Annotated in this window: 53 protein-coding genes (1 of these 53 only partly in view); 34 read left to right on the forward strand and 19 right to left on the reverse strand. The window is 59.8% G+C overall.

All coding sequences use genetic code 11. The annotated features are described in order from the left end of the window. The coding region (locus ACR0NJ_RS06175; RefSeq protein ID WP_480816254.1) for a hypothetical protein at positions 1-462 on the forward strand (462 nt) is incomplete at its 5' end. 156 nt (positions 463-618) lie between these two features. On the opposite strand, the gene glf is transcribed toward ACR0NJ_RS06175, so the two are convergent. The 3 genes from glf to ACR0NJ_RS06190 all read right to left on the reverse strand — a co-directional run bounded on the left by glf (position 619) and on the right by ACR0NJ_RS06190 (position 3559). After that, positions 619-1776 (reverse strand): UDP-galactopyranose mutase, encoded by a 1158-nt coding sequence (glf, locus tag ACR0NJ_RS06180; RefSeq protein WP_480816255.1) that lies wholly within the window; start codon positions 1774-1776, stop codon positions 619-621. 89 nt (positions 1777-1865) lie between these two features. Beyond that, entirely contained in the window at positions 1866-2762 is an 897-nt protein-coding gene (locus ACR0NJ_RS06185; protein ID WP_480816256.1) for a hypothetical protein, read from the reverse strand. Next, the gene (locus tag ACR0NJ_RS06190) at positions 2759-3559 is read right to left on the reverse strand and encodes a glycosyltransferase family 25 protein (RefSeq protein WP_480816257.1); all 801 of its coding nucleotides are present in this window, start codon (positions 3557-3559) and stop codon (positions 2759-2761) included. Before ACR0NJ_RS06190 ends, ACR0NJ_RS06185 begins: the two co-directional genes overlap by 4 nt. A gap of 478 nt (positions 3560-4037) precedes the next feature. Here ACR0NJ_RS06190 and ACR0NJ_RS06195 point away from each other — a divergent pair, with 478 nt between their 5' ends. From ACR0NJ_RS06195 to ACR0NJ_RS06270, 16 genes are all read left to right on the forward strand, one after another. Next, positions 4038-5822, forward strand: coding sequence for an ABC transporter ATP-binding protein (locus ACR0NJ_RS06195; RefSeq protein WP_480816258.1), 1785 nt, complete (start codon positions 4038-4040; stop codon positions 5820-5822). Positions 5823-6021: 199 nt separating this feature from the next. Further along, on the forward strand, positions 6022-6690 hold the full coding sequence (locus tag ACR0NJ_RS06200) for a cupin domain-containing protein (RefSeq protein ID WP_480816259.1): 669 nt from the start codon (positions 6022-6024) through the stop codon (positions 6688-6690). Positions 6691-6693: 3 nt separating this feature from the next. Then, on the forward strand, positions 6694-7377 hold the full coding sequence (locus tag ACR0NJ_RS06205; protein WP_480816260.1) for an SDR family NAD(P)-dependent oxidoreductase: 684 nt from the start codon (positions 6694-6696) through the stop codon (positions 7375-7377). A 3-nt stretch (positions 7378-7380) separates the two neighbouring features. Further along, complete coding sequence (locus tag ACR0NJ_RS06210; protein ID WP_480816261.1) at positions 7381-8448, forward strand: flavin monoamine oxidase family protein; 1068 nt, start codon at positions 7381-7383, stop codon at positions 8446-8448. After that, positions 8445-9008 carry a TetR/AcrR family transcriptional regulator gene (locus ACR0NJ_RS06215; protein WP_480816262.1) on the forward strand — a complete coding sequence of 188 codons (564 nt, stop codon included), beginning with the start codon at positions 8445-8447 and terminating at the stop codon, positions 9006-9008. The genes ACR0NJ_RS06210 and ACR0NJ_RS06215 overlap by 4 nt, the downstream gene beginning before the upstream one ends. Positions 9009-9168: 160 nt before the next feature. Then, the gene (locus tag ACR0NJ_RS06220; RefSeq protein WP_480816263.1) at positions 9169-9606 is read left to right on the forward strand and encodes a hypothetical protein; all 438 of its coding nucleotides are present in this window, start codon (positions 9169-9171) and stop codon (positions 9604-9606) included. Beyond that, entirely contained in the window at positions 9603-10268 is a 666-nt protein-coding gene (locus tag ACR0NJ_RS06225; protein ID WP_480816264.1) for a MotA/TolQ/ExbB proton channel family protein, read from the forward strand. The genes ACR0NJ_RS06220 and ACR0NJ_RS06225 overlap by 4 nt, the downstream gene beginning before the upstream one ends. Then, a complete protein-coding gene (locus ACR0NJ_RS06230) occupies positions 10261-10626 on the forward strand; it encodes an ExbD/TolR family protein (RefSeq protein ID WP_480816265.1) in 366 nt (121 codons plus the stop codon). The genes ACR0NJ_RS06225 and ACR0NJ_RS06230 overlap by 8 nt, the downstream gene beginning before the upstream one ends. Positions 10627-10630: 4 nt before the next feature. After that, positions 10631-11008, forward strand: coding sequence for an ExbD/TolR family protein (locus ACR0NJ_RS06235; RefSeq protein ID WP_480816266.1), 378 nt, complete (start codon positions 10631-10633; stop codon positions 11006-11008). Then, positions 11005-12126, forward strand: a complete 1122-nt coding sequence (locus ACR0NJ_RS06240; RefSeq protein WP_480816267.1) for an energy transducer TonB family protein — start codon at positions 11005-11007, stop codon at positions 12124-12126. The genes ACR0NJ_RS06235 and ACR0NJ_RS06240 overlap by 4 nt, the downstream gene beginning before the upstream one ends. Before the next feature lie 123 nt (positions 12127-12249). Next, positions 12250-13308: a dipeptidase gene (locus ACR0NJ_RS06245; protein WP_480816268.1), complete on the forward strand. Its 1059-nt coding sequence runs from the start codon at positions 12250-12252 to the stop codon at positions 13306-13308. Positions 13309-13459: 151 nt separating this feature from the next. Continuing rightward, the gene (locus ACR0NJ_RS06250) at positions 13460-14482 is read left to right on the forward strand and encodes an Ldh family oxidoreductase (protein ID WP_480816269.1); all 1023 of its coding nucleotides are present in this window, start codon (positions 13460-13462) and stop codon (positions 14480-14482) included. A 36-nt stretch (positions 14483-14518) separates the two neighbouring features. After that, positions 14519-15643 (forward strand): aminotransferase, encoded by a 1125-nt coding sequence (locus ACR0NJ_RS06255; protein ID WP_480816270.1) that lies wholly within the window; start codon positions 14519-14521, stop codon positions 15641-15643. 217 nt (positions 15644-15860) lie between these two features. Further along, positions 15861-17582 (forward strand): type I secretion system permease/ATPase, encoded by a 1722-nt coding sequence (locus ACR0NJ_RS06260; RefSeq protein ID WP_480816519.1) that lies wholly within the window; start codon positions 15861-15863, stop codon positions 17580-17582. After that, positions 17582-18898 carry an HlyD family type I secretion periplasmic adaptor subunit gene (locus ACR0NJ_RS06265; protein ID WP_480816271.1) on the forward strand — a complete coding sequence of 439 codons (1317 nt, stop codon included), beginning with the start codon at positions 17582-17584 and terminating at the stop codon, positions 18896-18898. The genes ACR0NJ_RS06260 and ACR0NJ_RS06265 overlap by 1 nt, the downstream gene beginning before the upstream one ends. Positions 18899-19773: 875 nt before the next feature. Further along, on the forward strand, positions 19774-20805 hold the full coding sequence (locus ACR0NJ_RS06270) for a sulfotransferase domain-containing protein (RefSeq protein ID WP_480816272.1): 1032 nt from the start codon (positions 19774-19776) through the stop codon (positions 20803-20805). A 127-nt stretch (positions 20806-20932) separates the two neighbouring features. Here the strand turns inward: ACR0NJ_RS06270 and ACR0NJ_RS06275 are convergent, their stop codons facing one another. From ACR0NJ_RS06275 to ACR0NJ_RS06285, 3 genes are all read right to left on the reverse strand, one after another. Further along, a complete protein-coding gene (locus ACR0NJ_RS06275; protein ID WP_480816273.1) occupies positions 20933-22720 on the reverse strand; it encodes a DUF4422 domain-containing protein in 1788 nt (595 codons plus the stop codon). 464 nt (positions 22721-23184) lie between these two features. Further along, a complete protein-coding gene (locus ACR0NJ_RS06280; RefSeq protein ID WP_480816274.1) occupies positions 23185-23904 on the reverse strand; it encodes a glutathione S-transferase family protein in 720 nt (239 codons plus the stop codon). Beyond that, positions 23891-24103 carry a hypothetical protein gene (locus ACR0NJ_RS06285; RefSeq protein WP_480816275.1) on the reverse strand — a complete coding sequence of 71 codons (213 nt, stop codon included), beginning with the start codon at positions 24101-24103 and terminating at the stop codon, positions 23891-23893. The genes ACR0NJ_RS06280 and ACR0NJ_RS06285 overlap by 14 nt, the downstream gene beginning before the upstream one ends. A 129-nt stretch (positions 24104-24232) precedes the next feature. On the opposite strand from ACR0NJ_RS06285, the gene ACR0NJ_RS06290 reads away from it, so the two are divergent. Next, the gene (locus tag ACR0NJ_RS06290) at positions 24233-24634 is read left to right on the forward strand and encodes a winged helix-turn-helix transcriptional regulator (RefSeq protein WP_480816276.1); all 402 of its coding nucleotides are present in this window, start codon (positions 24233-24235) and stop codon (positions 24632-24634) included. Here the strand turns inward: ACR0NJ_RS06290 and ACR0NJ_RS06295 are convergent. From ACR0NJ_RS06295 to ACR0NJ_RS06305, 3 genes are read right to left on the reverse strand one after another with little or no spacing between them, the layout of a single operon-like run. Next, entirely contained in the window at positions 24621-25628 is a 1008-nt protein-coding gene (locus ACR0NJ_RS06295; RefSeq protein WP_480816277.1) for an ABC transporter substrate-binding protein, read from the reverse strand. The genes ACR0NJ_RS06290 and ACR0NJ_RS06295 overlap by 14 nt on opposite strands. Next, complete coding sequence (locus tag ACR0NJ_RS06300; RefSeq protein ID WP_480816278.1) at positions 25607-26974, reverse strand: sensor histidine kinase; 1368 nt, start codon at positions 26972-26974, stop codon at positions 25607-25609. The genes ACR0NJ_RS06295 and ACR0NJ_RS06300 overlap by 22 nt, the downstream gene beginning before the upstream one ends. Beyond that, positions 26964-27632 (reverse strand): response regulator transcription factor, encoded by a 669-nt coding sequence (locus ACR0NJ_RS06305; RefSeq protein ID WP_480816279.1) that lies wholly within the window; start codon positions 27630-27632, stop codon positions 26964-26966. The genes ACR0NJ_RS06300 and ACR0NJ_RS06305 overlap by 11 nt, the downstream gene beginning before the upstream one ends. Before the next feature lie 108 nt (positions 27633-27740). Between ACR0NJ_RS06305 and ACR0NJ_RS06310 the strand changes: the two genes are divergently transcribed. The 5 genes from ACR0NJ_RS06310 to ACR0NJ_RS06330 all read left to right on the forward strand — a co-directional run bounded on the left by ACR0NJ_RS06310 (position 27741) and on the right by ACR0NJ_RS06330 (position 32734). Next, positions 27741-28721 carry a Bug family tripartite tricarboxylate transporter substrate binding protein gene (locus ACR0NJ_RS06310; RefSeq protein ID WP_480816280.1) on the forward strand — a complete coding sequence of 327 codons (981 nt, stop codon included), beginning with the start codon at positions 27741-27743 and terminating at the stop codon, positions 28719-28721. A 67-nt stretch (positions 28722-28788) separates the two neighbouring features. After that, complete coding sequence (locus ACR0NJ_RS06315) at positions 28789-29271, forward strand: tripartite tricarboxylate transporter TctB family protein (RefSeq protein ID WP_480816281.1); 483 nt, start codon at positions 28789-28791, stop codon at positions 29269-29271. 1 nt (position 29272) lies between these two features. Continuing rightward, positions 29273-30784, forward strand: coding sequence for a tripartite tricarboxylate transporter permease (locus ACR0NJ_RS06320; protein ID WP_480816282.1), 1512 nt, complete (start codon positions 29273-29275; stop codon positions 30782-30784). Further along, positions 30774-31961: a CaiB/BaiF CoA transferase family protein gene (locus tag ACR0NJ_RS06325; RefSeq protein ID WP_480816283.1), complete on the forward strand. Its 1188-nt coding sequence runs from the start codon at positions 30774-30776 to the stop codon at positions 31959-31961. Before ACR0NJ_RS06320 ends, ACR0NJ_RS06325 begins: the two co-directional genes overlap by 11 nt. Further along, complete coding sequence (locus ACR0NJ_RS06330; protein ID WP_480816284.1) at positions 31958-32734, forward strand: citryl-CoA lyase; 777 nt, start codon at positions 31958-31960, stop codon at positions 32732-32734. Before ACR0NJ_RS06325 ends, ACR0NJ_RS06330 begins: the two co-directional genes overlap by 4 nt. Positions 32735-32765: 31 nt before the next feature. On the opposite strand, the gene ACR0NJ_RS06335 is transcribed toward ACR0NJ_RS06330, so the two are convergent. The 4 genes from ACR0NJ_RS06335 to ACR0NJ_RS06350 form a co-directional block, all read right to left on the reverse strand. Continuing rightward, complete coding sequence (locus tag ACR0NJ_RS06335) at positions 32766-33968, reverse strand: acetate/propionate family kinase (protein WP_480816285.1); 1203 nt, start codon at positions 33966-33968, stop codon at positions 32766-32768. Continuing rightward, on the reverse strand, positions 33965-35362 hold the full coding sequence (locus ACR0NJ_RS06340; protein WP_480816286.1) for a bifunctional enoyl-CoA hydratase/phosphate acetyltransferase: 1398 nt from the start codon (positions 35360-35362) through the stop codon (positions 33965-33967). Before ACR0NJ_RS06340 ends, ACR0NJ_RS06335 begins: the two co-directional genes overlap by 4 nt. A gap of 208 nt (positions 35363-35570) precedes the next feature. Continuing rightward, positions 35571-37748 (reverse strand): Tex family protein, encoded by a 2178-nt coding sequence (locus ACR0NJ_RS06345; RefSeq protein ID WP_480816287.1) that lies wholly within the window; start codon positions 37746-37748, stop codon positions 35571-35573. 98 nt (positions 37749-37846) lie between these two features. Then, a complete protein-coding gene (locus tag ACR0NJ_RS06350) occupies positions 37847-39043 on the reverse strand; it encodes an ROK family transcriptional regulator (RefSeq protein WP_480816288.1) in 1197 nt (398 codons plus the stop codon). A 182-nt stretch (positions 39044-39225) separates the two neighbouring features. On the opposite strand from ACR0NJ_RS06350, the gene ACR0NJ_RS06355 reads away from it, so the two are divergent. From ACR0NJ_RS06355 to ACR0NJ_RS06380, 6 genes are all read left to right on the forward strand, one after another. Beyond that, complete coding sequence (locus tag ACR0NJ_RS06355) at positions 39226-40245, forward strand: substrate-binding domain-containing protein (RefSeq protein ID WP_480816289.1); 1020 nt, start codon at positions 39226-39228, stop codon at positions 40243-40245. 113 nt (positions 40246-40358) lie between these two features. Continuing rightward, positions 40359-41432 carry an ABC transporter permease gene (locus tag ACR0NJ_RS06360; protein WP_480816290.1) on the forward strand — a complete coding sequence of 358 codons (1074 nt, stop codon included), beginning with the start codon at positions 40359-40361 and terminating at the stop codon, positions 41430-41432. Next, on the forward strand, positions 41432-42208 hold the full coding sequence (locus ACR0NJ_RS06365; protein WP_480816291.1) for an ATP-binding cassette domain-containing protein: 777 nt from the start codon (positions 41432-41434) through the stop codon (positions 42206-42208). The genes ACR0NJ_RS06360 and ACR0NJ_RS06365 overlap by 1 nt, the downstream gene beginning before the upstream one ends. Continuing rightward, positions 42205-42843, forward strand: coding sequence for a nucleoside/nucleotide kinase family protein (locus ACR0NJ_RS06370; RefSeq protein ID WP_480816292.1), 639 nt, complete (start codon positions 42205-42207; stop codon positions 42841-42843). The genes ACR0NJ_RS06365 and ACR0NJ_RS06370 overlap by 4 nt, the downstream gene beginning before the upstream one ends. Positions 42844-42918: 75 nt before the next feature. Further along, on the forward strand, positions 42919-43863 hold the full coding sequence (locus tag ACR0NJ_RS06375; protein WP_480816293.1) for a hypothetical protein: 945 nt from the start codon (positions 42919-42921) through the stop codon (positions 43861-43863). 106 nt (positions 43864-43969) lie between these two features. Further along, the gene (locus ACR0NJ_RS06380; protein WP_480816294.1) at positions 43970-44425 is read left to right on the forward strand and encodes a hypothetical protein; all 456 of its coding nucleotides are present in this window, start codon (positions 43970-43972) and stop codon (positions 44423-44425) included. Positions 44426-44467: 42 nt separating this feature from the next. Here the strand turns inward: ACR0NJ_RS06380 and ACR0NJ_RS06385 are convergent, their stop codons facing one another. The 3 genes from ACR0NJ_RS06385 to ACR0NJ_RS06395 all read right to left on the reverse strand — a co-directional run bounded on the left by ACR0NJ_RS06385 (position 44468) and on the right by ACR0NJ_RS06395 (position 47707). Continuing rightward, complete coding sequence (locus ACR0NJ_RS06385) at positions 44468-44935, reverse strand: nuclear transport factor 2 family protein (protein ID WP_480816295.1); 468 nt, start codon at positions 44933-44935, stop codon at positions 44468-44470. Between the two features lie 25 nt (positions 44936-44960). Then, the gene (locus ACR0NJ_RS06390) at positions 44961-47018 is read right to left on the reverse strand and encodes a 2Fe-2S iron-sulfur cluster-binding protein (protein WP_480816296.1); all 2058 of its coding nucleotides are present in this window, start codon (positions 47016-47018) and stop codon (positions 44961-44963) included. 65 nt (positions 47019-47083) lie between these two features. Beyond that, entirely contained in the window at positions 47084-47707 is a 624-nt protein-coding gene (locus tag ACR0NJ_RS06395; protein WP_480816297.1) for a glutathione S-transferase family protein, read from the reverse strand. Positions 47708-47824: 117 nt separating this feature from the next. Between ACR0NJ_RS06395 and ACR0NJ_RS06400 the strand changes: the two genes are divergently transcribed. Next, positions 47825-48712 (forward strand): LysR family transcriptional regulator, encoded by an 888-nt coding sequence (locus tag ACR0NJ_RS06400; RefSeq protein ID WP_480816298.1) that lies wholly within the window; start codon positions 47825-47827, stop codon positions 48710-48712. A gap of 152 nt (positions 48713-48864) precedes the next feature. Continuing rightward, positions 48865-49614, forward strand: coding sequence for an outer membrane protein (locus ACR0NJ_RS06405; RefSeq protein WP_480816299.1), 750 nt, complete (start codon positions 48865-48867; stop codon positions 49612-49614). A 31-nt stretch (positions 49615-49645) separates the two neighbouring features. Here the strand turns inward: ACR0NJ_RS06405 and ACR0NJ_RS06410 are convergent, their stop codons facing one another. Continuing rightward, the gene (locus tag ACR0NJ_RS06410) at positions 49646-50122 is read right to left on the reverse strand and encodes a cysteine hydrolase family protein (RefSeq protein ID WP_480816300.1); all 477 of its coding nucleotides are present in this window, start codon (positions 50120-50122) and stop codon (positions 49646-49648) included. A gap of 34 nt (positions 50123-50156) precedes the next feature. Continuing rightward, entirely contained in the window at positions 50157-50570 is a 414-nt protein-coding gene (locus ACR0NJ_RS06415) for a VOC family protein (RefSeq protein WP_480816301.1), read from the reverse strand. Between the two features lie 181 nt (positions 50571-50751). Here ACR0NJ_RS06415 and ACR0NJ_RS06420 point away from each other — a divergent pair, with 181 nt between their 5' ends. The 3 genes from ACR0NJ_RS06420 to ACR0NJ_RS06430 all read left to right on the forward strand — a co-directional run bounded on the left by ACR0NJ_RS06420 (position 50752) and on the right by ACR0NJ_RS06430 (position 56383). Then, the gene (locus tag ACR0NJ_RS06420; RefSeq protein WP_480816302.1) at positions 50752-52569 is read left to right on the forward strand and encodes a BCCT family transporter; all 1818 of its coding nucleotides are present in this window, start codon (positions 50752-50754) and stop codon (positions 52567-52569) included. A gap of 182 nt (positions 52570-52751) precedes the next feature. Continuing rightward, a complete protein-coding gene (locus tag ACR0NJ_RS06425) occupies positions 52752-54815 on the forward strand; it encodes an oxidoreductase (RefSeq protein ID WP_480816303.1) in 2064 nt (687 codons plus the stop codon). Continuing rightward, positions 54812-56383: a trimethylamine methyltransferase family protein gene (locus tag ACR0NJ_RS06430; RefSeq protein ID WP_480816304.1), complete on the forward strand. Its 1572-nt coding sequence runs from the start codon at positions 54812-54814 to the stop codon at positions 56381-56383. Before ACR0NJ_RS06425 ends, ACR0NJ_RS06430 begins: the two co-directional genes overlap by 4 nt. Positions 56384-56449: 66 nt before the next feature. Here the strand turns inward: ACR0NJ_RS06430 and ACR0NJ_RS06435 are convergent, their stop codons facing one another. Next, positions 56450-57036: the 3' portion of an ABC transporter substrate-binding protein gene (locus ACR0NJ_RS06435; protein ID WP_480816305.1), read on the reverse strand. 1066 nt of this gene lie beyond the right edge of the window; only the last 587 of its 1653 coding nucleotides appear in the window; its start codon lies beyond the right edge, outside the window; it ends in the stop codon at positions 56450-56452.

Genomic DNA, 57036 nt, shown 5'->3' on the forward strand with positions numbered 1-57036 from the left:
GTCGAAGCAGACGGCGGTGGATACCGCGTCCTGTGGCAGCACAACAATGGCAATTATGTCGAGTGGATCCTTGACAGCCAGGGCGAAAGAATAAGCGGCGGCAGTGTGGCGAATGTGGTCGATGTCGAAGCTTTCTACAACTACGATATCGACGGTAGCGGCACCGTTGGGCATACACTGCCGAAGGTCGCTCTTGCGTCGGTGGCAGGTCAAGAAACGACACCAATCTCCGATGAATCTGCTGTACTCGACTTCGACAAAAATGCGGATCTACTAGAGTTCGAGTTTGTCCAATCTGATCAAGATACGGATTTCGATTTCACCGCCATAACAGCCCCAAGTGAATCTGACTTTAACGATGTGCAGGCTACTTCTTTAGAAGAAACCTCTCTGTTTTATGATCGAGAAGAGATCAAAACAGACGAGTCCTTCGGTCTCCAAGAGGACTTCTTCTTGCTTTAGCTTGGGATCAACCAGTTGCACAAACAGTATCGGCGGTGGGCATATCAAAGCGGAACCCACCGCCGATAGCTGAAAGACACAATTCAGTTGAAAGAAGTATCCAGGTTTTCGCGTCCGCCGGAGCAACTTCGCGCGGGCCATGTAAGACCATAGAATTTACAACACCGAGACGACAAAGGGATCTAGCTGCTTTCGCGCATCAACAGCGGCCAAAGCCGTCTTGGCAGTGTCCAGCGCCTCCCGAATGGTGACGTCCATATCCAGATATCGGTAAGTGCCCAACCGTCCAACAAAAGTAACCTTCTCGGTCTTTTTCGCCAGTTCCACATATTCACTTAGCAGAGCTTTTTCCTTCACCTGCCGGATCGGGTAATATGGGATATCGTCCGGGCCAGCTGCGCGAGAAAACTCACGATAACAGACCGAACCATCATGCGACTCCCAAGGGGCAAAATGTTTGTGCTCAGTAATGCGGGTATAGGGCACAGATTCCTCACCATAATTCATCACCGCACAGCCTTGATAATCTCCGTCATAAGTAAATCGTTCAAAATCCAGCGTTCGATAACCCAATCGGCCTAACTCATAGTCGAAATACCCATCCAACGGGCCGGAATAAAAGATGTGATCGTAACCCTCATCCATGCTGCGGTCGAACTTTGTACTCAACTGTACTGTAATCAAAGGGTGATCAAGAATACCGGCGATCATATCGGTGTAACCGGTCTCGGGCATACCCTGAAACTTGTGGAAGAAGTAGTTGTCGTCATAATTGAACCGTACTGGGAGGCGTTTGAGAATTGACGCTGGCAATTCCGACGGATGGCACCCCCATTGTTTTATCGTGTAACCTTTGAAAAATGCCTCGTATAGATCACGCCCAACAAAACGCATGGCCTGTTCTTCAAAGCTCTGCGGATCCGTTATCGAAGTATCAGCCTGTTCTTGGGTAATAAAGGTATGCGCCTCGTCCGGTCGCATGGTCTTTCCGAAAAACTGGTTAATCGTGTGCAGATTCACTGGCAGCGAAAAGACCTGACCTCTGGAAGTGGTTTTTACCCGGTTCTTATAGGGTAAAAAGTTCGCGTAGCTGTTGACGTACTGCCAGACTTCTTCGTCGTCTGTGTGAAAGATATGCGGGCCATAAACATGCACCATGACACCAGTGTCAACATCCCGCTCGGTGTGGCAGTTTCCGCCGATATGATCCCGGCTATCCATAACCGTGACCTCGTGCCCGTGCTCAGCGAGTTCTCTTCCGATCACAGCACCGGAAAGCCCGGCCCCAACCATCAAAAAACGCCTCGCATTCATTTAGACACCACCTTGTTTTTGGCAATCATTGCCATTTCACTCCAACCAACGTGCCCACGGGGCACGCGGGGTTTATTGCCTTCACTGGGTCAATTGCGGACAGCTGCTGGCTTCATCGAAATCGTTGTCATATCCAGCGGTTTGCTCAACTGACGGCGGGCGATTTTGAAGATTCCGGCCCGAGCCTCTTGCGCGCTGCGGAAACTCGGCAAAACGGACATCCAGTTCCAGCACATACGCCAGCCAACCTGAAAACGGCCCGAGATCGGCTGTCCGCCTTGCAATATTGCCGCAAAGACAATCGGCACTGTACGGCGCGACAGATCAAACATGTTTTTCAGAACGGCCTCTTCTTCTTCCGAACTCATGTTGCCCTTATCGGCCATGGCGATTTTCAGATTTTTCCCGACGGGTCTTGTGTGTTGCATCGCGATTTCATCCAGAATCCCCGCACGAAACGCTCCGGCTTCGGCCCAACGGCACCAGATATAGTCTAAACCGTAGCCGCTCATGGTGTCCTGAAACAGGGGCAGGGCCTTGTTCAGGATGTCCCTATGCAGGCACGGGGCCATGATCTCTATATAGTTCGTATATCTCAGCACGAAACCCGGGCATTGGCTGAAAACGAAATGAGAAAAGTAGCTATCGGGGCTTAAGGACGGTTGTGCTATGCGCAGACCGTAAACCTGCATGGCTTGGAACAGCGCATTCACGTCCTGCGCGCTGATATCCAGATCATCGTCCGGCAGCCAGAAATAATCATATTGGCTCAAGTCCCGGTCCTTGAGGGTCTGGAATAGCCCATCCCACTTGCCGCCTTTGACCAAAACGGCTTCGACACCGGGCTCGGGGGAAAATTGAGCGTAAGCCTCGTCCGAGAAAAAACTGATCAGAAGATCGAAATTTCGGTCTTCATAGGGAAGGTCCTGCCAGCGGGAGTGCAGCGACTGGCTGCCTGCGCGCACGACGACGAGGTTTTTTTTCATGAGCGCGTCTGGACCCGGGATTCAGCGCTAATTATCGGGGCAAGGCCTTCGATCATGTCCGGGCGCAAAGGATGGCTCAACCGTCCATGGGTGTATTTGGCCTGATAGACAAGGTTGCGCACGAACCTGCTGAATGACGATCCGGTTTTGGTCGCAATCCGGCAGGGCTCGATTGTACTGCTGAATGTCTCACGCTCTTCAACCATCTGTTCGATCAACGTAAGGATCGGGATTTCATGTTCCCAGTAAAACTTCAGATCGATATCGATGGGTCGCGCAATCGGTGCAGCAAGCTCAACCAGCCGCGCGGCAGCCCTGCGGCCAAGGACATAACCGGTGGTGCGCGGGGGCAAGCAATCGGACAAAACCAGACTTTGATCTGCAACCGTACTGAGAACCCGGGTGTTCCTGTCACACACCCCGTCGAGTTTTATCATGACATCTTCAAAACACTCGGCGCATTGATCTATAGCCTCAACGAAAGGTCTGGGGTCCTGAACGAATGTGGCGTCGTCTTCCAGCACAAGGCTCACGGAATCAGAGCCATCCGCGACCCTCTGCCAGATCCGGCGATGCCCCAGCGTACATGCGACTTCACTGCGGCTCAGTGGTCGTTTGAACTTGCTGCGGTTCATTTCAGCATCATAAAAGCGCAGCAGATCGGCCCGTTCCAGCTGATCGCCGGAAATAGCATCCGCAAATTCATGCGGCAAACCTAGATGTGTCAGTTCATTCCTACAGGAATGCCGCCGCTCCACATCTTCTGGCAGGCTTAGAATAAAGGTCCTGATCGACACCGAACTATCACCAACAAATCCCAAGTGTTACTAGCAGCACACGAGATGCGAGCAAGGGGATATAAGGCGATCTCTCACCAAATAACCCGATTTTCTGCATTGCGGCGACTTTCCGCCAATGCCTAGGACAACCCGCGCAAAAAACAAGCTGTGCAGATAAGGGCAAAACCCCGCAAAGAGCCAGGGAAAAATATCATATTGAAGTATCAAAATCAAACATTTGACGAAAATGCGTTTTGATCTTGCCTAACCAGAAAACCACTCTCTGTGGAATGGGTTGCAGGTTCTCGTGGCCCAAATTGTCACACGTTGCGACACTTGTTCAATCAGCGACCTGCCGCTATCTAGCCCGTTCGGGCCCTGAACAAAGCACAGCCTGCATTAACTCAAGGCTTCGGCCTCGCATCATCTGCACTTTAGGCAGACATGAATATAGGTTATCTGAGCGAGAGCACGGTATCACGATCTGGAGAATGCCATGGTAAAGCGCGCCTGGAACAAGTGGCGATCGGGCTATATGGGCCGCCTGATTGGCGAAAGCTTCTATGCGCAAGGCGGGCTATATGGCGTTGCCATTTTTGCGATGGTCATCGTTGCCGTTACGACTGCCGGGTCTGCGTATATGATGGAGTACATCGTCGACGCGATGACCAGCCCGGATATGCGCAGCTGGGCCCATATCATTGCTTTGGGTGTTGTTGGCCTGTTCCTGACAAAAGCTTTGGCGTCCTATGTTCAGGCCATGTACCTTGCCCGCGCGGGCAACCGCATCGTTGCAGCCCAGCAAGAGCGTGTTTACCGCAAGCTGCTTAAGCACGGCGTTGCGTTTTTCAGCGCCAACGAGTCCTCCGATCTTTTGATGCGGACAACCAACGGTGCGCAAATGGCGCGCCGATTGATCGACGTTCTGGTGACCGGCTTTGTTCGGGACGCTCTTACCCTGGTTGGACTTGTCGTCGTCATGGTCTACCAGCAGCCGGTTCTGTCGGTCATGTTCTTCATCGTGGGTCCGGTGGCTCTGCTGGGTGTGCGCTACCTATTGAAAAGCGTGCGGGCCATTATGCAGGCAGAGTTCAAATCTCTGGCCGAAATCATCCGCGTTCTTCAGGAAACGTCCAGTGGTATCAAAGTGATCAAGGTCTTTTCGCTTGAAGATCGGATGATAAACCGCATGGAAACGGCAATCCGAACGGTCGAAAAACGCTCCAACGACATCGCCCGGTTGCAATCCATTGCCAGCCCGTTGATGGAGTTTCTGGCAGGTCTCGCAGTCGCCGGCGTTCTGGTCGTCAGCACCATGGGAATTGCCGGCAGCGAACAGCCCTCAGCGGGCCAGTTGATGTCGTTCATCACGGCGCTTCTGATGGCATATGAACCTGCCAAGCGTCTCTCGAAGATGCGGGTTCAGATCGAAGCCTGCATGGTCGGCGTAGGTATGCTTTTCGGGCTGTTGGATGCAGAAGACACCATGCAGGAAAGCCCGGATGCCCGTGATCTGCCAAAAGGACCTGGTGAAATCGCATTGCGTGATGTCACATTTGGATATCAAGGCGCCGTTCCGGTGATCCATAACATGGATTTGAAGTTCGAAGCTAAGAAAACCACGGCGCTTGTCGGCCAATCCGGCGGCGGGAAATCCACCATTTTCGGCCTTATCATGCGGTTTTATGACCCGGACCAGGGCAGCGTGGAAATTGACGGGCAGGACTTGCGCGAGATCAGTTTTGCTTCGCTTCGCCGCAAAATCTCTTATGTCGGTCAGGACACATTCCTGTTCTCAACCTCAGTGATGGAGAACCTGCGCTGTTCTGCGCCCGACGCATCGGATGAAGAGGTTATGGAGGCCGCTAAAGCAGCCCATGCCCATGACTTTATCTGCGATCTGCCCAAAGGTTACGACACGCCGGTCGGTGAAAATGGCACCTTTCTGTCCGGTGGACAGAAGCAGCGCATCGCGATTGCCCGCGCCATTCTGCGCAACGCCGAGATTCTGCTGCTGGACGAGGCCACCAGCGCACTGGATGCGGAATCGGAATCGCTGGTTAAAAACGCTCTGGACGCGCTGACCAAGGATGTGACCGTGATTGTAATCGCACACCGGCTATCGACCATTCTGGAAGCGGACAAGATCATGGTCGTGCAAGATGGGGCCATCGTCGAACAGGGCAATCTGGATGAGTTGATGCAGATCGACGGAAACTTCCGCCGCCTTTTCGAGCAACAGTTCAAAAAGCACGACTCAGCCCCGGAGGTCGCGGAGTAACCGCGATTCCGCCCGCGTGCCGTTCTCTTTGCACTACCAATAACAGGTTCGGCCACTCACTGGCCGAACAAAACGTCTTGGGCACACAAATCCGTGAAGGCCGGGTGGTTGGGGTATTTAGGTTTGAAAAGCTATCTACCTTTCAGTAGGTATACGACCAACCTAAAACGCCTGTAACCATCCGAAGGGACAAAGACCCATGGAACTCAACTCGGACTTCTCCTCCCGCGTCGTTGTGCATTCGGAACAGCTTGAATGGCAGCCCTCACCGATGAAAGGCGTAGATCGGCGCATGCTGGACCGGATCGGGGGTGAGGTCGCCCGTGCCACGACCATTGTCCGTTACGCACCGGGCAGCAAATTCTCGGCCCATACGCATACCGGTGGTGAGGAGTTCATCGTGCTGGACGGCGTGTTTCAGGACGAACACGGGGATTTTCCGGCAGGGACATATGTGCGAAACCCTCCGACCTCGCAGCATACGCCGGGGTCCGCGCCGGGCTGCACAATCTTCGTCAAACTCTGGCAGTTTGACATGGATGACCGCACGCAGTTCCGCAAAACCATGGCTGATGAACTGAACGCGCCCGAAAACGGTGTGGCCACCGCGATCCTGCACGAAGACACGCGCGAGATCGTGACCTATAGCCATCTCGACCCCGGGGCATCGCTGACATCCGACGCGACCGGAGGCATCGAACTTCTGGTCATTGATGGCGCAATCACAGCCGGGGGCGACACATTGGCCAAAAACGATTGGCTGCGCCTGCCCGAAGGTGAACCACTCTCCGCAATCGCGGGACCGGATGGGGCCAAGGTTTGGATGAAGACCGGCCACCTGCCGTTTGCCAAAGCACCGGAGGTTTGATCCATGTCGACTGACAAACCACTCGCACTTGTCGCCGGGGCCGGGGCCGGTCTTGGCCAGACCCTGCTCGCCCGATTTCAGGCTGGCGGCATGACCGCCGTCGGTCTGGGACGCACGACGCCGGACAACCCGGTTGGTGCGTTTCATCAACTCGATGTCTCTGACCCCGATGCCATCAGCCCCGTGGTCGCTGACCTGATCGCAACCCATGGCCCGCCAAAAATCGTTGTTCACAACACGGCTGAACTGGTGATCGCCCCTTTCGCTGAGACCACCCTGTCGGACTATCAGCGCACATGGACATCCATGGTCCAGTCGCTGATCGTTCTTGGCCAATCCGTACTGCCGCCGATGGCCAGCGGCGGGGGCGGAAGCCTGATCGTTTCCGGCGCCACCGCCTCGCTGCGCGGCGGGGCGCGGTTCTCCGCCTTTGCCTCGGCAAAGTTTGCGCTGCGAGGGCTCACCCAATCGCTGGCACGGGAATACCAGCCAGCGGGTGTGCATGTGGCGCATGTGATTCTGGATGGCATCATCGACACCGCCAGATCGCGTGGGCTGCACAGTCTTGATCCGGCCAAGATGATGAAGACCGACGAGATTGCCGAGGTTTATTGGCAGCTTGCCCACCAGCCCCAATCAACCTGGACCCACGAACTGGACCTGCGCCCGGCCACCGAAGGGTTCTGAACCGTGCGCACCCAGACGCTCATCATCGGCGGCGGGTTATCGGGGCTCAACCTTGCCTCACATCTGGCCCGGCAGGGCCGGGACTTCCTGCTGGTCGAAGCGCGGGATCGGCTGGGCGGGCGCATTCTGACCCGGAAAATGGGCGGCGGCCATTTCGATTTGGGTCCGGCGTGGTTCTGGCCCGGCCAGCCCCGGATCGCCACGCTGATCGAACGCTTGGGGCTGGAGTGGTTCGAGCAACATCACGAAGGCGCGCTGAGTTTCGAAGATGAGCGCGGGCGGGTCGAGCGGGGGCGCGGCTTTGCCTCAATGCAGGGTTCCTATCGCTTGAAACAGGGGTTTGGGGCCTTGATCGAGGCGCTGGCCGCTGAAATCCCGGCGGGGCGTGTGCGCCTCTCGACCCCTATCGGCTCGCTTTCGAAGTCAAGCGACGGCGTTACCGCAACGGCACGCAACGGCCTGACCTTACACGCGCAGCAGGTCGTGATGGCCCTGCCACCACGGGTCGCGGCGAACATCTCCTTCTCCCCTGCCCTGCCCGACCAGACCCTCACCGCAATGACCGGGGTCGCCACATGGATGGCCGGTCAGGCCAAGGCCGTCGCCGTTTACGAAACCTCTTTCTGGCGCGAGGCCGGCCTGTCCGGCGACGCCATGAGCCGTCGAGGCCCGATGGTGGAAATCCACGATGCCTCGCCTGCAAATGGCGGCCCCTACGCCCTGTTCGGCTTCATCGGCACGCCGCCGCATGCACGTCAGAACGATCAGATGTTGCGTCAAGTGGTCGAGGCGCAGCTGATCCGACTGTTCGGTCCCGAAGCTGCGAACCCGATGTCGCTCAGTATCAAAGATTGGGCTTTAGACCCTTTCACTTCGACCGAGCGGGACCTGCAGCCGCTCTATGCCCATCCCCAATACGGGCTTCCACCCGCGTTGCAGACGGTCTGGGACGACCGGCTTATCTTCAGCGGCACCGAGGTCGCCGCCGAATTCGGCGGCTATATCGAAGGGGCCCTGGAGGCGGCAGAGACCACACTGGACCGCATTGCATTGGAACAGGTCTGGCCATGACAACCGACACTAAAACAGCCCTGCTTGACGTCGCCGAATACGCCGCGCGGGCGCGGGGGTTCGATGGGTTCAGCTATGCGGATCTGGCCGAAGCGGTCGGCATCCGCAAAGCCTCGATCCACTATCACTTCCCGACCAAAGCCGCCCTGTCCGCCGCGTTGATGGAGCGTTATCAAGCGTCGATGGAGGACCAGTTCACCGGCATTGAGAGCCGGTGTAAGACCGGGGCCGAACGCCTGCACGCCGTGATCGCGCTCTATCGCGAAGCGCTGAATGGCGGCGAAACGCTGTGCCTGTGTGTCTCGCTGATTTGCGGTCGCGAGAGCCTTTCGGACGAGGTGATCGAAAAGATCAGGGCATTCCGGGCGATGATGGTGCGTCGGATCACGGCGCTCTTCGAACTGGGACGGCAGGACCGGACGATCCGGGGTATCACGGACCCGGTCGCTGATGCCCGCGCGACGCTGGCCTTGCTGGAAGGCGCACATCTGTCCGCCCGCGCCGAAGAAAACGTGGCAGGCTTTGATGCGGCCGTTGAAATCCTGACCTCTCGGCTTTGATCGCCTCGCTGTAACACCTCAGGCAAGACACCGCTCACGCACCAGGTCACAATGCCGTCGGCCACCCTTTCACCCATGGGTTTACTTGGATATGACGGAAATAGCGCCAGCGGAACATCGCGGGCCTTAACATTCCGCGCCCTGCAATCAGGAGAGCCCCTTGATACCGTTTCGTTCCTTCGCATTCGCGGCCCTGCTTGCCGGGGCAACACCGGTCGTGGCCACGGCTCAGGACACCTCTGATACCGGCGGGGGTCTGCTTCTGGAACTCAACACCCTCAAGGACGTTGGCGGGGCCTGCCGCTTGTCCTTTCTGGCCCGAAACCAAACCGGAACCGCCATTGACGAGGCGGTGTTCGAGACAGTGATCTTCGACGCAAAGGGCGGCGTCATGAGCCTGTCTCTGTTTGACTTCCGCGACCTACCCGCTGACCGCCCCCGCGTGCGCCAGTTCGACCTGTCCGGCACGGCCTGCGCCGATGTCGGGCAGGCGCTGATCAACGGGGCGAATTCATGCGTGGTCAACGGCGCGGAAAGCGATATCTGTCAGCAATCGCTGTCGCTGAGCAGCCGTGTGGATGTGGAGCTTCTGGGATGAGCATTCTCGACGCGTTTCGCGAAATTCTGGCGCTCGGCGGGCCTGTCGTCGCCATCCTGATCGTCATGTCGGTGCTGACACTGGCGGTGACAATCTACAAACTGTGGCAATTCGCAGCCTGCGGCGTGGGGCGGCACAAGGTGTTGTCACAAGCGCTTGCCGCGTGGGATGCAGGCGACCGGGCCGCTGCCCGCGCGCGTCTTGCCAAAAGCGGCAGCTACCTTGCGCCCATTGTCAGCGCCGCGATGGATGCGTCGGATACGCCCGGTCTGAACGACCGGCTGGACGCCGAGGCGGGCCTTGCGCTGGCCGGGCTGGAACGCGGATTCCGCCTGCTCGACACCGTTGCCCAGCTTGCGCCCCTGCTTGGGCTGTTCGGCACTGTGCTTGGCATGATCGAGGCGTTCCGCAGCCTTCAGGCCTCTGGCTCATCGGTCGATCCGTCGCTGCTTGCGGGCGGGATCTGGGTTGCGTTGGTGACTACGGCCGTGGGTCTGGCGGTTGCAATGCCCACGTCCATGGTGCTGTCGTGGTTCGAAAGCCGCACCGCGCGGGAACGGGTTTTCGCCGACAAGGCCCTGCGCACCATTCTGGTGCCCGGTCATGCGCTGCATGAAATGTCGGGGTCCGAACGCCCCCAAGCAACGCCGGAACATGCGTAACCCGGCCCCCTTTGTCCGGCGCCGCATGGCGATGACGCCTCTGATCGACGTGATCTTTCTGCTGTTGCTGTTCTTCATGCTGACCTCGACCTTTTCCCGGTTCGCCGAGATCGAGCTGAGCAACGCCACAGGGGGCAACGCGACCTCAGGTGAAGCCACCGATCGTGTCTTTGTCCAGCTTGGCCCCGAACGGCTGGCGCTGAACGGTGCGCCGGTGACGCTGGACGCGCTTGTCGCGCAGGTCGAAGCCGGACAGGTGCTTGTCAGCCTTGATCCCGAGACCTCGGCCCAGCGGCTTGTGGACCTGTTGGTGCCGCTGCGCGGGCGCGAGGGGTTGACCGTGACGGTGTTGGAGTAAGGCCATGATCCGCGACGCCCGCCCCCGCCGGTCCCGCGATTCGACCATTCCGCTGATCAACGTCGTGTTTCTGATGTTGGTGTTCTTCCTGATCGCCGGCACTGTTGCCCCGCCGCTGGACCCCGACCTCAAGCTTGTGGACACCGCCGAGCTTGAGGGGCGCGAGCCGCCCGATGCGCTGATCCTGCATCAGGATGGCTCGCTCAGCTTTCAGGGCGCGCCGACCGATCCCGAACGCTACATGGCCATCCATCAGGAGGGACCCGTGCGCATCGTGCCCGACCGGAACGCCCCCGGCCCGCGGCTGATCAAGGTCGCGGGAACGCTGCGCAGGCTGGGTGCATCGTCGGTGTTTCTTGTGACCGAGCAGGCTCTGGAATGATCCGGGGGTCGGTTTTCGTCGCCATACTGGCCGCCTTAGTGTCGCTTGTGGTGCATATCCTCGGCCTCAGCATGACCGCGCCCAATCTGGCCGAGCCTGAGACCACGGAAACCGCACCCGACACGGTGGCATTGGGCAACAGTTTCGAAGACCTTGCCGAAACGCCGCCCGAACCGGTTGAACCGGAACAGGCGGAAACGCCGGAGCCTCCGGTCGAGACCCCGCCGGAACCCGAGCCTGCCGAGATACCGACCAGTCAGGCCAAGGTGGCCTCACCCGATCCGCAGCGTGTGTTTGCGCCCGACACGGGGACCTCGCAGATTGCCCAGCCGGAAGCGCCGGAACCCGAGGTGATCGAACCCGTCGGCCAGCCTGACAGCGAAGAAAGCGCCAGTGACGAGGCAACCGAAACGCCCCCGGTCGAACCTGATACCGTCACCGAGGTCACTGAAGGCACCCCGGACGCACCCATTGAAACCCCCGCCGAGGCGCCGGTCGAACCCGAGCAGCTTGCCGCGCTGACACCCCCCGAGGCGACCGCAGTGCCCGTGATCCCGCTGGAGCGCGACGCGGTTGAACCCGAAAGCTCGGTTGAGCCGACACCCGAGGACCCCGAAGAAACCGAGTCCGAACAGGCCGTCACCGCCTCGATCCGGCCACGCCTGCCTGACCGCAGGCCACAAACCACGCCACAGGGCATTCAAAGAAACCTGAGGAATTTCGACAACCTGAAATTCCCCGAACAAACCATCGACTCGCCCCTGACCGTCTACCGGCGCGAAGGGCTGGATGCCTTTACCCGCAGCAACTCGGGCACACGGTCCGGTGGCCGTGGTCCCGGCAACGCGAACGAAACCAACTATGCGGGTCGGGTGCTTGTGCACCTCAACCGCGCGCCCCCGGTTTTCGTAAAGGCTCGCGGGTTTGCGCAGGTGTTTTTCCAGATTGACCCCGATGGCTCGCTGGCCTGGGTCGATATCATCCGCAGCTCGGGTTCGCCAGATGTCGAACGTGCGGCCCGCGAACAAGTCCGCGTCGCCGCCCCCTTCCCGCCGCCGCCGGGCGGGGTCAGCCGTAAGCTGTCATTCTACTACCAGAACAGCCCGCCGGGAGGATGATCTGAGGCGGCCAACCCGATCCGTGTACGGGTCAGATTAAACCGGCAAGGCTTCCTGAGTTTTTCACAACAATCCTGATCAGGTCTGTTAGCGTATGCCGAACCTGGATTTTGCGACGATAAGATGAAGACACTCACACCCCTGATTTTTGACGGTCACAACGATGTTCTGTCCAACCTTGCAAAGGCGGGCGGATTGCCCGAGGCCAAACAGTTCCTGTCCGGTCTCGACGGCGCGATTGACCTGCCCAAAGCCCGCAACGGCGGCTTTGCCGGAGGGTTCTTCGCCGTCTGGGTGCCATCCCAAGTGGATTGGGACGCCAAAATGGAACAGATGGTGCAGGTGGAATATGACCTGTCCCTGCCGGATCAGATCGATGCCAAGGACGCGTTGCCTTCGGCCCTGAAACAGATCGCTATTCTGTTCGAACTGGAGCGTCTGGGCGGTTTACGCGTGGTCCGGTCCGTGGCCGATATTCGCGACTGCATGGCCGAAAACCGCATCGCCGCGATCTTACATATCGAAGGGGCCGAGGCCATCGACACCGATCTGCACGCGCTGGATGTGTTCCATGCCGCAGGCTTGCGGTCGATCGGGCCGGTCTGGAGCAGACCGAACATCTTTGGCCACGGGGTGCCGTTCCGATACCCCTCGGGGCCGGACACGGGCGACGGGCTGACCGATCACGGTCTGAGGCTGGTGCGCCGGTGCAATGAGCTTGGCATCATGCTGGACCTGTCGCACCTCAACGAACGCGGGTTCTGGGACGTGGCCCACCATTCCGATGCACCGCTGGTTGCCACCCATTCCAACGCCCACGCCATTTGCCCCCACGCCCGCAACCTGACCGACGATCAGTTGCGCTCCATCGCCGAAAGCGACGGAATGGTCGGCCTGAACTTCGCCGCCGCTTTCCTGCGTGAAGACGGGCGGATGTTGTCGGACGTGCCCTTAACCCAGGTGATGCGGCATCTGGATCACCTGATGGGCATACTGGGCGAGGATCGGGTCGGGCTGGGCTCGGATTATGACGGGGCAATTGTACCGGATGAGATCACCGATATCTCGATGCTGCCCCAATTGCGGGACGCCATGCTGCGGCATGGATATGGCGACGAGCTTGTCAGGAAGCTCTGTCATGAGAATTGGTTGCGGGTTCTAGAAAAAACCTGGGGATCGTAGCAAAACAAGAAACCAAGGTACCGGATAGCACATCAGGCCAGCGTCAGCCTGTCGCCATCACCCGGCTTCCCTGACCCAAAGATCGGTGTATTGTTACCAGCGGGCTTGTCTGGCCAAAAGGCATCCTAGGAAAACTAACACGAGGCATCCGGTGACAGACGCATCAACACAACAGCTTTCGCTCGCCGAAATTCGGGATCTGGCAAAATCTGTCCTGACCTCTGCCGGTATGGACGATCACGGCAGCGACGTGATCGCGGATATCATCATGCTGTCGGAACGGGACGGCCCGCGCAGCCACGGCCTGCGCAATCTGCCCGCCTACGTGCAAAGCTTCACGTCGGGCTACGCCAATCCCGCCGCCTCGCCCACTGTGACCCGCATCGCGCCGGGAGTGCTACGGGGCGATGCCGATAACGGGTACTATCAGATTGCCGCCCGCGCAGCGCGGACCGACCTGATCTCGATGGCCCGTGAAAACGGGATCGCTGCGTTCACCTGTGCGAATTGCCACCATCTGGGGGCCCTGCGCTTCGACACGGAACCATTGGCCGAGCAAGGGCTTCTGGCCATTGCCGTCATCAACTCGCTCGCCCTCGTGGTGCCGCATGGGGGCGAAAGGCCGGTCTTTGGCACCAACCCTATGGCCTTCGCCTGCCCGCGCGAAGGCGGCGCACCGATTGTTTGGGATCAGGCCTCGTCCGCTGCGGCTCTGCTAGAAATCAAGCTGGCCGCTGCCGAAGGTCACGCGCTAAAACAGCCCTCGGGTCTGGATGCCCAGGGCCAGCCGACAACCGACCCGAAAGCCATACTGGAAACCCGGTCGATGCTGCCCTTCGGCGCACATAAGGGCGCGGCGATAGCCTTTCTGGTCGAGGTACTAGGCGCAGCCCTCGCAGGCGGTACGCTGGCAGTCGACAACGCCGAGCGCGAGCGGCACGATGCGCTCAACATCAAGGGCGGCGCGACCCTGATTGCGCTGGACCCGACCCGCTTCGGCAATCCAGCCTTCAACGACTACATCACCCGCATCTGCGCCGAGATCGAAGGCAACGGGCAGGCCCGCGTTCCCGGCGACGGGCGGCTGAAAACCCGGGCCGACGCCGAAGCCAACGGTGTGCCCGTCAGCACCGACATTCTGGCCGCTCTCGACGCGCTGAGGGTCGGGGCTTAAGTTACACCTCTGCCGCAGTGAATAAGGAACCACCCGATGCATATCGAACCTTTCGGTGTCGAGATCTGGATGAACGAATGGGAAACCAGATGCGACTGGAATCTGGCTGAAACCTGCGTCGAAAGCCTGACCATCCAGGAACTTCTGGCCCTGACAGGCCGCAACGCCACCGATCTGTCCGACCTGCTGGACATGAAGATGACCTATGGTGCTATCGAGGGCTCGGACCGGCTGCGTAAGGCAATTGCGGCGCTATATGACCGGCAGAGCCCGGACAACACCATCGTCACCCATGGCACGATTGGCGCGAATATGCTGGTGCATAAGACTCTGGTCTCGGCAGGGGATCGCGTGGTGGCCGTGGTCCCGACCTACCAGCAGCATTATTCAATACCGGCCAGCATTGGGGCCGACGTACATCACTTGCATCTGCGCGAGGAAAACGGGTTTTTGCCCGATCTGGACGAACTACGTGAATTGGTCGAGCCGGGAACCCGCCTGATTGCGATCAACAACCCCAACAACCCGACCGGCGCGCTGATGGATCAGGCCATGCTGGAACAGATTGCCGAGATCGCCCGCGCCGCAGATGCCTGGATTCTGTGTGACGAGGTCTATCGCGGCACCGATCAGGACGGGTCGGGTATGACGGCTTCGATCGCGGATATTTACGAAAAAGGCATCAGCACCGCCGGGATGTCCAAGGCCTATTCGCTGGCCGGGCTGCGGCTGGGCTGGATCACCGCCCCGCGCGAGGTGATTGAGGCGGTGACGATCCATCGCGACTATGACACGATCTCGGTCGGGATGATCGACGATCACTTTGCCGCGCTGGCTTTGGAAAACCGCGACAAGCTGCTGGCGCGCAGTCAACAGATCACCCGTGGCAATCTGGCGATCCTGCAGGACTGGGTGGATCACGAGCCGGGCATTTCATGGATCGCGCCCCGCTCGGGCACCACAGCACTGCTGAAATACGATCTGCCGATCAGTTCGCGGGACTTCTGCGTCCGGCTGCTGCAGGAGACCGGCGTTCTGTTCACGCCGGGTGCGGCGCTGAACATGGAAGGGTACGTTCGCATCGGCTACGCCAACAACCCTGAGATTCTGCGGCAAGGTCTGAAACGCGTTTCCGCGTTTTTGTCCGCGCAGCGATCCTGACGGCGTCAAGCGCCGCTGTCGCCAAATGAAACGCCACGGCAACTCAACTTTCCGCCAAAACCGGCCAAAAAACGCCTTGGGCGGGTCTTTTCATTCGCGGTTTCTTGCCGGAGTGGATATACCGTGTTGGAAAGGTCAGAGGACCGCTTTAAGTCGCGGGTCTCTCTGACCTCCCACTGCCTGTTGCGGAAGAAAAACCTTGAAACCGAATACCCGTATGCCTGCGGCCCCCCGTCATGAACTGCGCAGTGTGCGCAATCAGGGCGTAACCTTTTTGGGGCTGGCCTTTTTGTTCAGCATTTTCGTCAACCTGCTGATGCTGACCGGCCCCCTGTTCATGCTGCAGGTCTATGACCGGGTTCTGGGCTCGCGCGCCGTCGAAACGCTGACCGCGCTGTTCCTGCTGGTTGCCTTGCTCTACGGGCTGATGGCGATGCTGGATTTCGCCCGTGGCCGGATCGTGGCGCGGTTCGGCGCCCGCTTCCAGTCGCAACTGGATGAGCGTGTTTTCGACGCCACCCTGCGCCGGTCTCTGATCCCTCAGACCCGATCTGCCCCGGCAACCGCGTTGCGGGATCTTGAGACAATTCAAAGGCTTTGCGCCTCACCCGTCTTACTTGCCGTGATGGATATTCCGTGGACCCCGGTCTTTCTGGCGGCGATCTTCCTGTTCCATCCGCTGCTGGGCTGGCTGGCCGTCGCAGGCGGCGGTCTGCTGATCGTCATCGCCCTGCTGAACCAGGCGCTGACCCACCGCAAAGTGGCCGAGGCGCAGACCTCGTCTGCCCGCGCAAACGCCTTTGCCGAACACGCCCGGCAGGCGGCCGAGGTCGTGCGCTCGCAGGGCATGCAAGAGGACGTGACCAAACGCTGGCTGAACCAACGCTCGGACGCGCTGAACCAGACTATCGCGGCCAGCGACTGGACCGGCAGCTTTACGTCCCTGACCAAGTCGCTGCGGCTGTTCCTGCAATCGGCCATGCTGGCCTTGGGTGCCTATCTGGTGCTGCAGAATGAATTGACGCCGGGGGCGATGATTGCCGGGTCGATCCTGCTGGGCCGCGCGTTGGCCCCGGTGGAACAGGCGGTGGGTCAATGGGGCATGATCGAACGCACGCGGACAGCGTGGATATCACTCAGCCGGTTTCTGGATCAGACCCCGCCAGAGCGCGCGCGTACCAAGCTGCCAACACCTGCGGCCCGCCTGACGGCCAAAACCCTGACTGTCATCCCGCCCGGCGCGTCGACCCCGACGCTGCGCAATGTCAGCCTGGGCCTTGAGCCCGGAAAAGCACTTGGCGTCATCGGCAAAAGCGGGTCCGGCAAAACAACCCTGGCCAAGGCTTTGCTGGGCCTGTGGCAACCCGCTGCGGGGGAAATCCGGCTGGGTGGCGCAACGCTGGACCAGTACGACCCTGACGATCTGGGCCATCACATCGGGTACCTGCCGCAAACGGTCACGCTGTTTAACGGCACCGTTGCCGAAAATATCGCCCGCATGTCTGAAAACCCGGACCCTCAGGCCGTTGTCGAAGCAGCCAAAAAAGCCAAGGCGCATGACCTGATCCTGACGCTGGAAAAAGGCTATGACACCTTTCTGGAGGGCAATGACAGCCAACTATCCGGCGGCCAGAAACAGCGCATCGCACTGGCGCGGGCGCTTTACGGCGATCCGGTGCTGCTGATCCTGGACGAGCCGAACTCGGCGCTGGATGCGGACGGTACCGAGGCGCTGAATGCCGCCGTGCGCGGGCTGAAAGCGGCCGGCAAAGCGGCGATCATCATGACCCACCGACCGCAGGCGATTTCCGAATGTGACGACCTGGCGGTGGTCGAAAAGGGTCAGGTGGTGAAATTCGGCAGCCGGGATGAGGTGCTGAACGCCATGGTGCAGAATGCAGGTGCGATCAAACGCAAGCTCAGCCAGGTAGGTGAATAATGTCCGCTAAGACAAAACAGAAAGCCCGCCCCGTCTGGCGGATCACCGTGCCTGCGCTGGTCGGATTTGCCGCACTGGCCATTCTGGTCGGCGGGCTGGGCATCTGGTCCATCAAAACGCAGCTTGCCGGTGCCATCGTTTCGTCCGGTGTGATCGAGGTGCAAAGCAACCGGCAAGTGGTTGAACACCCCGACGGCGGCGTTGTCGGCGAGATTTTCGTTCGCAATGGCGATGTGGTGGCCGAGGGCGATATGCTTTTGCGGCTTGACGACACGTTCCTTTCCTCGGAACAGACAATTGTCGAGACGCAACTGTTCGAACTTCTGGCCCGGCGGGCCCGTTTGGAGGCCGAGCGCGATGGCGAAGACTCGGACCAGTTGGCGACACGACTGGGTGAAGTGCAGCAGGAATACGAAATCGCGCCCGATCTGATCTCCGGACAGCAAAGCCTGTTTGACGCGCGACTGGAAACGAAGAACAAGCAGACGGAACAGCTGAGCAAACAACTGGTTCAGATCGAAAGCGAAATCGAAGGCACCGAAGCCCAGCTTGTATCCCTGCGCCGTCAGGTCGAACTTATTCAGGCTGAACTGGAGGACCAGCAAAGCCTGTTGGAACGAGGCCTGACGCAGGTCAGCCGGGTTCTGGCCCTGCAGCGCGAAGAGGCCAGTCTGACCGGTGAAATCGGCAGGCTCGAAGCCGCCGTGGCGCGCCTGAAAGGCCAGATCGCTGCGACCGAGATCGAGATTGTCGAACTGTCCGCCACTCGGCGCGAAGAGGCGATCACCACTCTGCGCGAGGTCCAGACCCAGATCGCCGAACTGGCCGAACGGCGCCTGTCGCTGGCCGAGCGTCTGTCGCGACTGGATATACGCGCCCCGGTTACAGGCCGCGTCTATGACAGTCAGGTCTTTGCCCTGCAATCGGTGATTCAGCCGGGCGAACCGATGCTGTATGTGGTGCCGCAGGACACGCCCTTGCTGGTTGCGGCACGGGTGGATGCGATCCATGTGGACCAGTTGCATGTAGGCCAGCCCGTCGCCCTGCGCTTTTCCGCCTTTAACCAGCGCGAGACTCCGGAACTGGACGGCCATGTGGTGAACGTCTCGGCCGATACGTTCACCGACGAGCAGACAGGCTTCACCTTCTACCGCGCCGAAGTGGCCCCGGACGAAGGCCAAGTCGAACGGCTGAACGGACAGGAACTGCTGCCCGGCATGCCGGTCGAGACCATGATCAAGACCGACGAACGCACGCCGCTGTCATACCTGGTGAAACCGATGGCCGATTACTTCAACCGCGCCTTCCGGGAATGAACCGGCTGTCAGTTCTTTGGTTCAACGATTACGTGGAAAACCATTGGAGGCCAAAGCCTGCAGAACGTAGCGTCCCTTCGAATTGACCGAACATCCAAAAAACGGAAGGTCACTTCTGACCAGAGCAAAAATAGAACCAAACATGATATCAGCCTTGTCCAAAGCTGGATAGGGATACATCCACATACCGCGAACACGCAGGTGGGTTTCGTCCGCGCACGAAAATTTCTACGTCGCGCGCTTAATCGACTGTGCTCACACAGCGATCATAGGCGAGTAATTTACAATCCACGCGTGGAGACCCGTGTGATCAACTTGGGCACCGTGTTTGGCTAAGATCTCTTCCAGATCGCGAGTGCAGCGCAGATAGAATTAATCGAGGTGCGAAACGGCAACCTGCGGGAAAGGGCAGCCTTTCAAAGGCAGCATGGCAAGACCTGTTGGAAAACAAACCTCTAACAACAAGAGGCGGAACCTGCGTGCTCGTCAACGAACCCAGTCTTCATTGAATCGTTCTTTAAGCGAATAGACACCAAATAAAATAGTTATGCTACAGTGGCTTAGACCGCAACCCAGCATCCAATCCCTGAGCCCATCCGGAGCTAAAGCACCAAGTTGCCTTTTGGAGAAGTTGACCTTTGGAATTCTGAAAGGACACCAAGTCCAAGTGTGTACAAGGAAACTATGCTTCACCACTGGATCAAAGCCATTACTTGCTAGACAAGCAAATCGACCCGTCGTAGACGTTACGAACTATTCTGCATCGTATCGGTGTGTAGAAATTACTATCTCCTGTATCCCAAGTGTTACTGTCGAAGACTCACCTAAGAGAGAACATCAGTGAAATGATCTTGGACAAGATATGAGGCCACGAGTTGCAGAACGCCAGTGAATTTAGTCTTTTCAGGCAAATCTACCACTATGGGCATGTGGGTAGAGAACCGTTTGGTTTCATGTGTTTCGACAGTAGCGGTCGAATTACGGGCTATTCAAATAAAAAGGAATCGCGGTTTTCATTTGATGGGAAAAATCTAATTTTGCTGGCCGATGACGGTCGAAAAACTGTTGAGTTTGAGCGAGAAAAAGATGGTCCAAATTTTCGGAGAGTATCGGGTGCGAAACACTATTTAAAGCACATTTTTGGATTAGGGGCACCAAAACCAAGCGATCTGCCGAAAGTTGTTGTCAATACTGTGCCTAAGGCGGGCACTTACCTGCTGGCGGAAGCTTTGTCGATATCAGGCTATTCGCAAGTACGTTTGCATCTGGCAGATCACTTTTTTCACGATAACCGCAATACTCCTGACAACCAGATTCACTGGGATCCAGACGGGCGTAGAGTTGACATTCCAGCTGATGTAGTTTCGCGCATATTGTCCCATGGAGAGTTTTTAGTCGGCCATATTGGGAGTCGGAATGCCCTTAACAGTATTATAGATCAGGAAGTACAGGTTATCAATGCAGTTAGAGATCCTAGGTCACAACTGGTTTCGCTATATCACTTCGCCTTAGCTAAACAGAAACCCACTGCGCGGAGCCATCTCTGGCGCTCAATACCTGAACAACATAGGTTCAAGGCTTTCCTTTTGTCGCAAGATGTAAAAAGCATTGTGGATCACAACAGAATACTAACGTCCCTTGGCCCGTTCTTTTGTTTTGAAGATCTATCGAAAGGGAAAATAATTGAAAGAAACGGAAAAATTTTCAAATCCAAAAAACGTCGCCAAGTTATTTCGGATTTGTCCTTCGCTATGTCTAAAGCAATCGGAAAACCTACGTCTACCCAGTCAAATCGGAACCGGAGAAGAGACTTAACGTATTTCGACGACCCTGCAATCGCAGATTTTGCTGCTGGACCTTGCGGCTTGAAAGAATTCTCGGACAAGTATGAAATGTTTCTCAAATAAATTGTGACTACAGGTTGAATTTCCTCACTCAGGAGACAACGGCGTATGTCAGCCATCCAACTTATTTTAGGTCGCTCAGACTAATCGGGTTTATGTAGCTATCGAAATCATTTGCAGTGCATCAGATCTATGGAAGGCACCGAGAGACTTCAGATATGTTCTGTCTGTAACGTGAGTTGAAGCGGCACCACAATGCTCGCATAACCCTCCGCCGCATTTTTCCCAACTTGGTCTCAGCCCAAGGCGTTTGGTTGAGATGAAACCAGTACAAGTCATAGTATGGGTTGTAGCACTTTAGGTGCCAAGGTTTGCGCTTGTCGGTAAAATGTAAGATGCCAGGGTCAGCGGCGGCAGCGTCGGACTGCTCGTCAGAGTATGCGGGGTCCAGTTCGTTTTTCAAGAAGATCCGGTTGTTTACGTTCCATTTCAGGTCAAGACTCGTGGTGCGGTTTTCGAAAATAATGTTAAGCAAGTCCTGATCTTGCAGCGTAATGAATTTTCCGTATTGCTCAAACGCATTCAAAACAGAAGCATGCAAATCCATACGCCTGAGCCCTGCAATATCCAATATCAAGATACCGGCGTTGAAGTACGGATGGGTTGTACTCAATCTAAGGCGTCGAGACTGTTGAACGCCGCCTTCGTCGGGTGCACCCGCAATAATGCGACTATCAAGATCGGTATCCCACAACTCTTCTAGCGCCGAAGTAGCAACAGTATCTGCGTCCATGTAGATCACGCGTTTTACGTGAGAAGGCAGAAACTTGTCCATGACCAATCTATAATATGTTGTCAAAGAAATGTGAGGCCGATTCAATGGCAGCCACTGCAGACTATCCACAGGGACTTCGACAAATTCAATACGCGCGCTAAAGTTACTGGAGACGGCTTCAAGTTTCTGGCGGGAGTCCGGTGTCAAATCGCCTTTATGGAAGACATAGCTGTTATAACGAGCCGGAGTTTCAGCATTCAATAGGACCGAATGAAGTGAAACGGCAGCATGCTTTGCATAGACCTCGTCGATCGCAAACGCAATGTTTATTGGTTCGTTCGGCACGTGCGAAGAAGCCGTTTTTTTTGGTATTTGTCTCTCAGCGGTTTTCAGTTTACTGGCCACCAGAGCTTTGTGAGGAGGCTTGGCCGCAAATGCAACTGGGCATTCCTTGACCCTTGCGCCCTTAACCGTTTGAGCATAGCGAAAGTAAGATTCTGTCAATCGCTCCGCCAAAAAGCCAATTACACGGGATTGGTAGTTGTCGTAGTTTGAACTGTCAATCTGGCGCTCTGTGTTTTCCAAGATTGGAAAAATCCAATCTGTGTACTCGAAGAACAATTCACGGCGCATTACGAACATGTTACCAAAACGCGTTTTCGTGTCGTTCAGCGTTTGAAGCAGAAACGGGAATAAGTCACGATTAGACTCACGACAAACATCCAGACATATGTCCATATCCTTAACGAAGTGATCGCGAGCGTACATGTCATAATTCGTAAGCAAGAGTTCCGGTAAGCCAGCCGGATGAATTCTGTAGAGCGGAGGGGTTACAATGTCGCATACATTCATTTGATTTCGTATCGACTGATCATCCCAAGCAAAACGCTTAAAATCCGATTTTCTTGCCCAAACAAAAGACTTATCTGATTTGATTTTGGGAGAGAAAGAAAGCAGCCGACGATAGTGCATTAAGCCGTAGAAATCAGCGTCAACGTTGTGTTTCATCCAATAAGCTGCAGTCAGTTCGCACCATTTCCGATTCTTGTCCGAAATGTTGGTGCCAGTATTATCAGCAATTGCAAAGTCCAGTTTGACCTGAGAAGACGCAGCACCAACATGAATGGGATTGAGTATCTCAGTGGAAATCACCGGTGATTGCTTATGATAGCAAACACCCACAAAAATATCGGATTTTTTCATAGGTACAGAGCTTTCTAGACCCAGTTTCGCACAAGAGACCTTTAGAGGGGTAATTTGTTTTTGGCCAGCCACCAAAAGTCGAAACATAAGAGTGTCAGACTAGCAGATGGTGGCCCGACAAGAGCAGCCGCAGCCGCTTGTCTGTTGAATGAAGCCGAAAATATCTTGGGGCAACGCCCAAGAGGAACGTCCGATATGGTGAAGGAGCTCTGCGGTTCTCTTGTAGCGTGTAAAATATGGCCTTATTCTGCGTGGTTCCCTGACCTTGGACGACGCCGTCTCGGATTTGAGCTCTTAAGTTCTCAAGGCAATTAGTCACCTAAGGTGCGTCTGGTGTTGATAGATCGGGTTGGCAGAGGCGGCGGCGACCCTGTAGCACGCCAAATCAACAATCAAATTGGGTCAGTCAAATGAGTATGCTCAATAGCTCTTCCCTAAAATAAGCCAGCCATCAACACTTTGGCTCAGCTTTTCTTGACGTCGCCCGCAAACCGGGCGGCGTTTTCTTTGGCAAAGGCGCTGGCGTCGGCGTCCTTGTCCCAGAATTGCGGGTTCGCCTTGGGAATGGTCAGCGCCTTTTTCACCGCAGGCCGGGCGTCGATCCGATCGAACCACGCTTTCAGATGCGGCAGGTCATCAACCTCGACCCTCGCCCAGACATAGGCGCGCGCCCACGGGTACAGCATCATATCCGCAATGGTGTATTCCCCGGCAGCGATCCAGTCGCGCCCGTCCAACCGGGTGTTCATCACCTCTAGCAGTCGACGACTTTCATCGACGTAGCGGCGGATGGAAAACGGTTCCTCGTGCCCGTTCGGGGCGGCGATATGCTGGAAATACATTGCCTGCCCCATCATCGGGCCGACGTGGCCGACCTGAAAGAACACCCATTGCAGGACTTCCGACCGTTTAACCGGGTCGGTTGGCAGAAACTTTCCATACTTTTCGGCCAGATGCCACAAGATCGCACCGCTTTCAAAGATCGCGCGCCCTTCGGCCCGGTCGTAGATCGTCGGGATCTTGCCATTGGGGTTCAACGCCAGATAGTCGGGCGCTTTCTGTTCCTGTTTGGAAATGTTGACATGGGTCAGGTCGTACGGAACGTCTGCTTCTTCAAGGAATATGACCGGCTTGTAGCCGTTCATCGTTCCGGCGGTGTAGAGATGGATATCAGGCTGGGACATTTTCGACCTCGACAAACAAAGGGTTCAGATGTGCGTCAACTTCGGCCTTGGAATTGTCAACATTGGCCGCGGAGGTGACCTGTAATACATGCCCCCGCTCAGAAAGTTGGGCACGTGCCCGTTCGGTCAAGCTGGCGTTCAGACGTCCGGGCGCGAATTCGTAAAGTTGCGTGTCGTTCACAGGCAGGATGTTGCTCATATCCATATCCTCAAGGCCAAAGCTGCCTCCTTGACTTACAGGGGGGCCTGAGCAGAAATTGGGCACGCAAGAAAAGAAAAGCAACCAGTATACTTTTTGTAACCGTCTGAAACGAGATGGAGCCGCGCGATGCATGCGATGATCGAGGAAGACGCCAAAGGTCGCCGCACCGTGGCCCACGCCTGCACCGAGCCCTGCGCCATCGAACGCGGCATGCGGATTATCGGTGGCAAATGGACGGGATCGATCCTGTGGCATCTGCGGGACGAACCGGTTCGTTTCAATGACCTGTCCCGGATGATCGGCGGGGCCAGCAAAAAGATGATCTCGGAACGCCTGAGGCAGCTTGAGGCGCAGGGTCTTGTCCACCGGCAAGTAATGGATACCGCGCCGGTGTCAGTCCAGTACTCGGTCACCGACTTTGGGCGCACCGCGCTGGGGTTTCTGGACGAACTTCGGAAGTGGAGCGACGGCCTGCCGCAAACCCTTGCCGACGTTACTCAGGCCAAAGCACCCGCTAGCGTTGAATAACCGCGTTTTCCCATTCCGACAGGAATTTCTTGCGCTTCAACCGGTCCAGAAAGGTCAGCAACGCCGGGTCCAGCGATATGGCTGCACGCTCATCTGTTTCGGTGCCGGACACCAGCCGGGGCAGCGCGAACCCCTCGCCCGAGGGTTCACTGTTTTTCGCGATCAGGTGCTGCACGAACATAGCGGCGGATTTCGGGTCTTGGGCGTCCTGCAAGACCATCGCCGTGCGCATCATGGTGGTCTGGAAATCCGATGGCAGAATGATCTCAAGCGAGTCTTTCCCCTCGGCCCTGACAGCGGCGTAGCTGCCCAGCACATTATAGGCGACAGCGATTTCTCCGTCGGCCAGATCGTTGATCATATCGGCGGAACAGCAATACAGGCGCACATCGAGCCCGCCCAAAACCTCCATCAGCCGCCAATAGGTCTCAGACGCGCGGGCGTCCTGCGTGGCAAACAGATAGCCCAGCCCGGATTGGCGGATGTCATAGGTCCCGACCTTGCCGCGAAACTCCTCGGGGCGCGCGCGCAGGATTTCGATCAGGTCCTGCCGTGTTTGCGGGATCGGCCCGCCCGCAAACGCGTCGCGATTGACCACGATTGTCGCGGGCTCAGAGGTGAAGGCAAACAGGCGGTCGTGCCATTGGGCCCAGGGTGGAAGGTCGACGTCTTCAACCGGCAAGGCGAACCCGTCATTGGCCAGTTTCAGCTGCAGGTCCATGGCGCTGGAGATGACGATGTCGAACGCATCGGGCATCGCCCGGACAAGCCTGTCGATATCGGCGGTGCCGGTCACCAGATATTCGACCGAGATCGAGGGGTTCTCGGCCACGAACCCCTCGATAATCGGCGCGAACAGGGCGGTATCGGTGCTGGAGATCACGCGCAGGCGCGCGCCTTCGGCGTCCGGGTTGAAGACCCGCTGGTCCTCCCATTCGCTGGCCCATGCGGCTGCGGAAAACAGGCACAGGATCAGAGCGATAAGATAACGCATGCGCCGCCCTCCGGTTGGTTGGTCAGCGCAAGTGATCCGCCATGCGCCGTGGCAACATCCTGCGCGATGGTCAGCCCCAGCCCCGAGCCGATGGTGCCCGTGGCGTTCTGGCCCCGCTCGAACCGGCGGGTCAGCGTTTCGATCTCATCCGCAGGGAAGCCCGGGCCCTGATCCATGACCCTGATCTGAACGCCCGGATCGGCCGCGACGTCAATGACCACTGTACTGTCCGCTGGCGCGTATTTCAGCGCGTTGTCGATCATGTTGCGCACCGCGTTCTGGATCAGGATCGGGTCGCCGGAATAGGTCAGTTCGGGGTCCCCGGTCAGCGACAGCGACAGGTCCTTCATCTCGGCAATCGGGGTCAGCCGTTGCACAAGCTCGCGGATCAGGGCGACCAGATCAATATCCTCGCGCACCAGATGGTCGGCGCGGAAGGTGATCATCGCGTGATCCAGCAACTGCCCCGCCGCGCGCGAGCTTTCGTCGATGGCCCGGACCATGGATCGCAACGCCTCGCGGTTTTCTTCCTTTTCAACCCGGTGCAGAGTGGCGTCGGCATAGGATCGCACCGTCGCCAGCGGCGTCCGCACCCGATGTGCGGCCTCGGCGATGAAATCTTCGGATTGGCTCAGCGACTGGTCCAGCCGCCCCATCAGCGAATTCAGGGATGTGACCAGCGGTGCCATTTCACGCGGTACCGGCTTTCGGAACGGACTAAGGTCCTGCGGACCCCGGCGCGTGACCGAATGGGTCAATTTGTTAAGCTGCCCGATGGTCGATGAGGTCGCCCAAAAGGACAGCCCGGCAGCCAGCGCAAAGAACCCCAGCCCCAGCAGCGCCGCATTGCGCGAGATTTGGTCTAGCGTCTCGGCCAGCGCGTCCTGCGTCTGGCCCAGCGCCACCTCAATCTCGGTCTGTCGGCCCAGCCCCACCAGCGTCCGGCTGGCGCTGACCTGACGGACGTTTTCGCCGCGCACCTCGCCGGACCGGAACGCCCATCTGCCATCTGCCGCCACTTGGGTCAGCGGTAAATCCTGATAGCCCGACAGGAACTCTCCGTCCTGGAAAATGGCGTAGAACACCCGGTCATCCGCCGGGGTGGTGAGCATCGAAAACGCCGCATAGGGGATGTCGACCTCAAGCTCTCCGTCCCGCAGGGCGGCTGCGTCCAATATCGACGTCACCGACGCGCCCAGAATGTTGTCCTGCCCCTGCTGCGCCACTTGGGCGGCGTAGTTGCGCACCGCAAAAAACAGCAGCAGCGCAAGGATCGCTGCCCCGCCGATCAGGGTCAACACCAAACGGTTTCTCAGCGATCCGGAAACGGTTGGACTAGCCGCCATGATCCAGCCTGTAGCCTAACCCGCGCAGGGTGGTGATTTTCAGATCAGACTTCTCCAGATGTTTGCGCAGGCGGCCCACATAAACCTCGATCGCGTTGTCCGAAACATCTTCGTCATAGGAAAACAGCCGATCGGCCAGCTTCTGTTTCGAAAATACCTGACCGGGGGCATTTACGAACAGCTCAAGTAGGCGCAGTTCGCGGTTTCTGAGCGGCACGGCATTCCCGCCGACGGTCAGATGACCAGCCACCGGGTCAAAGACGATGCCGCCAAATTCAATCGTCGATTTCGAAATACCAGACTGTCGGCGCAAAACGGCGCGGCATCGGGCCTCAAGCTCGGCATGATCGAAAGGTTTGGTGACATAGTCATCCGCCCCCAAATCAAGCGAGCCGATTCGATCCGAGACCTGACTGCGCGCGGTCAAAACGATGACAGGAGTGTCCAGATGACTGGCCCGATGACGTTTGAGGAAATCGCGCCCGTCGCCATCGGGCAGCATGATGTCCAGCAGGATCAGGTCATATTCGCCGGTTTCTACAAAGGCCGTCGCATCCTCTAATTTCGCTGCGTGATCAACAACATGGCCGTCCAGCCGCATACGGGAACTGATCGCATTCGCGAGGTCCTGATTATCTTCGACCAGCAGAAATTTCATCGCGTCCCAGCAGTTTTTTCGCGCGTGACAGGTTGATGTCAGGTTGATGTGTTTTTCTCCAGCATGATCTGAGCCGCCCTGCGGCCGATTGTCAAATGGGAGGAAAACATGACGACATTCAAACTGGGCCGCCGCGCCCTGATCGCAGCCGTGGCTGCTGTTGGCCTGACCGGCCCCGCGCTGGCGGAAGAGCAGGTCGTGGACAGCATCCACTTTCTGATCCCCGGCGGCGCAGGCGGCGGCTGGGATGGCACCGCGCGCGGCACGGGCGAGGCGCTGACCAAGGCGGGTCTTGTGGGCACCGCCTCCTACGAGAACATGTCCGGCGGCGGTGGCGGCAAGGCCATCGGCTTTCTGATTGAAAACGCAGACAGCAACCATGGCACGCTGATGGTCAACTCGACCCCCATCGTGATCCGCTCGCTGACTGGCGTGTTCCCGCACAACTTCCGCGACCTGACGCTGGTATCGGGCACCATCGGTGACTACGCGGCGCTGGTTGTGGGCAAGGACAGCCCGATCAACTCGATGGAAGATCTCCTGGCCGCGTTTGACGCCGACCCGTCGGGTACGGCCATCGGCGGCGGCTCAGTCCCGGGCGGCATGGACCATCTGGTTGCCGCAATGGTGATGGAAGCAGCTGGCAAGGACGCGCTGGGTGTCAAGTACATCCCCTATGACGCGGGCGGCAAAGCCATGGCAGCCCTGCTGTCGGGTGAGATCGCAGCCCTGTCCACCGGCTTCTCGGAAGCGGTTGATCTGGCCAACGCGGGCGAAGTGAAAATCATCGGCGTAACGTCGGACGACCGTGTGGACGCAGCCCCCGATGCGCAGACCATGAAGGAACAGGGTATCGACACCACCTTCGTCAACTGGCGCGGCTTCTTTGCTGCCCCCGGCCTGCCCGAGGATAAGCTGGTCGCCTATCAGGACGCCATCGCAAAGATGTATGACACCCCTGAATGGGAAGAGGTACGCTCACGCAACGGTTGGGTCAACATCCACAACTCGGGCGACGACTTCTCGACCTTCCTCGAGCAGCAGGAACAGCAGATCAGCGATCTGATGAAGAAGCTGGGCTTCCTGTAAGCACCACCCAAGGCAGAGCGGTTCGCCGCTCTGCCACACTCAAAGACCATATAAGGGAGGGGACATCATGGCGCTGGATCGCTGGATCGCGCTTATTCTGCTTGGGGTCTGCATGACCTATGGCTACGCCGCCTGGTTCACGATGGATGGCAGCTTGCCCCCTTTCATGCAGCGCAACCCCATCTGGCCAAGCACCTTTCCCAAAGTGCTGTCGGTTCTGGGCATCATCGCCTCGGCCATCATCCTGCTGGGGTTCGAGAAATCCGAACTGAAAGAGGCGGATATCGACTACCGGCGGTTGGGCGAGTACCACCTTGGTCAAGCCCTGATGCTGCTGGCATTGATGGTGGTCTACGCCTTGTGCCTGCGCCCTGTCGGGTTCCTGATCTCAACCTCGGCCTTCCTGATCCTTGGCTCGTTTATTCTGGGCGAGCGCAAGTGGCACATCATGCTGCCCGTCGCCCTGATCGCCACCGGGTTCGTCTGGTATCTGGTTCAGGAAGTTCTTGGCATCTACATGCGCCCCCTGCCGGGCTTTTTCGGAGGCTGACATGCTTGAAGGACTTCTGATCGGCCTGCAAACGGCATTCTCAATCCAAAACCTGCTGATGGTTGTCGCGGGTTGTCTGATCGGCACATTTATAGGCATGTTGCCGGGTCTCGGCCCGATGTCGATCATCGCTATCATGATCCCGGTCGCGATTTCCATGGGCGATCCCTCAGCCGCGCTGATCCTTTTGGCAGGCGTATATTACGGGGCCATCTTTGGCGGCTCGACCTCCTCCATCCTGCTGAACGCGCCGGGGGTCGCGGGCACGGTGGCCTCAAGCTTTGATGGCTATCCGATGGCCCGTCAGGGCAAGGCCGGCAAAGCGCTGACCATTGCCGCCATCGCGAGTTTCGCGGGTGGCACGCTGGGTGCGGTGCTTTTGATGGTCTTCGCCCCGGCCCTGTCCTCGGTCGCGCTTCTGTTCCATTCTGCCGAGTATTTTGCCCTGATGGTCGTCGGCCTGTCGGCCATCGCCGCCTTTGCCGGGTCCGGTCAGGTGGCCAAGGCGATGATCATGACCGTCCTTGGCCTGATCATGGCAACTGTTGGCGAAGGCGCGCTGTTCAACCTGCCGCGTTTCACCATGGGCATCATGGACCTGCAATCCGGCTTTGGCTTCATCACCCTCGCCATGGCGATGTTCGCCCTGCCCGAGGCGCTGTTTCTGGTCTTGAAACCCAAGGACCTGAAGGGCGATGACGGCGAGATCAAAGACTTGCGCATCACCAAGGACGAGGCCAAAGCCATCGCCCCTGTCGTGGGCCGCCAGTCGGTACAAGGCTTCTTCATAGGCGTTCTGCCCGGTGCGGGTGCCACAATCGCCAGCTTCCTCGGCTACGCCGTCGAACGCAACATCGCCCCGAAAGAGGAACAGGAAGAATTCGGCAAGGGTTCGATCAAGGGCCTTGCCGCGCCCGAGACGGCCAACAACGCCGCCTGCACCGGCTCTTTCGTGCCGCTGCTGACGCTGGGCATTCCGGGCTCGGGCACCACGGCTATCCTTCTGGGCGCGCTGATTGCGCTGAACGTCACGCCGGGACCGCGGCTGATGATCGACGATCCGCAGATTTTCTGGGCCGTGATCATGTCGATGTTCATCGGCAATCTGGTCCTGTTAATCCTGAACCTGCCGCTGATCCCCTATATCGCCAAGGTTCTGGCCGTTCCGCGCAACTTCCTGATCCCGTTCATTTTGTTCTTCACCTTGATGGGCGCCTATATCGGGCAGAACAACGCGACCGAGCTGCTGATCCTTGTGGGTTTCGGCATCTGCGCCACCGCGCTCAAGTTCGCCGATTACCCGCTGGCCCCGCTGCTGATCGGCTTCATCCTCGGCGGTATGATGGAGGATAACTTTGCCCGCTCCATGCAGCTATACGATGGCATCGCGTTCATCTGGGAACGTCCGATGACGCTGGGCCTGCTGGTGATCGCCGCCCTTCTGGTGCTGCTGCCCAGCTACCGCGCGCGGCGTGCCCGGGCGCGGGCGGCCGGGATCGCGGATGGCGACTGAGCCGCTTGCTGGCATACGGGTTCTGGACCTGACCAACGTTCTGGCCGGACCCTATTGCTGCTACCAGCTTGCCCTGATGGGGGCCGAGGTGATCAAGGTCGAACGTCCCGGCGGCGGCGACCTTGCCCGCGTTCTGGGGGCTGATCCCGACCGCAACAAAGCGGGGATGGGGATCAGCTTTCTGGCTCAGAACGCGGATAAGAAATCTGTCACGCTGGATATGAAATCCGATCGGGGTAAGGACCTGCTCAAACGGCTGGTGCGCACAGCGGATGTACTGGTCGAAAACTTCCGCCCCGGCGTCATGGACCGTCTTGGCCTTGGATATGACGTGCTGCGCCGCGAAAACCCACGTTTGATCTACTGCGCCATCAGTGGTTTCGGACAGGACGGGCCGCGCCGGGATGATCCGGCCTATGATCAGATCGTGCAAGGCATCAGCGGCGTGATGTCCATCACCGGCGCTGCGGACACCGCGCCCTACCGGGTCGGCTATCCGCTTGCGGATACGGTCGGCGGCATGACTGCCGCTTTTGCCGTGGCCGCCGCGCTGAATGCCACCCCGCGCGGGGCGTTTCTGGACGTGGCTATGTCCGAATCCGTGATCTCGACCATGGGCTGGGTGGTCTCGAACTATCTTGTCGGCGGTGTGACCCCCGGCGCGCATGGTAACGAAAACACCACCTCTGCCCCGTCCGGCACCTTCGCAACAGCCGACAGCCCCATCAACATCGCGGCCAATCGCGACGAGCAGTGGCAGGCCCTCGCCCAGCATCTTGGGCGGGGGGACCTGCTGGATCACGCCGACTATGCGACCCGCGAGGATCGGAAACGGAACCGCCACGCGCTGCGAGAAGAGTTGGAGAAAGCGCTGCGCACACGACCGGCAAGCGACTGGGTCCGCGACCTGAACTCCCTGGGTGTGCCCACCGGGCAGGTTCTGACGGTGCCCGAGGCCTTGTCGGACCTGCAACTGGCCGACCGGGGGCTGATCGGAAAACTCAATGTTCAGGGCGAAGAAATGCAGCTGGCAGGCAGCCCGGTGGTCATGGATGGCACCCGCCGGATGCCCGCAAGCGCACCGCCAGAACTTGGGGCCGACAACACCACAATCTGGTCCGAACTCGGTTTGTCGGAGCCTGAGATCGACGCCCTAAGCCGCGAGGGCGTGATATGAGCGACGTGTCCGACTGGTGGAAAACTGCGATCATCGACATGGAGCCCGGTCGGATCGAATTGCGCGGGCATCCGATTCAGGACCTGATCGGCAATCTCAGCTTTGCCGAGATGATCTGGCTGATGGTGCGCGGCGACCAACCCACTGCAGCGCAAGCGCAATTGTTCGAGGCCGCTTTGGTGGCCGCCGTGGATCACGGTCCGCAAGCCCCCTCGATCGCAACTGCCCGCATGGCGGTGACCTGCGGGTTGCCGCTGAATAACGCGATGGCCAGCGCCGTGAACATGCTGGGCGATGTTCATGGCGGCGCGGGAGAGCAGGCGGTTGGCCTGTATCACTTCGTGGAAGACCACCCCAAGGGCCTGCAGGGCGTGCTGGACGACTGGATCGCAACGCAGGGAAAAATCCTGCCGGGTTTCGGCCATCGGTTTCACATCCCCACGGACCCACGCGCACCGCGTCTGATGGATTTGGTTACGAAAGCGGTGGCCGACGGGGCCTGCGAGGGCAAATACCGCCAGATCGCGCTGCAGATCGAGGCGGAACTGGCCCGCCGCAAAGGCAAGCCCGTGCCGATGAATATCGACGGGGCCACGGCGGTCATCTACGCCGAACTCGGCTTCGCGCCGCCGCTGGCGCGCGGGTTGTTCTGCCTGTCCCGCTCAGTCGGGATTCTGGCCCATGCGTGGGAGCAGATGCAGCAAGGCGGCCGCAACAAGGGGCCGACACCGCCGCACTATCGCTGGACATACACCGGTGAAGGCAACCAGTAGCGCCACCACCACATCCCCTCGAGGATGTCCCCTACGCCCCCTTACGAAACTCGGGCGTTTCAACAGCCATCAGATCAGCCGCCGCGCGGGCGATGACCAGTTCTTCGTTGGTGGGAACCACCATGACAGCGACCCGGGACAGATCGGTCGAGATGATCTTTTCATTATCCGCATTGGCATTCGGGTCTAGTTCAACTCCCAGCCAGCCCATTCCGGTGCAAACCCGTTCACGAACAAGTCGCGAATTCTCGCCAATTCCACCGGTAAACACCAGCGCGTCGATCCCCCCCAGAACAGCGGTCATCGCGCCCAGTTCTCGCCGTAGCCGGAAATTGAAATAGCTGATCGCCTGCCGTGCCTCTTTCGTGTCCGCCTGTTCCAACGTGCGCATGTCATTCGACAGGCCCGATAGTCCCAGCAGACCGGACTTCTTGAACAGCAGGTTCGAAATTTCTGCGGCGCTCATCTCCTCCTGATCCATCAGGTAGAGCAGAACGCCCGGATCAAGCTGCCCGCATCGGGTGCCCATCGGCAGGCCATCAAGCGCCGAGAACCCCATGGTCGAGCCCACGGACCGCCCGCCGATCATCGCACACATCGACGCACCGTTGCCCAGATGCGCAACAACGACCCGGCCCGCATGCAGCAAAGGGGCAGTTTCGGCCAGATGGCCCGAGATAAATTCGTAGCTGAGTCCGTGAAACCCGTATCTGCGCACGCCCTTGTCATAATACTCGCGCGGCAGTGCAAAAACGTCGTTCTCCCACGGGTGATTGCGGTGGAAGGCGGTGTCGAAACAGGCAATCTGCGCCGCGTTCGGGAAGCGCTGCATCGCCGCGCGGACACCGGCCAAATTGTGCGGCTGATGCAGCGGCGCAAAGGGGGAAAGCTTGTCCAGCGCCTCGATCGACGCCGCCGTCAGCGGCAGGGGAGTTGTGGCATCCGGCCCGCCGTGGACGATGCGGTGGCCGACGGCCTCTACCTTGCAATTGGGATATGCGCGGTCCAGTACGCCCAGCACACAGTCCAGCGCGGCGGTATGATCCGGTATCTCTCCGGCTGCGTCATTGGCAAGGGCCGTGCCGGCCGCTGTTTTGACCCGCAGGGTCGACCCGGATTCACCGATCCGTTCGACGATCCCGGTACAGACCGCAACCGGGTCCGACCCGCCCAATTCGAACAGGCCGAACTTCAGCGATGACGATCCCGCATTCAACGTGACGACATGGGTCATCTGATCCCTCCTGCCATTGCCGACAGGCGCGCCGCGTGCAGCGCGGCGACGGCGCATGAGGCCAACCGCGCCTTGTCATCATCCGCCCGGCTGGTCAGGATGATCGGAACCTTCGCTCCCATCACCACCCCGGCCCCTTCCGCATTTGCTATAAACGTCAATTGCTTGGCCATCATGTTGCCCGCGTCCAGATTGGGCACCACCAGAATATCGGTCTGCCCGGCGACCCGCGACACGATCCCCTTGGTGCGCGCCGCCGCCAGGCTGACGGCGTTGTCCATGGCCAGAGGGCCATCCACCAGACCCCCTCTGATCTGGCCGCGTTCAGCCATTTTCGACAACAGCGCTGCATCGACCGACGACCGGATCGCCGGGTTCACGGTCTCAATCGCTGACAGCACCCCGGCCCGAGGCTCCTCGATCCCTAGCGACAGCGCCAGATCAATCGCGTTCTGGGTGATATCGATTTTGGTTTCCAGATCGGGCTCGATATTGATCGCGGCATCCGTCACCAGCAAAGGCCGCGGCTGGCCGGGAACGTCCATGACGAACACATGAGTGAACCGACGCCCAGTCCGCAGCCCGTCATCGCGCCGCAACGCCGCCTTGAGCAGCTCATCCGTATGCAGATGCCCCTTCATCAGCGCATTGGCACGGCCTTCGGCGACCAGATCCACCGCCGTGTTCGCGGCGGTGAAGTGATCGCGCACCGGTACGATCTCGATCCCGTCCAGCGATGCCCCGATCTCATCCGCAGCCGATGTGATTTTGTCCGGATCCCCGATGAGGATCGGCTGAATGATCGTCTCGCGCGCGGCCAGCAGGGCCCCGCCCAGCGAGTTCGGCTCTTCCGGGGCGACAATCGCCGTGGGCATCGCGGGCAGGGAATGGGCCTTTTCCAGCAGGGCATCGAAATGGCGGTGCCGCTTGACGACCAGACCGGGCAGGTCCAGCTCGGCAAACACCATCTCCTTTTCCGGCGCGATCACGACCGCCTGACCGCTGACAATCACAGCCCCGTCCGAGACGCGAGAGACGCTTGTGTCGAACAGAACCTCGCGGTTTGGGCGCTTTTCAAGGACTGTGACCTTGGACAAAAGCTCATCCCCCGCATAGGCGCGTGCCGAGAATTCGAGGTTCTGCGATTTGTACAACGTGCCCGCCCCAGGCAGGATGTTGCCCAGCACGGCCGAGATCAGCGCGCCAACGAACATGGCGGGCGCGACGGCCTCGGGGATGTTGTCGCCGTCGCCGTCTTGGTTCGCCAGATGCAGCGGATTGTGATTGCCGGAGTTGTTGGCGAACACATAGAAATCGTCAACGGAACAGCTGCGTAGCAATTCTGCGGTGTCGCCAATTTCCAGGCGGTCATAGGGTTTGTTCTTATATTGCATGTCTTGCTCTACCCGCCTTCGGACGCCTGCCCGCCTTTCTTCAATCGAACCCACGCCGAACCGCGCCCTTCTGGCGATCCGTCGTGCGGACGGCAAATATCACTATAAAATGTCAATTTCCAACACCGCTGCGTCAATGCTGCTATGCAGCATCGTCTTAACAATGGCGTGACAAGACGCACAAGGTGCCCGAAGAGATCTGTATCTGTCAGTTTTTTCGGCGGTTCGCCCCTGCGTTCTTTCGCATGCTCAACCCGATGCGTTTGCGGGGCACGTCCACCTCGACCACCCGGACCTTGACGACCTGACCGGTCCGGACGACTTCATGCGGGTCCTTGACGAAACGGTCGGCCAGTTGGCTGACATGGACCAATCCATCCTGATGCACGCCGATATCCACAAACGCGCCGAAGGCCGCGACGTTGGTGACCGTGCCTTCCAGCATCATCCCCGGCTTCAGGTCTGTGATGTCCTCGACCCCGTCAGTGAATGAGGCGGTCACGAAGCTGGGCCGGGGATCGCGACCGGGCTTTTCAAGCTCGGCAAATATATCGCGCACCGTGGGCAGGCCGAACCGGTCATCGACGAACTGCTCGGCCCGCAGCCGTTTCAGCGCCCCGTCATGGCCCATAATCTGCCGGATATCGCGCCCGCAGGCCGCAACGACGCGGCGCGCAACATCATAAGCCTCGGGGTGGACCGAGGACGCATCTAGCGGCTCGGCCCCATCGCGGATGCGCAGAAAGCCCGCGCATTGTTCGAACGCGCGGGGACCCAGCCGCGCCACGTTCAGCAGGTCGCTGCGGGAGTTGAACGGCCCGTTCAGGTCGCGATGGGCCACGATGGCCTCAGCCTGCGACGGCCCGAGGCCCGAGACATGCGACAGCAAAGGGGCCGAGGCTGTGTTCAGGTCAACACCCACCGCGTTCACCACATCCTCAATCGCCGAGTCCAGTGATTGCGACAGGCGGTGCTGGTCCACGTCATGCTGATACTGCCCGACACCGATGGATTTCGGCTCGATCTTGACCAGTTCCGCCAGCGGGTCTTGCAGGCGGCGGGCAATCGACACCGCGCCGCGCAGCGAGACATCGAGGTCGGGAAATTCCCGCGCCGCCAGTTCCGAGGCTGAATAGACCGAGGCACCCGCCTCGGACACCACTACCTTGGTCGGGGCCTTGGCCGATTTCGGCAGCAGGCTCAGCGTGTCTGCGACCATCCGTTCGGTTTCCCTGCTGGCGGTACCGTTGCCGATGGCGATCAGTTCGATCCCATGGGCCGAGATCAGGTTCAGGATCGCCGCCTGCGCGCCGCGCAAATCGTTCTTGGGCTGAAACGGGTAAAGCGTATCGGTTGCAACCAGCTTACCGGTTGCATCGACCACAGCCGCCTTCACCCCGGTCCGAATACCCGGGTCCAGACCCAGCGTGGCCCGCGCGCCAGCCGGGGCGGCGAACAGCAGGTCCTTGAGATTGCGCGAGAAGACCTGAATCGCCTCATCCTGCGCCCGGCTGCGCAAGTCGGCCATCAACTCGACCATCATCGACAGTGACAGCTTCACCCGCCATGTCCAGCCCGCCACTTTTCGCAGCCACACGTCACCCGACCCGCTGCCCCGCGTCTGCAGATGGGCCGCCACAATGTTTTCGGCCCGCGCCGCGCCGAATTCCGGTTCCGGCGCAATATCCAGCGTCACAATCCCCTCTTTCGACGCGCGCAGCATCGCCAGCGCCCGGTGCGAGGGCACCCCGGACCACAGTTCGGAATGGTCGAAATAGTCGCTGAACTTGGCGCCGTCTTTCTCTTTCCCTTCGATCACCCGCGCGCTCAGCACCGCTTCGCGTTGCATGAAACTGCGCAACTCACCCAGCAGGGCGGCGTTTTCAGTCAGGCGTTCGGTCAAAATATCCCGCGCGCCGTTCAGGGCGTCTTTCACCGTCGGCACCGCATCAGACACATAGCCTGCCGCCAAGCCCTCGGGGTCAGCGTTGCGGTCGCCGAGAATGGCGTCCGCCAGTGGCTCCAACCCGTTTTCCCGGGCGATCTTCGCCTTGGTGCGGCGCTTGGGTTTGTAGGGCAGATAGATATCTTCAAGCTGCGCCTTGGTATCGGCCTGCGCGATGGATCTGGCCAGATCGTCGGTCAGCTTGCCCTGCTCCTTGATCGAGTTCCGGATCACCTCGCGCCGCGCCTCTAGCTCTCGCAGGTAAACCAACCGCTCGGACAGGGTGCGCAATTGCGTGTCGTCCAGCCCGCCCGTCACCTCTTTGCGGTAGCGCGCAACAAAGGGCACGGTGGCCCCGTCATCCAGCAGGTTGACCGCCGCGCTGACCTGTTCGGGGCGCGCGTTGATTTCGGTGGCGATGGTGCGGGCGATGCGGTTCAAGGGGTCCTCCTGACACTGGGCTGGAGGGGTTTCTTAGCCAGCCGTTTCAGGGAGGGAAAGAGGGTTCGAACCTACCCGTTACATTTCCAACGACAAGGTCACGCCTCAACCAGATAGCGCTCGGACAGCGGCAGGCTCGCCGCGCCTAGCGAGCGCGCATCGGGGCCGACCGTGCCGGCGGCAATCATCGGACGTTCAAGACCCGTCAGGTTCAACTGTGACAGCCGGGCCGTGACTGCCTCGATCAGACGCGCCTTGACGGGCAGCGGCAGCCAGCCGTCAATCTTCACACATTCGAAGTCGATGACACTGCACGAGGACGCAATCGCATGGGCCAGCCCATGGGCTGCCTGATCCAGCCAGTCGCTCAAAAGCGGCTCGGGCACGTCCCAATGCTCGGTCGTTTCCCAGACCAAAGCCCCCTGCCCGCGCGCAGCGACAGAGCGTTCCAGCGTGTACAGGCTCGCAACATCAATCAATGGCTGTACCTGCCCCGCCCCGGTCGGAACCAGCATCGGCCCAAGCGCCCCGGCATTTCCCCGGCCCGAAAAGATCGAGCCGTTCAGGACCACACCGCCACCGATAAAATACCCCAAGTAAAAATACAGAAAATCCCGTGGCCCTTCCTGCGGACCAAAGACCAGTTCGGCCCCACAGGCGGCTGTTGCATCGTTTTGCACGAAAATCGGGATGTCGCAGGTCTGCTCCAGAGCGGCCTTGATATCCGTCTCCCGCCAAGGGTCCATTTTCGCCTGCGGGACTTGCAGGGTTTGCGCCCAATTCCACAGATAGAACGGCATCGCAATCCCCAGCCCGGCCACTCGCGTCTGCGCGGTGGGCGACAGGCCCGACATCATTTGCCCCAGATATTCGTTTGCAAAATCCAGCGTCGCGTCCGGGGTCGGATAATCATAGGTGCGCCGAGCGCGCTGCCGGACATTGCCAAGAAAATCCGTCAGCACCAATTCAGCGCTGCGCCGTCCGATTTTGAGCCCGAAGAACAGCGCGCCTTCGGGGTTCAGCCGCATGGGCACCGAAGGCTGTCCGACCTTGCCCCGCACCGGCTCACCGCGCAGCAACAGCCCGTCTTTTTCAAGCTGGCGCATAATCACCGAAACCGTCTGCGCCGACAGGCCGGTCATCCGCGCGATCTCGGATTTGGCCAGCGCCTGATGCCTGCGCACAAGGGACAACACAAGGCGTTCATTACGCGCGCGCATACCGCTTTGGTTGGTGCCCCGCACGCCCGAAACCGGTTCTGACGGGCTGTTGTCCTGTGTTGTATCGGCAGACAAAATTGCCCCTCCCTGCCTTGAAGAATGGGAAAATCGCCAATCTCTGTCAATAATAATTAAGAGTGATTTATTTATTGACTCAGATTTCGAATCTTGGGATGATTTTCTTGTGGGGTCGGGTCGATTTCCGCCCGATCACCCGTATGCCCGCACGGGCATGGGAGAAAATGGGAGGACTACAGATGAAACTTGCGAACCTCGCGGGCGCAGCAGCGCTGGCTTTGGCTGCCGGAACCGGTGGCGCGATGGCAGCGGGCGAAACCGTCTGCCTGATCACCAAAACGGACACCAACCCGTTCTTTGTTAAAATGAAAGAAGGCGCGACCGCCAAGGCGGAAGAACTGGGCATGACCCTTAAAGCCTTTGCGGGCAAGGTCGATGGCGACCACGAAACTCAGGTCCAAGCGATTGAGACCTGCATTCTGGACGGGGCAAAGGGTATTCTGCTGACCGCGTCGGATACCTCTTCGATTGTCCCCGCCGTGGAACAGGCGCGGGATGCGGGGCTTCTGGTGATCGCGCTGGACACGCCGCTTGAACCCATCGACTCGGCAGATGCCACATTTGCCACCGACAATTTCCTTGCCGGGCTCCTGATCGGCCAGTGGGCCAAGGCCACGCTGGGAGATGCGGCCAATGACGCCAAGATCGCCACGCTGGATTTGGCGGTCAGCCAGCCGACCGTGGACGTTCTGCGCAATCAGGGCTTCCTGCAGGGCTTCGGTGTTGAACTGGCCGACCCCAATGTGATCGGGGACGAGGATGACCCGCGTCTAGTCGGCAGTGACGTCACCGCAGGCAACGAAGAGGGCGGCCGCCGCGCGATGGAGAACCTTCTGGCCAAGGACCCGACCATCAACGTCGTGCACACGATCAACGAACCGGCCGCCGCTGGCGCATATGAGGCGCTCAAGGCCATCGGGCGTGAAAATGACGTGCTGATCGTCTCGGTCGATGGCGGATGCCCCGGTGTTCAGAATGTCGCTGACGGTGTAATCGGCGCAACCTCGCAGCAATATCCGCTGCTGATGGCCTCGCTGGGTGTGGAAGCCGTGAAGAAATGGGCGGATGAGGGCGTGAAGCCCGAGAACACGCCGGGCAAAGACTTCTATGACACCGGTGTGGCCCTTGTGACCGACAAGGCCGCCGATGGCGTCGAGTCGATCTCGGTCAAGGAAGGCATGGACCTCTGCTGGGGTTAAGCTGAACCTGTGGGAGGCTGCCCAAGGCGGCCTCCTGACCCAAACTGCCTGCTCACCCAAATTTCTTGCTAAAGTGATCCCAAGACGGGCGCTTGACGCATGGGGGATTCTCTATGTCCGACACTTCCGGGAAATCCGACGATTTCGAGGCCGCCGCGCAGGGCAGCCCGGAACAGGTCGCCGAGTTTGACGATCACCATCGGGGTTTCGTCGGGACGATACAGCATTTTCTGCATATCAACCCATCTCTCGTGCCGCTGATCGTCCTTGTCGCCGCGATCGTCATCTTTGGCGTTCTGCTTGGGGCAAAGTTCTTTTCGCCCTTCGCGCTGACCCTGATCCTGCAGCAGGTGCAAATCGTCGGCATCGTGGCGGCGGCGCAAAGCCTTGTGATCCTGACAGCGGGCATCGACCTGAGCGTCGGGGCGATCATGGTAATGTCCTCGGTGGTAATGGGGCAGTTCACCTTCCGCTACGGATTGCCTCCCTCGGTTGCGATCCTGTGCGGGCTGGCGGTCGGAACCGCCATCGGGGCCGTCAACGGTTTCCTGGTCAGCCGCATCAAACTGCCGCCTTTCATCGTGACGCTGGGCATGTGGCAAATCATTCTGGCGGCGAATTTCCTCTATTCACAAAACGAAACGATCCGCTCGCAGGATATCGAGGACAATGCACCCATCCTCCAGCTGTTTGGGGCCAAATTCAACGTGGGCGGCGCGGTCTTCACCGTTGGCGTGATCTTCATGCTGGTGCTGATCCTAGGCCTTGCCTATGCGCTGCGGCATACCGCCTGGGGCCGACATGTCTATGCGGTGGGGGACGATCCCGAAGCGGCGGAACTGTCCGGCGTCAACGTGCACCGCACGCTGATGTCGGTCTACATGCTATCGGGCCTGATCTGCGCCTTCGCGGGCTGGGCGCTAATTGGCCGGATCGGGTCTGTTTCACCCACATCGGGGCAACTGGCGAATATCGAAAGCATCACTGCGGTTGTGATCGGCGGCATTTCCCTGTTCGGGGGGCGTGGCTCGATCCTCGGATCGCTGTTCGGGGCCCTGATTGTCGGCGTCTTTACTTTGGGCCTACGCCTGCTGGGCGCGGATGCGCAGTGGACCTTCCTGCTGATCGGCATCCTGATCATCGCGGCCGTTGCCGTGGACCAGTGGATCAGAAAGGTGGCCGCGTGATGGAACCCATTCTCAAAGGACGAAACCTTGTGAAACGCTACGGCAAGGTCACGGCGCTGGACCAGTGCGACTTTGACCTGATGCCCGGTGAGATTCTTGCGGTAATCGGCGACAACGGCGCTGGCAAATCCACCCTGATCAAGGCGGTGTCGGGCGCGGTCACACCGGACGAAGGCGACGTCTGGCTCGACGGGCACAAGGTGAATTTCCACTCGCCCATCGACGCGCGCGAGGCCGGGATCGAAACCGTATATCAGACGCTTGCGATGTCCCCTGCCCTGTCCATTGCCGACAACATGTTCATGGGGCGCGAGATTCGCCGCAAAGGCCCGTTAGGGTCCGTGTTCCGAATGCTCGACCGCCCAGCGATGGAGAAATTCGCCCGCGACAAGCTGAGTGAACTTGGCCTGATGACGATCCAGAACATCAATCAAGCGGTCGAGACGCTTTCGGGCGGTCAGCGGCAGGGTGTCGCTGTGGCCCGCGCGGCGGCGTTCGGATCCAAGGTCATCATCCTGGACGAACCCACCGCCGCCCTAGGGGTAAAGGAAAGCCGCCGGGTACTGGAACTGATCCTTGACGTAAAGTCCCGCGGCATCCCAATCATCCTGATCAGCCATAACATGCCCCATGTGTTCGAGGTCGCCGACCACATCCACGTGCACCGGCTGGGCAAAAGGCTCTGCGTGATCGACCCCAAGGACTACACCATGTCTGACGCCGTGGCCTTCATGACCGGCGCCAAGGAACCGCCCGCCGAGGATCAGGCGGCGTGAGCAACAACACCGCCTCTCCCACAGCGCTGGCAGAGCGGATCGCCGATGCCGCTGCCGCGTTACCACCCCAGCGCGGGCGGCATCTGGTAGCTGTGGCCGGCCCGCCGGGTGCGGGCAAGTCGACGGTCGCGGCACTGGCGCAGGCAGAGCTGAACCAGCGCGGGCATCCTACCGGTCTGCTGTCCATGGATGGGTTTCACTACGACAACGCCATCCTGACCGCGCGCGACATGCTGCACCGCAAGGGCGCGCCGGAAACCTTCGATGTCGCGGGTTTCCATGCGCTTCTGATCCGCCTGAAGACTGAAGACGATGTCGCCGTCCCCGAGTTCGACAGGGATCTGGACAAAGCCATCGCTGCCCGATCAATCGTCACGAAGGAGCAGCGGATCGTTCTGGTCGAAGGCAACTACCTGCTGCTGGATGAACCCGGCTGGGCCGAGTTGCAAAGCCTGTGGTCGGTCCGGGTGTTTCTGGATGTCGATCTGCAGACCCTCGAAACCCGGCTGACGGACAGGTGGCTGTCGCATGGCCTCACGCCCGGCGCGGCCAAAGACCGGGCGCTGGCCAATGACATCCCCAACGCCCGACGCGTCGTCTCGCACTCGTTGCCCGGCGACGTGGTGCTTGGATAGTCCAAACCTGACATTCGCGCCACAGCCCCGAACGCGGTATCATGCTCCCGTGAACCGAATTCAGGGGGGTGGGGAATGCAAAACTCAATAATCCGGCGCGGCATTGATTCAGCCGCCGCAATTGGCCTGAGCCTTTGGATCTGTACGGCCCCAGCTTCCGCCGATCAAAGCGACGCAGAGGCCGCGATCCAGACGTTCGACAAAGCAATGCTGTCGATCTTCCACCGCGGTCAGGACCAACTGTCCGAGGCAACGCGGCCTGTCATGGTCATCGCCCGTGACGTCACGGTGATCTCGAAAGACGGGCAGGCCAGCTATACCAGAAACGCGCCACTGTATCAGAACCTCAAATCCACCTCACACGTCCTGCTGGGGATCATCGGTGCGGTGACCCCGTGGCCCGAGGATTCGACCGATAGTGACCGCTGGAAAAAGGAGTTCTCGGAAATCGCGACCCAGATCGGCACACTGCTGCCCGCCATCGGCGACCTCGGCCTGTCCCCTGAGCTACTGACCAGCCAGCAACAGATGCTGAACACCGCACGCAGCTTCGTCACCGACGCCCTGACCAAAGACCAGATCACGCGCGAGGCGATCACCAAAGCCATCAACGACATGCGCCCGATCTGGGCCGAGAACATGCGCCAGACCGCGCGGGCCGAGCTGACGGCGCTGCACAAGGCGGTCTCGGACGCGCGGGCGGCCATGTCCAAGCAGGACTGGGACAAGATGTATATCATGCACCACGGCGGATCTAGCGTGAAGAACGTCAACGTGGTCCGGCTTTATCTGGAACGCGTGATGCCCGGAAAAGTTGCCGGCGGGCAGGTGCTGTTTGCCGAAAACGCACACGGGATCGACGCGCTGGCGAAACACGCGGGCTATGTGAGGATGCAGCGGCTAGTCGGCCAATGGGCCTTTGGCGATCCCGCCCGGATGGAGGTCGATCTGCTGGGATATGAGGCCGGAGCCATTCTGGACGAGATGATCCCCGCCCTGCCGCCGCTGCCGTCGGACTGATCTAGCCGTCCGTGAAGCGCAGATGAACATTCCTTTATAATCGGGCCCGGCCATAGCAATCCCCCGCTCCGCTTCCAACATCTATGCAAAGGAAACGGAGGAAATCATGACCAGAGCCAAACTGATCGGTGCCGCCGCCTTGGCCAGCACCCTTGCCCTTTCGACCCACGCTTTTGCAGACACAACGCCCGACCTGACCGGTGTCTGGAGCGGCAACCATACCGTGGTCGGCCTGCCCAACGAACACAGCGACGGTGCCCCGCGATTCAACGAATCCGAATGGGTGCTTGAGATCAAGGAACAGCAGGACAACGTGTTCTGGGGCACCAGCAAATGGAGCCGCGCCAGCTCGGACCGTTGGGGCGAAGCGCAGGTGACCGGCACCTTCAACCAGGACGGATCCGGCACCATCGCCATGATCGAAACCCGGACCGGTCCCGAGCGTCAGGTGAACGGCCTGATCGACGCCCGGATCGAAGACGGCAAGATTTACGCCGATTTCCGCAGCCTGCGCAGCGGCATCGCCTACAGCACCGTACTGGAACGGGCCGAGGGCGTCTGATCGGATAAGCAGGGACCGGCGCGCGCCGGTCCCATTTTCCGGCTACAGTCCAAGTTCGGACAGGCCCGGATGATCATCCGGGCGTCGCCCTTGTGGCCAGCGAAACAGGCGGTCTTCTTCCCGAATGGGCAGATCGTTGATGCTGGCATGGCGGTTCTGCATCAGGCCGTCGGGGGCAAACTCCCAGTTTTCATTGCCGTAAGACCGGAACCAGTTGCCACTGTCATCGCGCCATTCATAGGCGTAGCGCACCGCAATCCGGTTCTCGGTGAACGCCCAAAGCTCCTTGATCAGCCGGTATTCATTTTCGCGTATCCACTTGCCGGTCAGAAAAGCCTCGGCCTCTTGCCGATTGGTGACGAAATGCACGCGGTTGCGCCATTTGGTGTCCAGCGTATAGGCCTTGGCCACTTTGACTGGATCACGGCTGTTCCAGCCATCCTCGGCCAGCCGTATCTTTTCGATCGCGGTCTCGCGGGTGAAGGGCGGCAGCGGCGGGCGGGTTTCCATATCGGTCATCCTTTTTGAACAGGTCTCAGAGGTCGAGTTTCAGGTCAGTTGTCCCTGCGGCGGGAACGGCGCAGCACAGCAGAACGTCATCTGCGGAATGGTCCGCTGTGGGCGGTGTCCGATATGCAACCTTCCCAGCCATCCGGCGCGTCAGGCAACTGCCGCAGGACCCGCCCCGGCAGGAAAAGGACGGGGTCAGACCCTGCGCCTCGGCCAATTCCAGAAGCGTGGTACCACCCGCTTGCCACTCGGCGGTTTTGCCGGACGCCGCGAAGGTCACTGATGCGGAATGCGCCTCGGGCTCTGGCTCGAATGCCTTTGCTGTAACGTCCGAGCGTCGCTTCAGCGACGCTGGACCAAAGCTTTCCGCCAAAATACGGTCATCCCGCACACCAAGCCCCAGCAACATGTCGTAGACCGCCTGCATGAAGCCGGGCGGGCCGCAGAGGTAGAACTCATAATCGTCCAAGGCCAGCGTCTCGCGGATCAGATCCGGGCTGATGCGCCCTTCGGCATGGAAATCCACGCCCATCTGATCGCCGTCGGCAGGCCGTCCGATGACCGAGAGATAGCGGATACGGCCACAGCTGACCGCCTCGGCCCGGCGCAGTTCCGCATGAAAGGCGCGCTGACCGGTTGTCTGCGCGGCGTAGAACACTGTCAGGGGTCGCAGGGTTTGCGGGTCGTTCAACGCGTGGCGCACCATCGAGATCATCGGGGTGATCCCGACACCACCGGCAAATAAGACCGCAGGCCGCGCGTCGGATGCGTTTAAGACAAACTGACCTTTGGGGACCTTGACCTCGACCCGATCGCCGACGGCAAACGTGTTATGGACATGGTTCGAGACAACTCCGCCGGGCTCCCGCTTGACCGAGATGCTATACCCCTCATCGCCCGGTGCCGAGGAAACCGTATAGGTCCGGACCAAAGGCGGGTGGCCGTCCGGCTGCACCCGGATCGTCAGAAACTGGCCCGGCTGGAACGACGGCAGCGGCAGATCATCCGTAGGCTCAAACGTGAAGGACCGGATGGTCTCACTTTCATCCTGAATCGCGGCAACCCGAACCGACCGCCACGCGGACCGCTGCTTTTCGGCCTGCGCGCGCGCCTCGGCCCTTGGCCAGTCATCCGCCATCAGGCTGTTGGGCGAATAATCCTGCAGCTCGCCACGAAACGGCAAAGCGTCGCTCAGGCGCAACCCGTGGTCCAGTTCAAACCGCCATGCCCGGTCCGCACCCTGAAACGCCGCGATGTCGGGGTGGTTTTCGTCCAGCACCTCAACCGCCCCGGTCAGCATCAGCAGATCGCCGGTCCGGTAGTCGGGAAACAACAGCCCGGCGCGGGGGGTCAGAAGGAAATTCCCCAGCGTGTTGAAGAAGTTGTTCCCGGCAAAATCCGGGACCAGCAGGCTATTGCCTTCGACTTTGACAAAGCCCGACCGGCCGCCGCGATGGGAGACATCGACGCCGCTCGCAAAAGTCTGCCCGGGCGTATGGGCGTGACTGGCAACATAAAACGAGTTGGCGGCAGAGATGGCCTCGCGCGCTGCCTCATCCAGTTGCACCAAGCGTTCTACCTGCACTGGCTGCCGCTCGTGCGGATCACGGACGAACCGGATATCGTGGGTCTGAATATATTGCGGGCAATTGCCGAAAGACTGCACAACATCCAGCGCAAACCCCGTCTCGGTCACTTCCCCTACGGTGGCATTCACTCGGTTACGCCGCCGCGTGGGCAGTTCGATCCCCAGCGCCCCAATCGGCGCCCCCGTTTTCAGCGCTGCACCAAGCGGGTCATCCGCACGGGGAATTGCATCCACAGTCAACCGCCTTTCAGTCGGCGCGCCGATGAACCCCGGCTCGCCCGGCAGTATCGAGGCCCAGGGCCAGCCGTCCTCATCCACGCTTCCCAGAACCAGAAACGGGATTTGCTCAAAAAACGCACGGTGCTGGTCGGGCATGTAGGGCCGGATAACCGCGCGGCCCAGCTTCTCCATTTCCGCGCGTTTGCCCACCCGGCTTTGCATCATCTGCTCACCCTCGTGAAACACTGAGATGTCTTTCGCTACCGGCGCATTCATGGCGGGCCTCTTGTCGCAAATGGGTGGGCCAGCCGCGCCCTTGCGGCTGGCACATCTTGACGGTGTCAGGCGGCGTTCAGACCGGCTGCGGTTTTGGGCATCGGAACAAACCCGTCCAACGCCTCGATATTGGCCAGCAGGCGGCGGACATTCGGGTAAGGCTCAAGCGAAACGTCACCTTCGGGCGCGTGGGCCGTGTAGCTGTAGATCGCCACATCGGCGATGGTCGGCGCATCCCCCACAAGCCAGTCACGCCCATTCAGATGCGCCTCGAGCTTGCCCAGCACTTTTGCCGCCGTCGCATGGGTGAACGCCTTGTCCAACGGCGCGTTGAACACGTTGATCAGACGCGCGGCGGCGGGGCCAAAGGCGATCTCACCAGCGGCGAGCGTCAGGAACTTCTGAACCTCGGCCTCAAGCACCGGATCGCTTGGCAGGTAGGCGGGCGCGTATTTGCGGGCCAGATAGACGAGGATTGCGTTGCTGTCGGAGACGACCACGTCGCCGTCTTCCAGAACCGGCACCTGTCCGGCCGGGTTCAGGGCCAGAAAATCGTCCTGTTTCTGCGCGCCGCCTGCAAGATCGACATCAATCACCTGATGGTCGATGCCCGCCAGATTGGCGAACAGAACAGCCCGGTGCGCGTGGCCGGACAGCGGAAAACTGTGAATGCGGATGGTATCAGACATCGGATGGGTCCCTTTGCAAGTGCTGTGGTGAATCTGTCTTTGGATCCCAACTTAGCTTGCCCGCCCAATGGCGATAATATACCTAATCATTCAATGACTATGAATGATCCGTAGATAATGGACACCATCACCGGAATGCGCACCTTTGCCGCTGTGGCCACCCATGCCTCGTTCACCGAAGGGGCGCGGCAGGTCGGGATCAGCACCAAGCTGGCCAGCAAATATGTCGCTCAGCTAGAGGAACGGCTGAACGCGCAGCTTTTCCACCGCACCACGCGCAGCGTCACCCTGACCGACACGGGGAAATCCTATTTCGACCGCTGCCTGCCCCTGCTGGACCAGTTTGACGAGTTGGAAGGGCTGGTCCAGCAAAAGCAGGCCGACCTTGCCGGCCGCATCCGGATCACCGCCCCCACGGGCTATGGCTCGGCCCAACTGGTGCATCTGCTGAAACCGTTTCAACAGGCGCATCCCAAGGTCTCGGTCGAGTTGCATCTGTCGGACCACCACGTCTCATTGGTGGATGAGGGGTACGATCTGGCCATCCGCTTCGGCGCGCTGAAAGAGTCGACCCTTGTGGCCCGCAAACTGACGGATATGCGGATCGTCTGCTGCGCCTCGCCTGATTATCTGGCCCGGTTCGGCACACCGGAAACCCCGGCGGATTTGACCCGGCACAACTGTCTGCTGCAGGCCACCGGGAACAACGTGGACCAGTGGGAATTCAAAGGGCCGGACGGCACATTTACAGTCACCGTCGCAGGCAATTTCCGCGCCAACTCGCCCCGCGCTGTGGCCAACATGGCGGCTGACGGTATGGGCGTGGGCCGCGTGCCGCTTTACACAGCGCAGCCGTTTCTGGACGCGGGCAGCCTGCAATTACTGTTTCAGGCGCAAGAGGCCAAGGTTCTGGGGCTGTACGCAACCTATCCGCCAAACCGCCATCTGACCGCGCGGATACGGGCGTTGATTGATCATTTGGTGGCGGAGCTGCGCCACAACTAGCAAACGGCCCATCTTTTCCGAGTGAAGTCATGCGAGCGTCAGACTAAACTATTTAGCACTTATGCGAATTTTTTGATGTTAATGTTCCCATAACGCATACTGTCCCGGTTGCGAGAAGGGGCGGGACAGCACGACCAAGCCGGAGGAACAAAATGACCGGAAAAATCTCCAAAAGAGCAGCGGTCGCAGCAGCGGTTTTTGCAACAATGGGCACATTTGCATCGGCCCAGCAGTCCGAGTGGTCTTACGAGGCGACACTCTACCTGTTCACGCCGGAAACGGATGTTTCGCTGGCGACGCCGGTGGGCACGCTGGACGGCACGCTCAGCTTTTCCGACGCTCTCGAGAACCTAGATCTGGCCTTCATGGGCGCGTTTTCGGCAACCAACGGACGGTGGTCCCTGCTGGCTGATTACAACTACACCGACCTGTCATTCAGCAACGATACGCCCGGCCCGGCCAGTTCTGGGCTCAGAACTTCACTAACCACACAGTTCTTCAGCGGGTATCTCGGATACCGGGTTTACCAAACGCCGACCACCAATGTGGATGTCGCAGCTGGTTTCCGCTGGTTCAGAACCGAGACTGACTTTGACGTTTTGCCGGGAACCGCGCCGGGGCGCTCGGTTTCCGTGGATGAAAACTGGACCGATCCGGTGATCGGCCTTCGGGCACGGGTTGCACTGTCAGACCGATGGTCCGCAACAGGGTTCGTGGATTACGGCGGTTTTCGCAGCGACAGCGAAACATGGCAGTTGCTGGTGACAGCCGACTACGCGATCAACGAGCGCTGGTTGATCAGGGGCGGCTATCGCTACATCTCGTTCGATCACGAGATTGACGGCAACGACTTCAAATTCGATCAATCCGGCCCGGTCATCGGAGCGACCTACCGGTTCTAGCCAGCGATCCGACGCCCCGTTTGACCGGTGATCAAGGGCTCGGCAACAGGTCAGAGTGCTTGTCGACCACCTGCCCAAAGTGATGCCGCCACAGGTCAACCCCCAGCTTACCGCTGCGATCCAGCGATGAGCCTGCGACCGCATCCGCAACAATGGTCGGCTGCAGACCCGCATCAAACAGGGCGAAACCCGCCGCCAGAACACAGCATTCGGCCTGAATGCCGCAGACCAGAACGCGATCCACCTGCCAGCTTTGGAAAAGCGAAATCACCTCATCCGGCGGCCTGTACCCGAATTTGTAGACAACGTGATCCGTCCCGATCAGCCCGCCATCCACCGAGCGCGGCGTCCACCCGATCTGGCGATAAAACGGCACCTTCTGCTCATCATAGCGGTGGACGGTCGCAATCGACGGCATGCCCGAGGCCAGCGCCTGACAGCGATCGACCAGCCAGTGCGGCGGATCGAAACACGGCTGAACATCGACCACAAGCAAGGCTTGTTTCATGTCATTCCCTTACTTTGGCGCACCGGCTGAAGGGTCAAACCGCCTGATGCACCTCGATGATATTGCCCTCGGGGTCGTGAAAGAAGATCTGGTGCCACTCTTTCGCAAAGGCGGTGCCGTAATCCGAATAGCGCACGCCCTTGTCGTCCAGCATCTGCTTGAAGGCCGCGATATCGTCGGTGCGAAAGGCGATGTGGCCACGTTCGACCGGGTTGATCGCCTCACCATGTTTGAAGGCCACATCCAGATTCTTCTCGGCCAGATGCATCTGCATCGCCCCGTCCGTGGCAAAGCGGATTTTGCCGTTGTAACCGGTTTCGTCCGTCGCCGTGGACCTTGGGAAGTTTTCGATCGGAATGTCCTGCAGCCCCAAAACACCCGTATAGAAGTCGTGCAGCCGCTCGACGTCATCAGACACATAGTTGATGTGGTGGAATTCCAGTTTCATGACCCGCCGTCTTTTCTGTTTGCGCCTGACCCCACCAAACCCCGGAACCCGGCGACTGACAAGCCAGAACGATGCCCTTGTGGACAGGAGTTGCGTTGAAAACGGTTGCAGTTGCGCGGCGTTTCCCAGATGCTCAACTTTGGGGCAAAAGACGCAGGAACCGAGCTGGGCCGGAAGAAATATGTCGCTGGAAGAGCCATTTACAGACCTCAAAATCGAAAGGCAGTCGACCGGGTTTTACAAAGGCTATAGCCTGCCGATTGCTCTGGTCAGCAAAATCACTGTATCGCTCTTGGTTCTGTGGGCCTTGGTCTGGCCGCTTTCAGCCAATGACACGCTGCGATCCTGGAAATCCGGTCTGCTGGCCGAGTTCAACGTCTTTTACGACATCTCCGTCGCGGTGTTTGCGTTTTTTCTATTCCTCGTCGCCGTCATTCCCGCCACCGGGCGCATGCGGTTGGGGGCCGAGGATGAACGGCCCGAATTCTCAAATTTTTCTTGGTTTTCCATGATGTTCGGCGCGGGGTTGGGCGTCGGTCTGATGGTTTACGCTACCGCTGAGCCGCTGGGATTGTGGGAAACCAACCCCCTGACCGTCTCGGGTGAGGTCGCCTCAAAAAGCCAGGACGCAATTCAGGGGGCCTATCGCTATACCTTTTTGCACACAGGATTTCACGCCTGGGCCATCTATGTGGTGACGGGGCTCAGCCTTGCCTACTACGCCTATACCCGAGGCATGCCACTGACGATCCGCTCCGCCCTGACGCCTTTGCTGGGCGAATATTCCAACGGTATCGCGGGCCATGTGATCGACATTCTGGGCGTTGTGGCCACCATCCTTGGCGTGGCCGTGACCATCGGCTACGGCGTGTCGCAGCTTGTCGACGGGGCCTTCCTGATCACCGGCGGGCAATGGCTAATGGAGACCGCGGGCAGCGTGATGAAACCATCCACCGCTGGGCTAATCTCGGCCTTGGCGCTGGTGATGCTGATGTCCACCCTGTCCGCCGTGTCCGGCGTGGGGCGGGGGGTCAAATACCTGTCGAACCTCAATCTGATCCTGTCGCTGATCCTGCTCGCTGTCTTCATCCTGTTCGGGTCCTTTGCCTTTGCCATGACGACCTACGGGCAGGCCTTGCTGGACTATGTGCTCAACTTCATCCCGCTCAGCCTGCAAGCCTATACCCCGATGTCGCAGGCCGAATTCGCCTCGGCCCTGCCCCCCGAGGCCACCCCTTTCGCGGCCGAGCTGTTCCCCGGCGCAACCGATGCATGGGGCACCAAAGACAGTTTTCTCGTAGACCTCAGCAGAGAGGCCTCCGCGCTGTCGGACGCCACCAAAACCGCCGTCTACGATGCGGGTACACCGGGGCGGCTGTTCGACTGGCAATCGGGCTGGACCACCTTCTATTGGGCGTGGTGGATCGCGTTTTCCCCCTTTGTCGGCCTGTTTCTGGCGCGCATCTCGCGCGGGCGCACGGTGCGCGAGTTCATTTTTGGCGCAGTCGTCGCCCCATCACTGGTCTGTTTCGCATGGATGACGATCCTGGGCGGTTCGGCCATCGACCTTGAACTGAACGGGGATGCCAACGGGGCGATCCTTGCGGCCTCGACCACGGCGACGCTGTTTGTGACGCTGGAACAGATGATCTCGGGCAACCTTCTGACCATCATCAGCTTCATGTGCGTGGTTTTGACCATGACCTTCCTCGTCACCTCGGCGGATTCGGGCATTCTGGTGATGAACACGATCATGTCCGGGGGTACCGAGGATACCAGCGTCACCCATCGCATCCTGTGGGGCGGGCTGCTGACACTGGTGATCGGAACGCTGTTGATCGCAGGCGGAGGCGGGCTTGAGGCGCTGACCAACTCGATGATCATCGGCGCCCTGCCCTTCAGTCTTGTGCTGCTGCTGATGTGCGTGTCGCTGGCCAAGGCGATGATCAACGACCTGCGGCGGTCACAATACGAAGACACCCCGTCGCAATCTGAATAAAACATTAAGGGCTGGGGCCGTTTTCTTAATCTTTCCGCCGGGGTGCGCTTCATCTCGGGCGGATAGATGTTGATGGACTGTCCAATGGCGAACCCCATCCTAAACGCGCCTGACAGCCAATTCGTCGACAAGACTAAACTCAAAGGAACCGCAACGGATCAACTTCGGGAAAGGGCCGCGCCATGTCTGACGCTCAGGTTTACGCACCGCTATTCCAGCCCATCCGCCTTGGTCCCGTTACTGCGAAAAACCGGTTCTATCAGGTCCCCCATTGCACCGGCCTTGGCCATGTCCGCCCGCGCGCCGAGGCGGCGCTGCGCGGCATGAAGGCCGAGGGCGGCTGGGGCGTCGTGTCCACGCAGGAAACCGAGATTCACCCGACCTCGGACCTCGCTCCGTTTGCCGAGGGCCGCCTATGGGATGCCCGCGACATCCCCGCCCTGCGCCTGATGACCGATGCGGTGCATGACCACGGCGCACTGGCAGCAGTGCAACTGGTGCACAACGGCAGCCACGCCACCAACCTTTTGTCGCGCGCGCCAGTGCTGGCCCCGTCCGAGATGGCGATCAGCGCTGCGCAACCGAAACAGGGCCGCGCGATGGATAAGGCCGATATCCGTGCCCTGCGCCAATGGCACTGCGACGCCGCCCTGCGTGCCAAAGAGGCCGGGTTCGATATCATCTATGTATATGCGGGCCACGGGATGACTCTGGCCCAACACTTCATGCTGCCGCACCTGAACTCTCGGACTGATGAATACGGCGGCACGCTGGAAAACCGCGTGCGCCTGACCCGCGAATTACTGGAAGACACCCGCGAGGCGGTGGGCGACAGCTGCGCCGTCGCCTTCCGCTTTGGCATTGACGAAATGCTCGGCCCCGACGGGATGCAGGCCGCCGAGGAAGGCCGTGCCGTGGTCGAGCTTCTGGCCGATCTGCCAGACATCTGGGACGTGAACGTCTCGGACTGGTCCAACGACTCCGCGACCACGCGGTTTCAGCCGCAGGACGGGTATCAAAACGACTATCTGGCCTACGTGAAACAGGTGACGAACAAGCCGGTTGTTGGGGTCGGGCGGCTGACCTCGCCCGATCTGATGCTGTCGATGCTGCGCAAGGGGGTGGTTGATCTGATCGGGGCCGCGCGCCCCTCAATCGCCGACCCGTTCATCCCGCGCAAGATCGAAGAGGGCCGGATCGACGAAATCCGCGAATGCATCGGCTGCAACATCTGCGCCGCCTCCGACGGGCTCGGCATCCCGATCCGCTGCACCCAGAACCCCACGATTGGCGAGGAATGGAGGCGCGGCTGGCACCCCGAGCGCATCGCAGCGCGTGGACAGGCACAGCAAACGCTGGTCGTGGGCAGCGGCCCGGCCGGTCTGGAATGCGCCATGCAACTGGCCCGGCGCGGCTATGACGTGACCTTGGCCGAAGGCGAGATGGATTTCGGCGGGCGTGTCCTGCGCGAAAGCCGCCTGCCGGGGTTGGCCGCCTGGGGTCGGGTCGCGGATTACCGTCTGACCGACCTGCGTCAGCGGGCCAATGTGCAGATGTTTACCGACAGCGCCCTGGACGCCGATCAGGTACTGGAACTGGGCATCGACCATGTGTTTCTCGCAACCGGCGCGCGCTGGCGGGCGGACGGGATCGGGCGCAACACCCGCCGCACTCCGCCCCGGATCGACACGGCGGCCTTTGTCTACACGCCCGACGACATCATGGCCGGAACCGAGCCCGAAGGCTCGGTGCTGGTCTATGACGATGACCACATCTATCTGGCCGGGGTGATCGCAGAAAAGCTCGCACAGATGGGCTGTGACGTGACGTTCGTGACGCCGGACAGCGCGGTCTCGGCCTTCTCGGCCTACACCTTGGAACAGCACCGCATTCAGGCGCGGCTGATCGAACTGGGCGTCGATATCCGCTGCAATAACGTGCTGCACAGCATCGCGACGGATCATGCGACGACGGCCTGCACCTATACCGGGCGGCACAGCCCGGTCGACTGTACTTCGGTCGTTCTGGTCACGGAACGGCAGCGCAACACGTCGCTTTATGACGCATTGCAGGGCAAGGGGCTGAAGACGCTGGAGCTGATCGGCGATGCCGCCTCACCCGGCTTGATCGCCGATGCGGTTTTCGACGGGCACCGCGCCGCGCGCGATTTCGAACGCCCGAAACATGCGGCAGAACAAGACTGGTTCCGCCGGGAAATCACCGATCTGCGGGAGGAGACGCCATGACCGAAACCATCGTAAACACATCCCGTCGCCGCGGCGGCGGCCGCGCAGCGCGCATCGCGCTGCAACAGACCACAACCGGCAACGAGGCCGTCCACGGCGGCATCGCCGGTGGCCGCTACCGCCCGCTATCGCAAACGGATATGGAGGCCATCCACAACGCCGCCCTGACCGTTCTGGATCAGACCGGCCTTGCGGATCACTTCCCCGAACTGCTGGATCTGGTGCTGCCCAAGGGCGCGGTGCTGAACGCGCACAACCGCCTGTGCTTCCCCCGCGCATTGATGGAGGATTTGCTGGCGGGGGCCGCGCGGGAATACTACGTCCACGCGCGGGGTGAGCGCGCGGGCAAGGACGACATGCACTGCACCGCGCAAAGCGTCTATTTTGCCAATTCGGGCACCGCAGTCACAACGTTTGACGCCAAAACCAAGTCCTATCGCCCCTCCGAGCTGCGTGACATCTACGATTTCACCCGGCTGGTCGACAGGCTGGACAATATTCACATGCTGGGCGCAACCGTTCTGGCCACGGATGTGCAGGACGATTTCAGCCATGACATGAACATGGTCTACGCCATGCTATCGGCCAGCCAGAAACCGGCCTGCATGGCCTTCCGCGACCGCAGCCATATCCCGCATGCGATCCGCATGTTCGATCTGGCCTCGGGCGGAGAGGGTTCGTTTCTGAAAAAACCCTCGGTCGTGTTTGGCGGCTGTCCCATCGTCTCGCCCCTGCGCATCGGGCGCGAGAATATGGAGATTTTGATAGACACCGCCAAGCTGGGCCTGACCGTCGATCTGGCCGTGCCGCCGCAGGCGGGCGCAACCGCGCCTGCAACACTGGCCGGAACGCTGGTGCAGGCGGTGGCGGAAACGCTGGCCTGCGTCGCCATCGCCAACCTGATCAAACCGGGCTGCCCGGTCAGCTTTTCCGCATGGCCCTTCATCACCGATCTGCGCAGCGGGTCCTTCACCGGCGGCAGCGGTGAGCAGGCCCTGATCGGGGCCGCCGCCGTACAGATGGGGCAGTTCTACGGCCTGCCCACCTCGGTCGGGGCGGGCATGACCGATGCGAAACTGCCCGACGCGCAATACGGGCTGGAGAAGGCTCTGACCTTCTCACTCGCCGCCCATGCCGGGGCCAACCGGGTGTGCGAGTTCGGCGGCATGCTAGGCAGCCTGATGGGCTGCAGTTTTGAGAGCATGGTCATCGACAACGAGGCCGGAGGCATGATCCTGCGCTCCTTGCGCGGCATCGAGGTCACGGATGAGACGCTGGCAGTGGACGTCATCCACACCTGCGCCATCGATCCCGGCCATTTTCTGGGCAACCCGCACACGCTGGGCTTCATGAATTCCGAATTCGTCTATCCACAACTGATGGACCGCGCCCGCACCGACACGTGGGAAAATGAAGGCAAGCTTGACCTGCTGGAACGGGCGCATGAAAGCGCAAATGCCATTCTGGGCAGCCATTTCCCGAACCATTTCGGCGCTGCCGATGCGCAGGTGCGCGAGGAGTTTCCAATCCTCCTCAGCAAAGAGGACATGCAGCGCATCCGGGGGTAATCCTGCCACCCCAAAACGAAAAAAGGCGCGCCCGAGGGCGCGCCGTCTTCGATTTCAGTCAGGTGTTTAGCCTTCCAGACCCAGCTTGTGCACATGGATCTCGTTGATCGGATGGCTGTCCGCGCCAACGATTCCCGGGCGGGAGTGCCGGTAGAGCGACCGCCAATAGGGCTGAATGACCGTACCGTCTTCGCGCAGGAAGGTCTGGATCTTCTCCATATGCTGGCGCCGCGTATCCGCGTCGGCAATGGCCGAGGCCGCATCCAGCATCGAGTCGAACTCGTCACTGGCCAGACCGGTTTCGTTCCAGGCCACGCCATTCTTATAGGCCAGCGTCAGAACCTGAACCCCCAGCGGGCGGTGCCCCCAGTCGGTCGAGCTGAACGGGTATTTGTTCCAGTCGTTCCAGAACGTATTGCCCGGCAGAACGGTCCGCTTCACCTTGAAGCCCGCATCACGCAGCTGGGCGGCCAGCGCGTCGGTGGTGTTGCGACGCCAGTCGTCGTCGATCGAGATGATCTCATGCTCGAAATCCATCATGCCCGCTTCTTCCATCAGCGCGCGTGCGCCTTCCGGGTCCAGCGGCGGCGCGCCGATATCGGCGTATTCCGGATGGATCGGGCAGACATGGTGGTTTTCCGCAATCGTCCCGC

Source organism: Ruegeria sp. F11, assembly GCF_056533855.1.

Excerpts from the sequence above, each read along its gene's own strand:
- ACR0NJ_RS06265 (WP_480816271.1), top strand. The coding sequence starts at position 17,582 with ATGTCCGCTAAGACAAAACAGAAAGCCCGCCCCGTCTGGCGGATCACC.
- ACR0NJ_RS06225 (WP_480816264.1), top strand. The coding sequence starts at position 9,603 with ATGAGCATTCTCGACGCGTTTCGCGAAATTCTGGCGCTCGGCGGGCCT.
- ACR0NJ_RS06420 (WP_480816302.1), top strand. The coding sequence starts at position 50,752 with ATGTCGCTGGAAGAGCCATTTACAGACCTCAAAATCGAAAGGCAGTCG.
- ACR0NJ_RS06375 (WP_480816293.1), top strand. The coding sequence starts at position 42,919 with ATGCAAAACTCAATAATCCGGCGCGGCATTGATTCAGCCGCCGCAATT.
- ACR0NJ_RS06275 (WP_480816273.1), bottom strand. The coding sequence starts at position 22,720 with ATGAAAAAATCCGATATTTTTGTGGGTGTTTGCTATCATAAGCAATCA.
- ACR0NJ_RS06285 (WP_480816275.1), bottom strand. The coding sequence starts at position 24,103 with ATGAGCAACATCCTGCCTGTGAACGACACGCAACTTTACGAATTCGCG.
- ACR0NJ_RS06355 (WP_480816289.1), top strand. The coding sequence starts at position 39,226 with ATGAAACTTGCGAACCTCGCGGGCGCAGCAGCGCTGGCTTTGGCTGCC.
- ACR0NJ_RS06395 (WP_480816297.1), bottom strand. The coding sequence starts at position 47,707 with ATGTCTGATACCATCCGCATTCACAGTTTTCCGCTGTCCGGCCACGCG.
- ACR0NJ_RS06290 (WP_480816276.1), top strand. The coding sequence starts at position 24,233 with ATGCATGCGATGATCGAGGAAGACGCCAAAGGTCGCCGCACCGTGGCC.
- ACR0NJ_RS06205 (WP_480816260.1), top strand. The coding sequence starts at position 6,694 with ATGTCGACTGACAAACCACTCGCACTTGTCGCCGGGGCCGGGGCCGGT.
- ACR0NJ_RS06385 (WP_480816295.1), bottom strand. The coding sequence starts at position 44,935 with ATGGAAACCCGCCCGCCGCTGCCGCCCTTCACCCGCGAGACCGCGATC.
- ACR0NJ_RS06335 (WP_480816285.1), bottom strand. The coding sequence starts at position 33,968 with ATGACCCATGTCGTCACGTTGAATGCGGGATCGTCATCGCTGAAGTTC.
- ACR0NJ_RS06405 (WP_480816299.1), top strand. The coding sequence starts at position 48,865 with ATGACCGGAAAAATCTCCAAAAGAGCAGCGGTCGCAGCAGCGGTTTTT.
- ACR0NJ_RS06360 (WP_480816290.1), top strand. The coding sequence starts at position 40,359 with ATGTCCGACACTTCCGGGAAATCCGACGATTTCGAGGCCGCCGCGCAG.
- ACR0NJ_RS06230 (WP_480816265.1), top strand. The coding sequence starts at position 10,261 with ATGCGTAACCCGGCCCCCTTTGTCCGGCGCCGCATGGCGATGACGCCT.
- ACR0NJ_RS06400 (WP_480816298.1), top strand. The coding sequence starts at position 47,825 with ATGGACACCATCACCGGAATGCGCACCTTTGCCGCTGTGGCCACCCAT.
- ACR0NJ_RS06415 (WP_480816301.1), bottom strand. The coding sequence starts at position 50,570 with ATGAAACTGGAATTCCACCACATCAACTATGTGTCTGATGACGTCGAG.
- ACR0NJ_RS06195 (WP_480816258.1), top strand. The coding sequence starts at position 4,038 with ATGGTAAAGCGCGCCTGGAACAAGTGGCGATCGGGCTATATGGGCCGC.
- ACR0NJ_RS06380 (WP_480816294.1), top strand. The coding sequence starts at position 43,970 with ATGACCAGAGCCAAACTGATCGGTGCCGCCGCCTTGGCCAGCACCCTT.
- ACR0NJ_RS06390 (WP_480816296.1), bottom strand. The coding sequence starts at position 47,018 with ATGAATGCGCCGGTAGCGAAAGACATCTCAGTGTTTCACGAGGGTGAG.
- ACR0NJ_RS06260 (WP_480816519.1), top strand. The coding sequence starts at position 15,861 with ATGCCTGCGGCCCCCCGTCATGAACTGCGCAGTGTGCGCAATCAGGGC.
- ACR0NJ_RS06430 (WP_480816304.1), top strand. The coding sequence starts at position 54,812 with ATGACCGAAACCATCGTAAACACATCCCGTCGCCGCGGCGGCGGCCGC.
- ACR0NJ_RS06315 (WP_480816281.1), top strand. The coding sequence starts at position 28,789 with ATGGCGCTGGATCGCTGGATCGCGCTTATTCTGCTTGGGGTCTGCATG.
- ACR0NJ_RS06295 (WP_480816277.1), bottom strand. The coding sequence starts at position 25,628 with ATGCGTTATCTTATCGCTCTGATCCTGTGCCTGTTTTCCGCAGCCGCA.
- ACR0NJ_RS06200 (WP_480816259.1), top strand. The coding sequence starts at position 6,022 with ATGGAACTCAACTCGGACTTCTCCTCCCGCGTCGTTGTGCATTCGGAA.
- ACR0NJ_RS06310 (WP_480816280.1), top strand. The coding sequence starts at position 27,741 with ATGACGACATTCAAACTGGGCCGCCGCGCCCTGATCGCAGCCGTGGCT.
- ACR0NJ_RS06330 (WP_480816284.1), top strand. The coding sequence starts at position 31,958 with ATGAGCGACGTGTCCGACTGGTGGAAAACTGCGATCATCGACATGGAG.
- ACR0NJ_RS06305 (WP_480816279.1), bottom strand. The coding sequence starts at position 27,632 with ATGAAATTTCTGCTGGTCGAAGATAATCAGGACCTCGCGAATGCGATC.
- ACR0NJ_RS06215 (WP_480816262.1), top strand. The coding sequence starts at position 8,445 with ATGACAACCGACACTAAAACAGCCCTGCTTGACGTCGCCGAATACGCC.
- ACR0NJ_RS06410 (WP_480816300.1), bottom strand. The coding sequence starts at position 50,122 with ATGAAACAAGCCTTGCTTGTGGTCGATGTTCAGCCGTGTTTCGATCCG.
- glf (WP_480816255.1), bottom strand. The coding sequence starts at position 1,776 with ATGAATGCGAGGCGTTTTTTGATGGTTGGGGCCGGGCTTTCCGGTGCT.
- ACR0NJ_RS06280 (WP_480816274.1), bottom strand. The coding sequence starts at position 23,904 with ATGTCCCAGCCTGATATCCATCTCTACACCGCCGGAACGATGAACGGC.
- ACR0NJ_RS06425 (WP_480816303.1), top strand. The coding sequence starts at position 52,752 with ATGTCTGACGCTCAGGTTTACGCACCGCTATTCCAGCCCATCCGCCTT.
- ACR0NJ_RS06325 (WP_480816283.1), top strand. The coding sequence starts at position 30,774 with ATGGCGACTGAGCCGCTTGCTGGCATACGGGTTCTGGACCTGACCAAC.
- ACR0NJ_RS06255 (WP_480816270.1), top strand. The coding sequence starts at position 14,519 with ATGCATATCGAACCTTTCGGTGTCGAGATCTGGATGAACGAATGGGAA.
- ACR0NJ_RS06185 (WP_480816256.1), bottom strand. The coding sequence starts at position 2,762 with ATGAAAAAAAACCTCGTCGTCGTGCGCGCAGGCAGCCAGTCGCTGCAC.
- ACR0NJ_RS06300 (WP_480816278.1), bottom strand. The coding sequence starts at position 26,974 with ATGGCGGCTAGTCCAACCGTTTCCGGATCGCTGAGAAACCGTTTGGTG.
- ACR0NJ_RS06320 (WP_480816282.1), top strand. The coding sequence starts at position 29,273 with ATGCTTGAAGGACTTCTGATCGGCCTGCAAACGGCATTCTCAATCCAA.
- ACR0NJ_RS06340 (WP_480816286.1), bottom strand. The coding sequence starts at position 35,362 with ATGCAATATAAGAACAAACCCTATGACCGCCTGGAAATTGGCGACACC.
- ACR0NJ_RS06365 (WP_480816291.1), top strand. The coding sequence starts at position 41,432 with ATGGAACCCATTCTCAAAGGACGAAACCTTGTGAAACGCTACGGCAAG.
- ACR0NJ_RS06240 (WP_480816267.1), top strand. The coding sequence starts at position 11,005 with ATGATCCGGGGGTCGGTTTTCGTCGCCATACTGGCCGCCTTAGTGTCG.
- ACR0NJ_RS06235 (WP_480816266.1), top strand. The coding sequence starts at position 10,631 with ATGATCCGCGACGCCCGCCCCCGCCGGTCCCGCGATTCGACCATTCCG.
- ACR0NJ_RS06245 (WP_480816268.1), top strand. The coding sequence starts at position 12,250 with ATGAAGACACTCACACCCCTGATTTTTGACGGTCACAACGATGTTCTG.